General features: G+C 65.1%; 52 protein-coding genes and 1 pseudogene (2 of these 53 only partly in view). 27 read left to right on the top strand and 26 right to left on the bottom strand.

Features of this window, described 5'->3' with window-relative positions; all coding sequences use genetic code 11:
* On the top strand, window positions 1-24 hold the 3' end of the coding sequence (locus LJ655_RS21800) for a hypothetical protein (protein WP_230563289.1). Its footprint begins 195 nt before the window's first position; the window shows 24 of its 219 coding nt (coding positions 196-219); the start codon falls outside the window, past its left edge; it ends in the stop codon at window positions 22-24.
* A 59-nt stretch (window positions 25-83) separates the two neighbouring features.
* On the opposite strand, the gene LJ655_RS21795 is transcribed toward LJ655_RS21800, so the two are convergent.
* The 3 genes from LJ655_RS21795 to LJ655_RS21785 form a co-directional block, all read right to left on the bottom strand.
* Window positions 84-356 (bottom strand): DUF6723 family protein, encoded by a 273-nt coding sequence (locus tag LJ655_RS21795; protein WP_230563288.1) that lies wholly within the window; start codon window positions 354-356, stop codon window positions 84-86.
* A gap of 134 nt (window positions 357-490) precedes the next feature.
* On the bottom strand, window positions 491-1,699 hold the full coding sequence (locus LJ655_RS21790) for a zinc-dependent alcohol dehydrogenase (protein ID WP_230563287.1): 1,209 nt from the start codon (window positions 1,697-1,699) through the stop codon (window positions 491-493).
* 35 nt (window positions 1,700-1,734) lie between these two features.
* Entirely contained in the window at window positions 1,735-2,298 is a 564-nt protein-coding gene (locus tag LJ655_RS21785; RefSeq protein ID WP_230563286.1) for a hemerythrin domain-containing protein, read from the bottom strand.
* A gap of 139 nt (window positions 2,299-2,437) precedes the next feature.
* Between LJ655_RS21785 and LJ655_RS21780 the strand changes: the two genes are divergently transcribed.
* Window positions 2,438-3,535 carry a glycosyltransferase family 4 protein gene (locus LJ655_RS21780; protein WP_230563285.1) on the top strand — a complete coding sequence of 366 codons (1,098 nt, stop codon included), beginning with the start codon at window positions 2,438-2,440 and terminating at the stop codon, window positions 3,533-3,535.
* 151 nt (window positions 3,536-3,686) lie between these two features.
* Here the strand turns inward: LJ655_RS21780 and LJ655_RS21775 are convergent.
* A pseudogene (locus tag LJ655_RS21775) lies at window positions 3,687-4,007 on the bottom strand (phosphatidylserine decarboxylase); the annotation flags it as partial.
* 28 nt (window positions 4,008-4,035) lie between these two features.
* Window positions 4,036-5,067, bottom strand: coding sequence for a flavodoxin family protein (locus tag LJ655_RS21770; protein ID WP_329959722.1), 1,032 nt, complete (start codon window positions 5,065-5,067; stop codon window positions 4,036-4,038).
* A 177-nt stretch (window positions 5,068-5,244) separates the two neighbouring features.
* Between LJ655_RS21770 and LJ655_RS21765 the strand changes: the two genes are divergently transcribed.
* On the top strand, window positions 5,245-5,991 hold the full coding sequence (locus LJ655_RS21765) for a PIG-L deacetylase family protein (RefSeq protein ID WP_230563328.1): 747 nt from the start codon (window positions 5,245-5,247) through the stop codon (window positions 5,989-5,991).
* A 14-nt stretch (window positions 5,992-6,005) separates the two neighbouring features.
* Entirely contained in the window at window positions 6,006-6,935 is a 930-nt protein-coding gene (locus LJ655_RS21760; RefSeq protein WP_230563283.1) for a glycosyltransferase family 2 protein, read from the top strand.
* Window positions 6,936-6,939: 4 nt separating this feature from the next.
* Here LJ655_RS21760 and LJ655_RS21755 read toward each other — a convergent pair whose 3' ends face one another.
* Window positions 6,940-9,600, bottom strand: a complete 2,661-nt coding sequence (locus tag LJ655_RS21755; RefSeq protein ID WP_230563282.1) for an ATP-binding cassette domain-containing protein — start codon at window positions 9,598-9,600, stop codon at window positions 6,940-6,942.
* 382 nt (window positions 9,601-9,982) lie between these two features.
* On the opposite strand from LJ655_RS21755, the gene LJ655_RS21750 reads away from it, so the two are divergent.
* From LJ655_RS21750 to LJ655_RS21710, 9 genes are all read left to right on the top strand, one after another.
* Window positions 9,983-11,290, top strand: coding sequence for a glycosyltransferase family 4 protein (locus LJ655_RS21750; RefSeq protein WP_230563281.1), 1,308 nt, complete (start codon window positions 9,983-9,985; stop codon window positions 11,288-11,290).
* Between the two features lie 122 nt (window positions 11,291-11,412).
* On the top strand, window positions 11,413-12,015 hold the full coding sequence (locus tag LJ655_RS21745; protein ID WP_230563280.1) for a D-glycero-alpha-D-manno-heptose-1,7-bisphosphate 7-phosphatase: 603 nt from the start codon (window positions 11,413-11,415) through the stop codon (window positions 12,013-12,015).
* Window positions 12,012-13,229 (top strand): lipopolysaccharide heptosyltransferase II, encoded by a 1,218-nt coding sequence (gene waaF, locus LJ655_RS21740; protein WP_230563279.1) that lies wholly within the window; start codon window positions 12,012-12,014, stop codon window positions 13,227-13,229. Before LJ655_RS21745 ends, waaF begins: the two co-directional genes overlap by 4 nt.
* Before the next feature lie 20 nt (window positions 13,230-13,249).
* A complete protein-coding gene (locus LJ655_RS21735; RefSeq protein WP_230563278.1) occupies window positions 13,250-14,995 on the top strand; it encodes a carbamoyltransferase family protein in 1,746 nt (581 codons plus the stop codon).
* The gene (locus LJ655_RS21730) at window positions 14,992-16,080 is read left to right on the top strand and encodes a glycosyltransferase family 2 protein (RefSeq protein ID WP_230563277.1); all 1,089 of its coding nucleotides are present in this window, start codon (window positions 14,992-14,994) and stop codon (window positions 16,078-16,080) included. The genes LJ655_RS21735 and LJ655_RS21730 overlap by 4 nt, the downstream gene beginning before the upstream one ends.
* A complete protein-coding gene (locus LJ655_RS21725; protein WP_230563276.1) occupies window positions 16,077-17,216 on the top strand; it encodes a glycosyltransferase family 9 protein in 1,140 nt (379 codons plus the stop codon). Before LJ655_RS21730 ends, LJ655_RS21725 begins: the two co-directional genes overlap by 4 nt.
* On the top strand, window positions 17,206-18,162 hold the full coding sequence (locus LJ655_RS21720; RefSeq protein WP_230563275.1) for a glycosyltransferase family 4 protein: 957 nt from the start codon (window positions 17,206-17,208) through the stop codon (window positions 18,160-18,162). The genes LJ655_RS21725 and LJ655_RS21720 overlap by 11 nt, the downstream gene beginning before the upstream one ends.
* A gap of 37 nt (window positions 18,163-18,199) precedes the next feature.
* A complete protein-coding gene (locus LJ655_RS21715; RefSeq protein ID WP_230563274.1) occupies window positions 18,200-19,207 on the top strand; it encodes a UDP-glucuronic acid decarboxylase family protein in 1,008 nt (335 codons plus the stop codon).
* Between the two features lie 138 nt (window positions 19,208-19,345).
* The gene (locus LJ655_RS21710; RefSeq protein WP_230563273.1) at window positions 19,346-19,507 is read left to right on the top strand and encodes a DUF1328 domain-containing protein; all 162 of its coding nucleotides are present in this window, start codon (window positions 19,346-19,348) and stop codon (window positions 19,505-19,507) included.
* Window positions 19,508-19,567: 60 nt separating this feature from the next.
* Here the strand turns inward: LJ655_RS21710 and LJ655_RS21705 are convergent, their stop codons facing one another.
* The 6 genes from LJ655_RS21705 to coxB form a co-directional block, all read right to left on the bottom strand.
* On the bottom strand, window positions 19,568-21,100 hold the full coding sequence (locus LJ655_RS21705; protein WP_268991635.1) for a CYTH and CHAD domain-containing protein: 1,533 nt from the start codon (window positions 21,098-21,100) through the stop codon (window positions 19,568-19,570).
* 489 nt (window positions 21,101-21,589) lie between these two features.
* Window positions 21,590-22,951, bottom strand: coding sequence for a c-type cytochrome (locus LJ655_RS21700; RefSeq protein WP_230563271.1), 1,362 nt, complete (start codon window positions 22,949-22,951; stop codon window positions 21,590-21,592).
* Complete coding sequence (locus LJ655_RS21695) at window positions 22,948-23,943, bottom strand: cytochrome c oxidase assembly protein (protein WP_230563270.1); 996 nt, start codon at window positions 23,941-23,943, stop codon at window positions 22,948-22,950. Before LJ655_RS21695 ends, LJ655_RS21700 begins: the two co-directional genes overlap by 4 nt.
* On the bottom strand, window positions 23,919-24,248 hold the full coding sequence (locus LJ655_RS21690) for a hypothetical protein (RefSeq protein ID WP_230563269.1): 330 nt from the start codon (window positions 24,246-24,248) through the stop codon (window positions 23,919-23,921). The genes LJ655_RS21695 and LJ655_RS21690 overlap by 25 nt, the downstream gene beginning before the upstream one ends.
* Window positions 24,249-24,264: 16 nt before the next feature.
* The gene (ctaD, locus tag LJ655_RS21685; RefSeq protein ID WP_230563268.1) at window positions 24,265-27,087 is read right to left on the bottom strand and encodes a cytochrome c oxidase subunit I; all 2,823 of its coding nucleotides are present in this window, start codon (window positions 27,085-27,087) and stop codon (window positions 24,265-24,267) included.
* Window positions 27,084-28,241: a cytochrome c oxidase subunit II gene (coxB, locus tag LJ655_RS21680; protein ID WP_230563267.1), complete on the bottom strand. Its 1,158-nt coding sequence runs from the start codon at window positions 28,239-28,241 to the stop codon at window positions 27,084-27,086. Before coxB ends, ctaD begins: the two co-directional genes overlap by 4 nt.
* A gap of 158 nt (window positions 28,242-28,399) precedes the next feature.
* Between coxB and LJ655_RS30135 the strand changes: the two genes are divergently transcribed.
* Entirely contained in the window at window positions 28,400-28,534 is a 135-nt protein-coding gene (locus tag LJ655_RS30135; protein WP_268991629.1) for a hypothetical protein, read from the top strand.
* A 27-nt stretch (window positions 28,535-28,561) separates the two neighbouring features.
* Window positions 28,562-29,446: a manganese catalase family protein gene (locus tag LJ655_RS21675; RefSeq protein WP_230563266.1), complete on the top strand. Its 885-nt coding sequence runs from the start codon at window positions 28,562-28,564 to the stop codon at window positions 29,444-29,446.
* Between the two features lie 150 nt (window positions 29,447-29,596).
* Here the strand turns inward: LJ655_RS21675 and LJ655_RS21670 are convergent, their stop codons facing one another.
* Together LJ655_RS21670 and ribA are read right to left on the bottom strand one after the other, a co-directional pair.
* Entirely contained in the window at window positions 29,597-31,888 is a 2,292-nt protein-coding gene (locus LJ655_RS21670) for an FdhF/YdeP family oxidoreductase (protein WP_230563265.1), read from the bottom strand.
* A 183-nt stretch (window positions 31,889-32,071) separates the two neighbouring features.
* Complete coding sequence (ribA, locus tag LJ655_RS21665; protein WP_230563327.1) at window positions 32,072-32,722, bottom strand: GTP cyclohydrolase II; 651 nt, start codon at window positions 32,720-32,722, stop codon at window positions 32,072-32,074.
* Between the two features lie 193 nt (window positions 32,723-32,915).
* Between ribA and LJ655_RS21660 the strand changes: the two genes are divergently transcribed.
* Window positions 32,916-33,359, top strand: coding sequence for a CBS domain-containing protein (locus LJ655_RS21660; RefSeq protein WP_230563264.1), 444 nt, complete (start codon window positions 32,916-32,918; stop codon window positions 33,357-33,359).
* Between the two features lie 197 nt (window positions 33,360-33,556).
* Here LJ655_RS21660 and LJ655_RS21655 read toward each other — a convergent pair whose 3' ends face one another.
* A complete protein-coding gene (locus LJ655_RS21655; protein WP_230563263.1) occupies window positions 33,557-33,898 on the bottom strand; it encodes a DUF4148 domain-containing protein in 342 nt (113 codons plus the stop codon).
* A 313-nt stretch (window positions 33,899-34,211) separates the two neighbouring features.
* Window positions 34,212-34,832 (bottom strand): DNA-3-methyladenine glycosylase, encoded by a 621-nt coding sequence (locus LJ655_RS21650; RefSeq protein WP_230563262.1) that lies wholly within the window; start codon window positions 34,830-34,832, stop codon window positions 34,212-34,214.
* A 295-nt stretch (window positions 34,833-35,127) separates the two neighbouring features.
* Between LJ655_RS21650 and LJ655_RS21645 the strand changes: the two genes are divergently transcribed.
* Window positions 35,128-35,487 (top strand): BON domain-containing protein, encoded by a 360-nt coding sequence (locus LJ655_RS21645; RefSeq protein ID WP_230563261.1) that lies wholly within the window; start codon window positions 35,128-35,130, stop codon window positions 35,485-35,487.
* 262 nt (window positions 35,488-35,749) lie between these two features.
* Here the strand turns inward: LJ655_RS21645 and LJ655_RS21640 are convergent, their stop codons facing one another.
* A complete protein-coding gene (locus LJ655_RS21640) occupies window positions 35,750-36,643 on the bottom strand; it encodes a LysR substrate-binding domain-containing protein (RefSeq protein WP_230563260.1) in 894 nt (297 codons plus the stop codon).
* Between the two features lie 246 nt (window positions 36,644-36,889).
* Between LJ655_RS21640 and LJ655_RS21635 the strand changes: the two genes are divergently transcribed.
* The 3 genes from LJ655_RS21635 to LJ655_RS21625 all read left to right on the top strand — a co-directional run bounded on the left by LJ655_RS21635 (window position 36,890) and on the right by LJ655_RS21625 (window position 39,197).
* Window positions 36,890-37,711: a transporter substrate-binding domain-containing protein gene (locus tag LJ655_RS21635; RefSeq protein WP_230563259.1), complete on the top strand. Its 822-nt coding sequence runs from the start codon at window positions 36,890-36,892 to the stop codon at window positions 37,709-37,711.
* 62 nt (window positions 37,712-37,773) lie between these two features.
* Window positions 37,774-38,538 carry an amino acid ABC transporter permease gene (locus LJ655_RS21630; protein ID WP_230563258.1) on the top strand — a complete coding sequence of 255 codons (765 nt, stop codon included), beginning with the start codon at window positions 37,774-37,776 and terminating at the stop codon, window positions 38,536-38,538.
* 2 nt (window positions 38,539-38,540) lie between these two features.
* Window positions 38,541-39,197, top strand: a complete 657-nt coding sequence (locus LJ655_RS21625) for an amino acid ABC transporter permease (protein ID WP_230563257.1) — start codon at window positions 38,541-38,543, stop codon at window positions 39,195-39,197.
* Between the two features lie 44 nt (window positions 39,198-39,241).
* Here the strand turns inward: LJ655_RS21625 and LJ655_RS21620 are convergent, their stop codons facing one another.
* The 3 genes from LJ655_RS21620 to LJ655_RS21610 form a co-directional block, all read right to left on the bottom strand.
* Entirely contained in the window at window positions 39,242-40,285 is a 1,044-nt protein-coding gene (locus LJ655_RS21620) for a YncE family protein (protein WP_425605827.1), read from the bottom strand.
* Window positions 40,282-41,523: an MFS transporter gene (locus LJ655_RS21615; protein WP_230563256.1), complete on the bottom strand. Its 1,242-nt coding sequence runs from the start codon at window positions 41,521-41,523 to the stop codon at window positions 40,282-40,284. Before LJ655_RS21615 ends, LJ655_RS21620 begins: the two co-directional genes overlap by 4 nt.
* Before the next feature lie 123 nt (window positions 41,524-41,646).
* On the bottom strand, window positions 41,647-42,504 hold the full coding sequence (locus LJ655_RS21610; RefSeq protein WP_230563255.1) for an oxidoreductase: 858 nt from the start codon (window positions 42,502-42,504) through the stop codon (window positions 41,647-41,649).
* 117 nt (window positions 42,505-42,621) lie between these two features.
* Between LJ655_RS21610 and LJ655_RS21605 the strand changes: the two genes are divergently transcribed.
* Window positions 42,622-43,575: a LysR family transcriptional regulator gene (locus tag LJ655_RS21605; RefSeq protein WP_230563254.1), complete on the top strand. Its 954-nt coding sequence runs from the start codon at window positions 42,622-42,624 to the stop codon at window positions 43,573-43,575.
* A 125-nt stretch (window positions 43,576-43,700) separates the two neighbouring features.
* On the opposite strand, the gene LJ655_RS21600 is transcribed toward LJ655_RS21605, so the two are convergent.
* From LJ655_RS21600 to LJ655_RS21590, 3 genes are read right to left on the bottom strand one after another with little or no spacing between them, the layout of a single operon-like run.
* Window positions 43,701-45,005 (bottom strand): c-type cytochrome, encoded by a 1,305-nt coding sequence (locus tag LJ655_RS21600; protein ID WP_230563253.1) that lies wholly within the window; start codon window positions 45,003-45,005, stop codon window positions 43,701-43,703.
* A 17-nt stretch (window positions 45,006-45,022) separates the two neighbouring features.
* Complete coding sequence (locus tag LJ655_RS21595) at window positions 45,023-47,275, bottom strand: xanthine dehydrogenase family protein molybdopterin-binding subunit (protein WP_230563252.1); 2,253 nt, start codon at window positions 47,273-47,275, stop codon at window positions 45,023-45,025.
* Between the two features lies 1 nt (window position 47,276).
* Complete coding sequence (locus tag LJ655_RS21590; RefSeq protein ID WP_230563251.1) at window positions 47,277-47,732, bottom strand: (2Fe-2S)-binding protein; 456 nt, start codon at window positions 47,730-47,732, stop codon at window positions 47,277-47,279.
* Window positions 47,733-48,085: 353 nt separating this feature from the next.
* Between LJ655_RS21590 and LJ655_RS21585 the strand changes: the two genes are divergently transcribed.
* Window positions 48,086-48,484 (top strand): hypothetical protein, encoded by a 399-nt coding sequence (locus LJ655_RS21585; RefSeq protein WP_230563250.1) that lies wholly within the window; start codon window positions 48,086-48,088, stop codon window positions 48,482-48,484.
* A gap of 161 nt (window positions 48,485-48,645) precedes the next feature.
* Here LJ655_RS21585 and LJ655_RS21580 read toward each other — a convergent pair whose 3' ends face one another.
* Window positions 48,646-49,593, bottom strand: a complete 948-nt coding sequence (locus tag LJ655_RS21580) for a peptidoglycan DD-metalloendopeptidase family protein (protein WP_230563249.1) — start codon at window positions 49,591-49,593, stop codon at window positions 48,646-48,648.
* Between the two features lie 553 nt (window positions 49,594-50,146).
* Between LJ655_RS21580 and LJ655_RS21575 the strand changes: the two genes are divergently transcribed.
* The gene (locus LJ655_RS21575) at window positions 50,147-50,488 is read left to right on the top strand and encodes a DUF1493 family protein (protein ID WP_230563248.1); all 342 of its coding nucleotides are present in this window, start codon (window positions 50,147-50,149) and stop codon (window positions 50,486-50,488) included.
* Here LJ655_RS21575 and LJ655_RS21570 read toward each other — a convergent pair.
* Window positions 50,485-51,663 (bottom strand): porin, encoded by a 1,179-nt coding sequence (locus tag LJ655_RS21570; RefSeq protein ID WP_230563247.1) that lies wholly within the window; start codon window positions 51,661-51,663, stop codon window positions 50,485-50,487. The genes LJ655_RS21575 and LJ655_RS21570 overlap by 4 nt on opposite strands.
* Before the next feature lie 521 nt (window positions 51,664-52,184).
* On the opposite strand from LJ655_RS21570, the gene LJ655_RS21565 reads away from it, so the two are divergent.
* Window positions 52,185-53,294: an OpgC domain-containing protein gene (locus LJ655_RS21565; RefSeq protein ID WP_230563246.1), complete on the top strand. Its 1,110-nt coding sequence runs from the start codon at window positions 52,185-52,187 to the stop codon at window positions 53,292-53,294.
* Window positions 53,295-53,487: 193 nt separating this feature from the next.
* The gene (locus LJ655_RS21560; protein WP_230563245.1) at window positions 53,488-54,360 is read left to right on the top strand and encodes an alpha/beta hydrolase; all 873 of its coding nucleotides are present in this window, start codon (window positions 53,488-53,490) and stop codon (window positions 54,358-54,360) included.
* Window positions 54,361-54,400: 40 nt separating this feature from the next.
* Here LJ655_RS21560 and LJ655_RS21555 read toward each other — a convergent pair whose 3' ends face one another.
* Window positions 54,401-55,495, bottom strand: coding sequence for an AI-2E family transporter (locus LJ655_RS21555; RefSeq protein ID WP_230563244.1), 1,095 nt, complete (start codon window positions 55,493-55,495; stop codon window positions 54,401-54,403).
* A gap of 340 nt (window positions 55,496-55,835) precedes the next feature.
* Here LJ655_RS21555 and LJ655_RS21550 point away from each other — a divergent pair, with 340 nt between their 5' ends.
* Window positions 55,836-56,123: a DUF3331 domain-containing protein gene (locus LJ655_RS21550; protein ID WP_230563325.1), complete on the top strand. Its 288-nt coding sequence runs from the start codon at window positions 55,836-55,838 to the stop codon at window positions 56,121-56,123.
* A 283-nt stretch (window positions 56,124-56,406) separates the two neighbouring features.
* Window positions 56,407-56,570, top strand: partial view of an adenosylcobalamin-dependent ribonucleoside-diphosphate reductase gene (locus LJ655_RS21545; protein WP_230563243.1) — the beginning only. Its footprint extends 2,422 nt past the window's final position; the window shows 164 of its 2,586 coding nt (coding positions 1-164); the start codon lies at window positions 56,407-56,409; the stop codon falls past the right edge of the window.

The raw sequence follows: 56,570 nt of genomic DNA, 5'->3' as shown, positions 1-56,570 counted from the left end.
TGGCGCACGTTCATCGAGCAGTAGCCGCAAAACCCGCCGTCACCATCGATACCGCATCGCGACACGCCACGACGGCCGGCCTCTCACACCTCGGGACAGGCGAGATCGCCGGCGACGATGCGCGCGCCATACTGCTCGGCGGCGAGCCGCGCCTCCTCGATGCTGTCGAATGGACCGACCGCTGGCGCGCCGTCGAACGGAAACAGACGGCGTCCATCCACTTTACGGCTCACCAGCAGATCGGCATAGAACCGTCCGTCGGCGCTGCGTCGCGCGGTGACGAAGATCGAAAAGTCGTCGCGCGAGACGGCCACTGCGGGCGAGTATCGAATGACTTTGAGCTTTCTTCTGGACATGTCTCTTCCCTGCCCGGATCAGGCCATCCTGCGGCGCCCTCCTGAAATCGCAGTCAGCGGACACGTAAAGGGTGCATTCGTTCGGAAGGCTTGCAGCGACTCCTCAATATCGTTCAGTGGCAGGGCCGCAATGTTCAAGGCTCCAGCTTCACCTTGATCCATCCCGGTTCGCGCCGGTCGAACTCGCGGTAGGCCGCGATTGCATCGACGAGCGGTTCACGCTGCGTCAGCACCGCGAGCGGATCGAGGGTACCGTTGCGCACCAGCTCGATCAGACGTGGCGTCACCGCGCGATGGTTGCAGTTGCCCATGCGCAGCACCAGATTGCGGTTCATCGCCTCACCGATCGGAAACACGCGATCGGTCGGCGGATAAACGCCGATGATCGCCACCGTGCCCGCCTTCGCGACGGCCTTCACGGCCCATTGCAGCACCTGCGACGGCCCGCTGCCCGGCTGCCAGTTGTCGCCGTCGGGCTTCGTTTGCGGCGCAATCTCCTTGACTTCCTGATCGAACAGTTGCTGCTGGTCCTTCTCTTTCTGCGCGGCGGCACCGTGCTCCGCGCGCACCGCATCGACGCCGACTGCATCGATCACGCGATCCACGCCGATGCCGCCTGACAGTTGCAGAATCGTGTCTACCGGGTCTTCCTCGTCGAAGTTGACCACTTCGGCTCCTTGCGTGCGCGCCATGTCGAGCCGCGAAGCAACGCGATCGACCACCACCACGCGGCCGGCTCCCATCAGCTTCGCGCTCGCGATCGCGAACTGGCCGACCGGCCCCGCGCCGAACACCGTAACCGTATCGCCGGTTCGCACGCCCGCCAGTTGCGCGCCGAAGTAGCCGGTCGGAAAGATATCCGACAGCATGATCGCCCGATCGTCGCCGATCTCTTCGGGCATGCGCATCAGGCTCGCGTGCGCGAGCGGCGCGCGCGCATACTGCGCTTGCAAACCCTGAAACGGTCCCGTAGATTTCGGTCCGCCGAAAAAAGCGGTGCCGGCCCCCGGCCCATGCGGATTCGCGGTATCGCATTGCGCGGTGTAACCCGCGCGGCAATACGAACAGAAGCCGCAGGAGATCGTCGACGGAATCAGCACGCGGTCGCCTGGGCGTAGATTGCGCACGGAGCGCCCCACTTCCTCGACGATGCCGACACCCTCATGTCCAAGGATCGTGCCGGGCTGCATCTCGCCGAGCGTGCCGCGCACCATGTGCAGGTCCGTGCCGCAAATCGCGCTCGACGTGAGGCGCACGAGTGCGTCGGTCGGCTGCTGCAATTGCGGGTCCGGCACGGTGTCGAGCCGGATATCGCCAATGCCGTGAAACACCACTGCCTTCATCACCCACCTCCGATGTTCGATGGCGCTTGCGCGCGTCAGGTCCTGTCGCCGACCGCGCGACTGCCCGCCTCGTCCAGCCTCGCTTGCAGCGTTTGCTTGCGCGCCGCGATCTGTTCGCCGAGGGCGGCGAGATCGCAGCCGCTGCGCCGCAGCGCCGGAAACAGTTCGCTTTCCTCTTCCTCGATGTGATGCCGCACGAGCTCGGACATGACCTTGAACGTCGCGTCGAAGCCCTTGTCTCCCGCCTTCAGCGTCTCGAATCGCGCTATCAGCGTCTTCACGAGAAAATGCTCGACGTAGGACTCGTCGACGTCGAGTTGGTCATCGTCTGGCAGCGCTCGCTGCGCGGCCGGATACAGCAACTCCTCCTCGATCATGGCGTGCATCGTCAACTCTTCGCACGCGCGCTGCGCCAACGTGGCTTTGGCTTCGAGCGCGTCGCGCTCGTCGCCGCGAGACTGGCCGAAAGCGTCGAACAGTTTCTCGACTTTGCGGTGATCGTCTATGAGCAGCGCGAGCGCGTCGGGCGTACTCGCGGTTTCGCGCGGAGCGGCAGACTTCGTCTGTTCTGATGCGGGTTTGGTCGCATGCCTGTTCATGGCGGGTCCTCTCTATCCAGTGTCCCCGATCGAGCAAACGCCATACCCAGCGGCGAGGTTCCCCCGGCGGTACGTGGCTTGCTACTCGCGGTGCAGTGCCAGGCATTGCGGCCGCCTCTCTTTCTTTGCTCGACGACCCATGAGAATTGCCCAGATCGCCCCGCTTTACGAAAGCGTGCCGCCGTTCGCATACGGCGCGACTGAACGTGTGGTGTCGTATCTGACCGAAGAACTGGTCGCGCGCGGCCACGACGTGACGCTCTATGCGAGCGCCGATTCGGCCACCGCCGCGCGACTCGTGCCGATCTGCGCTCGCGGTCTGTGGCGCGACGCGAACGTGTGGGACACGCAAACGCACCACGTCCGCCAACTCGCGCGTGTGATCGGCGACGCGCAGCGCTTCGACGTCATTCATTTTCATGGGGAGCCGCTGCATTTCGCATGGGCCGACCGCTCGCCGTGCCGCACGTTGACGACGCTGCACGGCCGTTTGCTGCCATACGATCATGGCCCCCTGTTTCGCGAATTCGCGCGGGTGCCGGTGGTGTCGATCTCCGCCAGTCAGCGCCGGCCGGTGCCGTGGGCGAACTGGCAGGGCACGGTCCATCACGGCCTGCCGCTCGGCGAGTTCGAATTTCAACCGATGGCCGGGGCCTACCTGCTTTTTCTCGGTCGCATGATGCCGGAGAAACGTCCCGATCTCGCCATCGAAATTGCCCGGCGCAGCGGCGTGCCGTTGAAGATTGCCGCGAAGATTCATCCCGGCGAGCGCAACTATTTCCGCGAGCGGATCGAACCGCTATTGCAGCGCTCTCGCGCGTTCGTCGAATACCTCGGCGAAGTGGGCGGCCTCGTACGCCGGCAGTTGATCGGGAATGCGCGCGCGTTGCTGCTGCCAATCGAATGGGACGAGCCGTTCGGCATGGTGATGATCGAGGCGATGGCGTGCGGCACCCCGGTGATCGCGTTTCGGCGAGGCGCGGTACCCGAATTGCTCGAAGACGGCGTGAACGGTCTGGTCGTCGACAACGTGGATGAGGCCGTGCAGTCCGTTGCCCGCATCGACAGCATCGAGCGCGGCGCATGCCGCCGCGTGTTCGAGCATCGTTTCACGGCCGCCCGTATGACCGACGACTACCTGACGATCTACGACACGCTTCTCGCGCAAGACCCGAGCGATCCCCCGCGCGCCGCGGCGCAGTTGGATTTGCGGCTCGATGGGACGCGACCGGTCTAGCCGCTGCCTTGCGACGCGGGCGCGTTGCGCGACGCTACCCGCGCAACGGCCGCGTTGACCTTGATGGGCGGCTGCCCGTCGCCGAATGGCGGCTCCGCGACGAAGCGGTCTATCACCCCCGGCTCGAACACGAGGCAGCAGGTCGATCCGCGGATTCGCTGAACGGCGGCGCGTAGGTCATCAGGTAGTCGACGATCGTCATCAGCTCGCCGATCGATCCATAGCCGAGCACGTAGCCCGCCTCCTGCGCCTGGCGTATCGCCCGCGTCATATCCATGCGTAGCACGGGGTCGCCTTCGAGCAGGGCCGCGAGTTCCTCGACGGCGCGCGTGCGCGGCGCCGTGCGCGCACGTTCGCGCGCTTTGGCGGCCAACGTGGTCCGGTAGCGCGCGAGATGCGCTTCTTCAGACGGCAGCCATCCTCCCAGCCGGCGCCGCTGGGACTGCGGGCTCGTCGCTTCGTCGTTTGGCATGTTTCGCCCTTCTCATGAGCGATGAGGATCATTTCGCATGTGGGGTGCCGAGACTGTCATCAGGTTCCTTGCGGCCGGCGCGAATCTGCTCGACGCAGGCCGCGACTGCTTCGGCCACGTTGGCCACTTCCTGCTGCATGTCCTCGTCGCCATCGAGCGCTTCATGGCTAGTCGCATAGGGCTCGTAGTAGCCGATAAACCGATCGAGCCGCGACTTCGCGCCCGATTCGACGAAGCCCATCCAGTCGAGCCAGTCGGCCAAGACTCTGCGCGAGTCCTCGATACCCGCGACGTCGCCGTGCACGACGACGCCATAGGCTCTGCCCGCCAGATGTTTCGGATAGTCCCAGCCAGCAAGCTCGAGACGCTTTGCTTCGTCTGGTTTCTTGCCGTGAGTCGAGGTCGGATCGGGATTGCCGCCGTCCGCGCACACGAGGCGATCCATCATCAGCTTCAGCGGTGCGGACACGTGATACCAGTAGACAGGCGTCACGATCAGCACACCGTGGCAGGCGGCAAAGCGTTCGTAGATGTCATTCATCCAGTCGTTGACGAGCCCGAGCGAATGATTCGGATAGCAACTGCATGGCCAGTGGCACAGCGGCATCGCGGTCGACACGCAGCCCTTGCACGGATGAATGTGCAGATCGCGATCGGAGTTCAGGCGCGACAGGTCGAGGAAATCGACGTCGCAGGACCTGCGTTCGAGCGTCTGCTGCGCAATCTTCGCGAGCCGGAAGCTCTTGGACATTTCACCGGGGCAGGTGTAGTCGTTGCGCGACGACGCGTTGATTACGAGCACCCGCGAGTGCGACGCCGGATCGCGTTGCCACGCTTGCGCCGCCTTCACGCGCTCGCTCGCGGCGCGCCATTCGACCGACAGATCGTAGTCCGGGTCGGCGAATCCCGGTCCGGCCTTTTCGGTGACCGGCGCCTTGCGGCCCTGCGAATAAGCATCCCAGGCAATCGCTTCGAGGCGCACGAGCGCCGCGTCTTCCGCGCGGAAGGCCGGATCGTAGAAGCGGGCCATGAAGCGTTCGCGAAACGTGTCGCGCGACATCGATTCGGTTACCTGACCTTTGCGGACCTCAACGATTCGGATGTGGGCGGGCGGATTTGAAGCGGGACTCATGGCGGGTGCGTTAAGCGGCGGTAAAACCACAGGGTCAGCATGTGTCATTCCCGCTACGAGGTTTCCCGCCGCGCACCGGCGGCACAGCGCTTGCTAACGGCCGGTATGGAATCGAACCGGCGCCTGCTCGTTATCTCACCGCATCTCGACGATGCGGTCCTTAGTTGCGGACTTTTGATCGCCGCGCATCCCGGCACCGTCGTTTGCACGGTCTTCACCGCGCCGCCGCCGCGCAACATGACGACGGATTGGGACCGCGCGTCCGGTTTCGCCGATGCGTTCGAAGCGATGCGGGCGCGTCGGAGAGAAGACCGTGAAGCGCTCGGGCTGCTTTCGGCGCGCCCCTTGCACTTACCGTTCCGCGACGCCCAATACGATGCATCGCCCGATGTGGGGGAACTCTCCGCCGCGTTGAACCGGACTGTTTCCGACACCAGGCCGACATGCGTGATGATGCCGCTGGGCCTGTTCCATTCGGATCACGTTCTCGTGGCCACTGCCTGTCTCGCGCTGTTGCAGCGTCAACCCGCCACGACGTTCGTCGCCTATGAAGACGTGCCCTACCGTCGCATCCCCGGTGTCGTGCAAGCACGTCTGTGCCACCTTGCGAAAAGCGGCTATGCCGCCGACACGCCGAATGCGTTGTCCGTGGCGTGCATGCCGCAGCAAGAGCGCATGAAACGCGCAGCGCTCGACGCCTATGGCAGCCAACTGCGCGCGTTCGGACCGGATGCGCAGGCGAGCCTGTTTTCGCCGGAACGCTATTGGCAACTGAGCCGTTGCGAGTCGAACGACGCAAATGACACGACAGAGGGCATGGACCTTGCTGTGCCCTCGCAATCCATCCGCTGACGCCGTCGCATCAGATGCAACCAAACCCCACTCACCCGCGCATTTCAATTGTCGTTCTCACGTATAACCGTGCGGGCGAATTGCTCGCCAACCTGGAGCGGCTGCTCGCACTGCCCGAAAATCCGCCGGTCATCCTCGCCGACAATGGCTCTACCGACGGCACGGTCGCGCTCGTTTCAGCGCGCTTCCCGAGTATTCGCGTCGTGGAATGCCACAGCAACCTCGGCGCGGCAGGCCGCAACCTCGCGCTCGCGTGCGTCGACACCGAGTATGTCGCGTTCTGCGACGACGACACCTGGTGGGCCCCCGGCTCGCTCGAACTCGCGGTGCAACTTCTCGACGCCTGGCCGCGCGTCGGCGTGCTCAATGCACGCGTGGTCGTCGGCCCCGACGACACGACGGATCCGACCTGTGTGTTGATGCGCGCAAGCCCCCTCGGCAGCGTCGGCCTGCCCGGACCCTCCTTGATCGGCTATATGGCCGGTGCGTGCGTGTTTCGCACCGCGCTGTTTCGCGAAATCGGCGGCTACGAGCCGCGTCTTTTCATCGGCGGGGAGGAAGCGCTCGTTTCGCTCGACGTGCTCGCCTCGGGATACGCGATCGTCTACTGCGATCAGATGACGCTCCATCATCATCCGTCGCCGGCGCGCGACAGCGCGTTGCGGCGTCGCATGCTCGCGCGTAACGCCGCGTGGGTGGCATGGCTGCGTTTGCCGTGGAGCGAAGCGTTGGCCACAACGCTGCGCGCGCTCGGCGTGTTCACGCGCGAAGGCACGCTGGCACGCGATGGCATCGAACTGCTGGCGGGGCTGGCGTGGGCCGCCCCACGCCGCCAGGTGGTCCCGCAACCCATCCTCGCGATGCGCGCCCGTGTGCGCGCGGCCGAACGCAATCCCGGCGCACACGCCGCAACTACCGTGGGGAAGTTCGACGCGCCGGGTTAAGACCTCAAACACGCACGAGGCGTCCGATCGCGGCGATCAGTTCTTCGGGCGGCACGGGCTTGTGTAGATGCGCGTCGAAGCGTGCGCCGTGCGTGCGCGTTTCGTCGAGTGCTTCGGCGTAGCCGGTCAGCGCGATGGCGGGCAAAGGCCGGCGCGGCGACGAGGGCTGCTCGCCCTCCAGCTCGCGCAAGCGGCGCAACACGTCGTAGCCATCTTCGCCCGCCAGCACCAGATCGCAAAGCAGCACCTGCGGCCATTGCGCCGGGTCGGTCGCCCGCAGCCAGTCCAGCGCTTCGGCACCCGCCGCGAACAGCCGCACGCGCGCGCCGTTCGCGCTCAGCACCGCTTCGAGCGCGTCGCGCGCTTCTTCCTGATCGTCGATCGCGATGACGAAGACGCCGTCGAGCGCAGCGGGCTCGCCCGCATCCGCCGCCGGCAGCGCCCTCACCGGCGCCTGCGCCTCCGCGACCGGCCGCAGCGGCAGCATCGCCACATAGGCGAGCCGCCCATCCACCGGCATCAGCGTGAAGCCGCCGCCCGCGGCCGCCAGCGCGCTTTCCATATGCCGCGCCGTTGCCTGCGACAATTCGGCGGGCTTGTCCCCCATGCCGAGCACGCTGATCCACACATGATTGCCGTGACGTTGCGCGCGCAATGCGATGCGCTGCCCGCGGCTCGCCTGTGCGAGCTCGTTGCGGCACAGCTCGGCGATCAGCGGTTGCAGCACGCTCGGGTCGCCCGTCACGCGCAGCTCGTTGCCGGTCGGCTCCGCGTAGACCACCACCCCTTGCTCGGCGATCTCGTCGTGCAGCGCGTCGATCACACCGGCCGTCAATGCGCTGACGCTGACCGATCGCGCGGTCAGCCGGCGCTGCGCGTGTTCGAGTTCGCCCTGCTGCCATTGCAGCGACCACATCTTCGCGTACATGCCCTCGCGTGAGAGCAGTTCGCGATGCGTGCCCTGCTCCACCACCTGCCCGTGCTCCATCACCAGAATCCAGTCCGCGTCGACGACGGTGGAAAGCCGGTGCGCAATCACGATCGACGTGCGGCCTTGCGCGAGGCGTGTGAGCTCGGTCTGGATCGCGCGCTCCGAGCGCGTGTCGAGCGCCGAGGTCGCCTCGTCGAACACGATGATGCGCGGGTCCTTCAGAATCGCGCGGGCAATCGCGATGCGCTGCCGCTCGCCGCCCGACAGCCGCACGCCGCGCTCGCCGACGCGCGTGTCGTAATGGTCCGGCAAGCGCTCGATGAACTCGTCGAGCTGCGCGGCCCGGGCTGCCCGAACGACGTCCGCGCGCGTCGCCGACGCACGTCCGTAGGCAATGTTGTAGGCGATCGTTTCATTGAACAGCACGGTGTCCTGCGGCACGATGCCGATCGCCTCGCGCAGACTGCGCTGCGTGACCAGGCTGATGTCCTGCCCGTCGATGCGGATCGTGCCGCCCTCGGGCCTATACAGCCGGAACAGCAGCTTCACGAGCGTCGATTTGCCCGAGCCGCTGCCGCCGACCACCGCGAGCGTCTTGCCCGGATACGCGCGGAAATCGACGTCGCGCAACACCTGGCGCGCGGCATCATAGCCGAAGTCGACATGCTCGAACTCGATCAGGCCCGCGCCGACCTTCAGCGGCTGCGCGTCGCGCGCGTCGATATCCTCGCCGACGCGGCCGCGCGCCGCCAGGATCACGAACATCCGCTCGACGTTGACGAGCGCGTCGTTGGTCTCGCGAAACACGAAGCCGAGCGTGTTCAACGGCATGCAGATCTGGATCAGGTACGCGTTCACCAGAATCAGGTCGCCGACGCTCATGGTGCCGGCCACCACGTGCTCGGCGGCCAGCAGCATCACCGCCGCCACCCCGAGCGCGATCACCCCGCTCTGTCCTACGTGCAAGGCGGTCAACGCGTGCTGGTTGGCGATCCGCGCGTGCACCCACTTCTCCAGCACGTCGCTGAGCCGTTGAGTTTCGTTGTGTTCGGTCGCGAAGTACTTGACCGTGTCGTAGTTCAGCAGACTATCGACGAGCCGCCCGTCTGACTGCGCCTCCAGCAGATTGACCGCGCGCTGGAACGCGACGCGCCGCCGCGTGAACACGAACGTATAGCCCGCGTACAGCACGAAGGTCGCGACGATCGCGAACATGAATTCGCGCGCGTAGTTGTGCACCATGATCGCGACGATCACCACGATCTCGAACAGCGTCGGCACGATCGTAAACAGTGCAGTGCCGAGCAGAAAACCGATACCGTCAGCGCCTTTCTGCACGTCGCGCACGATCGCGCCGGTCTCGCGCCGCGCGTGAAAGCGCGCGCTGAGCCGATGCAGGTGCGCGAAGGTCCGCTCGGTCAGCGCCGCGACCGTACGCTGCACGACGATGCTGAACACGACGTCGCGCGCCTCGTTGAGCGCGTCGCCGAAAAAGCGCAGCAGCGCATAGGCGAGCACGAGGAATACCGGAAACACCAAATGCTCGGGCGGATGGCCGAGCTCGTCGACGATGTGCTTGAGCGTGAGCGGCACCAGCACCGTCGAGAGCCGCGCGGCGATCATCAGCACGAGCGCCCCGATGGTCTGCCCGCGATAACGCCATACCGCTTGCGCGAGGTCGGAAAAGATCCGGCGAGTCAGTTCGGAGCGAGGCACCTGGGCAGAATTCGGCATGAGATCCTGGGTCGTGACGCGGTCGGCAGAGACTTCTCGAAGGAGCGACGGCAAGCAAGCGGCGCGCCAGACGCCGCTGTAAAAACGGCCGATCGATACCGGTCTACTCCCTTCCGCGATCGGCATTCCTCCGGACAATCCCTGCACTCATCGTAGTACCGATGCCGCGCGCGCGGCGCGAAGTTACATCGCCGTTTGTAGAAACAGGGAACGCCACAGCGCTTCTTGCCCCGTGAAAATGGGGCACGCAACAGCGCTTCTCCCGCCGGCCCGCGCTCTGCGGCGCTTGCCCGCGCCGCATGAGACGAATGGCACAGCGAATGCTCGGCGCCGGTGAACCATCCTCGATGTACAGGACCGCGCACCTCAGGAAGGAGTGCCAATGAAGATCGCCTTGATCAGTGACCACGCGTCGCCACTCGCTGTCGCCGGTGGCGTCGATAGCGGCGGGCAAAACATCTACGTCGCGAACGTCGCCCGTCAGCTGGTGGAAATGGGCCATCAGGTCGACGTGTTCACGCGCCGCGATCGCGCACTGCTGCCCGAGTGCGTCGAGATGGACGGCGCGCGCGTGATTCACGTGCCCGCCGGACCGCCGCGGCAATTGCCGAAGGAGCGGCTACTGCCCTTCATGAACGAGTTCGCCGACTATCTGATCGCGTTCTTTCGCCGCGAAGCGCTGCCCTACGACGTAATGCACGCGAACTTTTTCATGTCGGGCCTCGCCGCGCTCCGGGTGAAGGCTGTCCTCGGCATCCCGCTGGCCACGACCTTCCACGCGCTGGGCCGTGTGCGGCGCATCCATCAGGGCGCGGACGACGGCTTCCCCGACGAGCGCTTCGCCATCGAAGACGAGCTGGTCGCGCGCTCGGATGTCGTCGTCGCCGAATGCCCGCAGGACGAGGCCGATCTGCTCGAACACTATCGCGCCGATCCGGCGCGCATCGAGATCGTGCCGTGCGGTTTCGATGCGCAGGAGTTCAGGCCCGTCGAGCGCGCATTCGCGCGCGATGCGCTTGGCTGGCGTCAGCACGACTTCATCGCGCTGCAGCTGGGCCGGCTCGTGCAGCGCAAGGGCATCGACAACGTCGTGCGCGGCGTCGGCGTGCTGAAGCACCGGTTCGATGCGGCCGCGCGACTGTACGTGGTCGGCGGCAATTCGGACGCGCCCAATGAAATCGCGACTCCGGAGATCGCGCGCTTGCGCGGGATCGCACGCGAATGCGGTGTCGCTGACGAGACCTGCTTCGTCGGCCGGCGCGGCCGCGCGTGGCTGCGCTACTTCTACAGCGCTGCCGACGTGTTCGTGACGACGCCGTGGTACGAGCCGTTCGGCATCACGCCGATCGAAGCGATGGCCTGCGCGACGCCCGTAGTCGGCGCCGATGTCGGCGGCATCCGCTATTCGGTGATCGATGGCGTAACGGGCTTTCTCGTGCCGCCGCGCGATCCGTACGCGCTCGCCGCGCGCCTCGACCTCCTGCGGCGCGACCCGGCGCGCGCGAGACAGATGGGCGAAGCGGGGCTCGAACGCGCGCGCACCAGCTTCACCTGGCGCGGCGTCAGCGAAGCGCTCGCGCAAGTCTATGCGCGCGCGGCGCGGCTCGTGCCGGCCCAAACATCGCTCGACGCCGCGTCCGAACCGGCGCGGGCGCCGCTGCGCGCAGTGGCCGGAGCGTCGTTCCGTTGACGACGGCGCGCGCCGCGCGAACGCGAACGGTGCGCGCAGTTGAAACGCGCCGCGGTCGGTCCAGCGGCTGCGGCGCGCTTTTTTCGACATTTGACCGAAGTTCGCGCATGCCACGAACCATCATGAGGCAACCTGCTGTGTTCATCGACAAGGACGGCACGCTGCTCGAAGACGTGCCCTACAACGCCGATCCCGCGCTGATGCGATTCGCGCCGGGCGCGCGCGAAGCGCTCGCGCTGCTCGCCGCCTACCCGTATGCGCTGTTCGTCATCACCAATCAGGCCGGCGTCGCGCTCGGCAAGTTCGAAGACGGAGCGCTGTGCGGCGTCGAACGCCGCCTGCGGCAAATGTTCGCCGAGTGCGGCGCCACACTCGCCGGCGTGTACTGGTGCCCGCATCATCCCGAGGGCAGCGTCGCGCGCTATGCGATCGCCTGCGATTGCCGCAAACCGGCGCCCGGCATGCTGCTGCGCGCAGCGCAAGAGCATGAGCTCGATCTCGGACGTAGCTGGTTCATCGGCGACATTCTCGACGACGTCGAAGCGGGCAATCGCGCCGGCTGTCGGACGATCCTGCTCGACAACGGCCACGAGACCGAATGGCGAAGCGGCCCGCGGCGCGCGCCGGGCGCGCGCGCGGCCGATCTGCGCGAGGCCGCGCAACTCGTGGTGTTGCACGGTCTGCCACCGGGTACCGCGGTGCGAGCAAGGGAGGCGCCGCGATGAACGCGCCACTGCCGCTTGCGCCGCCTGAACTGGCTCACGCGCGCGTGCCCGACACGTCGCTGCCAGCGTGCTGGGGCGCGGAGGTCAAGCGGATTCTGTGCGTGCGCCTCGACAATCTCGGCGACGTGCTGATGACGACGCCCGCGCTGCACGCGCTGCGCGCGTCCGCCCGGGATCGCCATCTCACGCTGCTGACCTCGCGCAGCGGCGTCGCGCTCGCGCCATTTCTCGACGACATCGATCAGGTAATCGAATACGACGCGCCGTGGGTCGCGCAAGCGTCGAGCGCGGCGCACGGCCTGCTCGACGATCAACGGATGCAGCAGCGGCTGCGGCGCGGCCGCTTCGACGCCGCGGTGATCTTCACCGTGTATAGCCAGAGCCCGTTGCCCGCCGCGATGCTGTGCTATCTCGCGGGGATTCCGCGGCGCCTCGCGCATTGCCGCGAAAATCCGTACGCCTTGCTGACCGACTGGCTGCGCGAACCGGAGCCGCAGCAGCGCATGCGGCACGAGGTGCAACGCCAGTTGGACCTGGTGCGGCACGTCGGCGCGCAGACGGACGACACCGGGATGCGCTTTCGCGTGCCGCCCGCCGCGCGCCATTCGCTCGATGCGCAACTAAGGACGCTCGGCCTCGCCCGCCATACCGAGTGCATCGTGCTGCATCCGGGTGCGAGCGCCGCGTCGCGCCGCTATCCGCCCGAGCGCTTCGGCGAAGTCGCGGCACGGCTCGCTCGGGAAACCGGCGCGGCCGTGCTCGTGACCGGCAGCGCAAGCGAGCGAGCTCTGGTCGAGACCGTGATGCACGCGAGCGGGCCAGCCGTGCGTGCGCAGCTCTACGACCTGAGCGGTGCGCTGACGCTCGCCGAGCTCGCCGCGCTGCTCGAACGCGCGAGCGTGCTCGTCTCGAACAATAGCGGCCCCGTGCATCTCGCATCGGCGCTCGGCACGCCGGTCGTCGATCTGTACGCGCTGACCAACCCTCAGCACACGCCGTGGCAGACACAGGCACGCGTGCTGTATCGCGACGTCGAGTGCCGCTGGTGCTATCGCAGCGTGTGTCCGCACGGGCATCACGCCTGTCTGCTCGGCGTGCCGAGCGACGAGGTCGTGCAGGCGGCACTGGAATTGCGGCGCGTGCATGCGAATGCGCCGGGTTGCATCGCTAGCGCGAACGCGCCGTCGCTGACGGATCAGCCAGCGGTCCCCTGAACCCATTCTCTGCGAACGCCATGTACACACTCGGAATCAATGCGGTCTATCACGACAGCGCGGCCGCGCTGCTGCGTGACGGCGTCGTGCTCGCCGCCGCCGAAGACGAACGCTTCACGCACGTCAAACACGCGAAACGCCCCGTGCCGTTCTCGACGTGGCAGCTCCCGTTCGACGCGATCGACTACTGCCTGAAAGCGGCCGGCATCACGCTCGCCGACGTCGATCACGTCGCTTACTCGTACGACCCGACGCTGTTCGGCGGCATGCCGAAAAAGCCCGGCGCCACGATCGAGCTGCCGTTCGACCCCGCCGGCACGCGTCCGGCCGATCCGTCGGCGTCGCCGTGGGATCCGCTCTTTCTCAGCTATATCGCCAACGCCAAGGGCCAGTTGCTCGACGGCGCGCCGCATCATCTGCGCAAGCGCTTCCAGGGCGTGGACCGCGAGCACGGCTTTGCATGGCACTTCGTCGAGCACCATCTCGCGCACGAAGCGAGCGCATTTCTCGCCGCGCCGTTCGAGGACACCGCCGTGCTGACGATGGACGGCCGCGGCGAAGGGGTGACGACCAGCATGGGGCAGTTCGCCGGCGGCGAATACAAGCGCCTGAAGCAGGTCGAGCTGCCGCACTCGCTCGGACTGCTCTACGAAGCGGTAACCGACTGGCTCGGCTTCCTGCACTCGTCGGACGAGTACAAGGTGATGGCGCTCGCGTCGTTCGGCAAACCGGCTTATGTCGACGAGTTTCGCCAGATCGTGCGCTATCGGCGGGACGGCAGCTATACCGTCGACGCGCCGCGCCTGACCGAACGGTTCGGTCCCGCGCGCGAACGCGGCGGCCCGCTCGAGCAACGCCACTTCGATATCGCCAATTCGTTGCAGCGCGTGCTCGAGGAGACCGTACTCGAACTGACGCACTGGCTGCACAGGCAGACCGGCTTGAGCCGGCTCTGCATGGCGGGCGGCGTCGCGCTGAACTGCGTGATGAACTCCAGGGTGCGCGACGCGGGGCCGTTCAGCGAAGTCTGGGTGCAACCGGCGGCCGGCGACGCCGGCACCGCGCTCGGCGCGGCACTGTGGACCGACGATCGCGAGCGTGCCGCGCGCGGTGAGCGCAAGCGTCACTGGAAAATGGATCACGCCTATCTCGGACCGGAATACAGCGAAGCGGAAATCGAGCAGTTTCTGCGCTGGTCGAAAGTGCCGTACCGGCGCCTCGCCGACATCGCCGGCGAGAGCGCCGATCTGCTCGCGCAAGGCAAGGTGATCGGCTGGTATCAGGGCCGCACCGAATTCGGGCCGCGCGCGCTCGGTGCGCGCTCGATCCTCGCGTCGCCGGTCGATCCGAAGATGCAGGCGAAGCTCAACGAGATCAAGGATCGCGAGGACTTCCGTCCGGTCGCGCCGGTCGTGATGGAGGAGGAAGCCAATGAATGGTTCGTCAATGGCCAAAGCGCGCCGTTCATGCTGTTCGTGTTCGACGTGCGCGCCGACAAGGCCGCGCGCATTCCGGCCGTACGCCATGTGGACGGCACCGCGCGGGTGCAGACGATCAACCGCGCGCAACACCCGCTGTACTACGACCTGCTGGCCGCTTTCAGGCAGCGCACCGGCGTGCCGATTCTCGTCAACACGTCGTTCAACACGCGCGGCGAGCCGATGGTGAATTCGCCGCGTGACGCGGTCGAGTCGTTCTGGACCTCGCCGCTCGATGCCCTCGTGATCGGCCCGTTCCTCGTCGACAAAGCGGGAGGCGGCGCATGAACGCATGGGCCATGTGTCCGGCGCCACTGCACGGCGGCGTGGCCGCGCGCTACAGTAGCGAGGATGCCGAAGAAACGGGGCGCACGCTGCGCTCGCCGTCATGGCCCGACGTGTCGGTGGTCGTGCCCACCTACCGGCGCGCCGCGACGCTCGCGAACTGTCTCGCCGCGCTGTGCGCCCAGCAGTTCGCGCCGCACCGCTACGAGATCGTGATCTGCGACGACGGCCCAGACGCAGCCACGCGCGCCTGCGTCGAACGGTTTGCGCGCGAGCAGGCGCCGCGCGGCCTGGAGGTGCACTACCTGCCGGTCACGCGCACCCAAGGGCCAGCCGGCGCGCGCAACGCGGGCTGGCAGTACGCGCGTGCCTCGCTGATCGCGTTCACCGACGACGACACACTGCCCGATCCGCACTGGCTGAGCGCCGGCGTCGCGGCGCTCGAGCATGGCGCCGCGGCGGCCGCCGGCACGATCCTCGTGCCGCTGCCCAGCTTGCCCGATCTGCCCACCGACTACGAAGCGGACGCGAGCGGGCTCGCGCAAGCCGAATTCGCGACCGCGAACGCATTCGTCACGCGCGCTGCGCTCGCCGCGACCGGCGGCTTCGACGAACGCTTCACTTCAGCGTGGCGCGAGGATTCGGACCTCCAGTTCACGCTGCTGACCGCGGGCGGCAGGATCGTGCGAGCCCGCGACGCGGTGGTGGTGCATCCGGTGCGGCCGGCGCGCTGGGGCGTCAGCATCGGGCAGCAGAGAAAGAGCCAGTTCGATGCGCTGCTCTATCGCAAGCACCCCGAACTGTTTAGAACGCGCATCCGTTCGCGGCCACCGCTCCTCTACTATGCGATTCTCGCCGCGGCATTGCTCGCGCTTGGCGGCGCGTTCGCGGACCTCCCGATGCTGGTGGGCGTGAGCTCGCTCGCGTGGTGCGTATTGACCGGCTACTTCTGCGCGCTGCGTCTGCGCGGGCGCAACCACGGCTGGCGGCACGTCGCCGAGATGATATTGACATCGATCCCGATTCCGTTTCTGTCGATCTTCTGGCGGCTCTATGGCGCCATCCGTTTCAGGGTGTTCTTTCCATGACCGAACCATCGTTGCTGGCGGCGCTCGCGCCGCGCCGTATCGTCGTCTTTCGCGCGCTGCAGCTCGGTGACATGCTGTGCGCGGTCCCCGCATTGCGCGCGCTGCGTGCGGCCGCGCCGCATGCGCATATCGCGTTGATCGGACTGCCGTGGGCACGCGCGTTCGTCGAGCGCTACGCGGCGCTCGTCGACGAGCTGATCGTGTTTCCCGGCGCGCCCGGCTTTCCAGAGCAGCGCGAATCGGACGATGGCTTGCCCGCCTTCTTCGCGCAGATGCGCGACCGGCGTTTCGATCTCGCGATCCAGCTGCACGGCAGCGGCGGCATCGCCAACGATCTGCTGCAGCAATTCGGTGCGCGCGCTGCAGCCGGCTTCGTGCAGCCGGACGAAGCGCCGCGCGCAGGCTCGTTCATCGCGTGGCCCGACACGTTGCCCGAGCCCGAGCGTTATCTGGCGCTGATGAACGCGCTCGGCGCACCGGCGCGTGACAGTCGCCTGACGTTCCCGCTTACCGCGCAGGACATCGACGAGTACAGTGCGCTGCGCGCACGGCACGGCATCGAAAGCGAGCGGCTCGTGCTGGTTCACCCGGGCTCGCAATTGCCGTCGCGTCGCTGGCCGGCAGAGCGCTTCGCGGCCGTCGCCGATCACCTCGCCGCGCACGGCTGGCAGATCGCGATCACCGGCACGGCCGCCGAAGCGCCGTTGACCTGCGCGGTGCTCGGCGCGATGAGCGCGCCCGCAGTGCATCTGGCGGGCGCGACTTCGCTCGGCGGCCTCGCAGCGCTGGTCGCGCATGCGCGGCTCGTGGTCTGCAATGACACCGGCATATCGCACATCGCCGCGGCAATGGCGACCGCGTCGGTCGTGATCGCATGCGGCAGCGACACGCGACGCTGGGCGCCGCTCGATCATGCGCGGCATCGCGTGCTGGCCGACTATCCAGCGTGCCGCCCTTGCATGTTCCGCGACTGCCCGTACGGTCATCCGTGCGCGCTGAACGTCGGCGTAGTTCAGGTGGTCGAGACCGCACGCGAGCAGCTCGCGCGCGCGCCCGGCGCGCAACCCGGCGCGCGCGGCAGCTTGCACACGGGCACCGTTGCGCTGTCTATTGAGGGGCTGCACCATGCTGCGTAACTGCCGCCGGCTACGCGTGCTGACCTGGCACGTGCACGGCAACTACCTGTATTACCTGAGCCAGGCGCCGCACGACTTCTATCTGGTGACGAAACCCGGACATCCGCCCGGTTACGCGGGCAAGGTAGGGGTACTGCCGTGGGGCGACAACGTGCACGAAATCGCGCGCGACGACGTCGCTAATCACGAGTTCGACGTGGTGCTGTACCAGCACCGCACACACTGGGAACATGATCGCGAGCACGTGCTGAGCGCCGCGCAGCGGCGGCTGCCGCGCATCTATGTCGAACACGATCCGCCGCAGGAGAATGCGTTCGAGCAATGGCATTGGGTCGACGATCCCGGCACGCTGCTGGTTCACGTCACCCACTTCAACCGCCTGATGTGGGACAGCGGCGTCACACCGACTCGCGTGATCGAACACGGTGTCGTGGTGCCCGACGGCGTGCGTTACAGCGGCGAACTGGAGCGCGGCATCGTGGTCGTCAATCATCTCGCGCAGCGCGGACGCCGCCTCGGCGCCGATATCTTCAACGAAGCGCGTACCCGCGTGCCGCTCGATCTGGTCGGCATGGACGCCCAGCGGCTTGGCGGAATCGGCGAAATCGGCAATCTGGATCTGGCCGCATTCAGCGCACGCTACCGGCTGTTTTTCAATCCGATCCGCTGGACCAGTCTTGGCCTCGCGATCATCGAAGCCATGACGATCGGCATGCCGATCGTCGGTCTCGCGACGACCGAGCTCGCCACCGTGATCCGCAACGGCGAGAACGGCTTCGTGCATACCGACGTCGATGCGCTCGTCGACGCGATGCACGAGCTGCTGCGCGATCCGGGCGAAGCACGGCGGCTCGGCGACGGCGCGCGGCGCACCGCCCTGGAGCGCTTTCATATCGAGCGCTTTGCGCAGGACTGGCACGACGCGCTGCTGCAGGTCACCGCGTGAACCATGCTCAGCCGGTCCAAACAGAGGATCAAGCACCATGAAAGAACTCACCCGCAAGCGCATCCTGGTCACCGGCGGCGCCGGCTTTCTCGGCTCGCATCTGTGCGAGAGGCTGGTCGCGCAGGGACACGACGTGCTGTGCGTCGACAACTTCTACACCGGCAGCAAAGACAATATCGCGCATCTGCTCGACTGCGCGAACTTCGAGCTGATGCGTCACGACGTGACCTTCCCGCTGTATGTGGAAGTCGACCAGATTTATAACCTCGCGTGCCCCGCGTCGCCGATTCACTACCAGCACGATCCGGTGCAAACCACGAAAACCAGCGTGCACGGCGCGATCAACATGCTCGGGCTCGCCAAGCGCGTCAAAGCGCGGATTTTCCAGGCATCGACGAGCGAAGTGTATGGCGATGCGCTCGTGCATCCGCAAAGGGAGGACTACTGGGGTCACGTGAATCCGATCGGTCCGCGCTCGTGCTACGACGAAGGCAAGCGCTGCGCCGAAACCTTGTTCATGGACTATCACCGCCAGCACGGCCTGTCGATCCGCATCGCGCGTATCTTCAACACGTATGGTCCGCGCATGCATCCGGCCGATGGCCGCGTGGTGTCGAACTTCATGATGCAGGCGCTGCGCGGCGAACCGCTGACCCTCTATGGCGACGGCACGCAAACGCGTTCGTTCTGCTATGTCGACGACATGGTTGGCGCGTTCATTCTGCTGATGAACTGCGCCGACGATCCGGGCGGCCCCGTCAATCTCGGCAACCCGCACGAAGTATCGATGCGCGAGATCGCGATGCGCATCGTCGCGCTGACGGGCTCCACGTCGCCGCTCGAAACGCGGCCGCTGCCGGCCGACGATCCGTGGCATCGGCAGCCCGACATTTCGGCGGCGACGAGGCTGCTCGGCTGGCGACCGGACACCTCGCTCGACGAAGGACTGCTGCGCACCGCGCGTTATTTCCGCGCGCGGATCGCGGCGAGTCAGCAGCCGCTGCCGCAGGCGGGCGCGGGGGCGAGCGTCGAGTCGGCCCCGTGAGCCGCCAGCGCGGGAACAGTCGAATCGGGAGCCGGCGATCGAGGAGTGTCTCTTCGCCTCGCGCGAGTGGGCCCGGCTGTTGCTCAGTGAAATGCATCTGCGCTGCCCGGCGCGGAATCATTCAAAGGCGGAGGTCACATGCTTTACTATGCCCTGGTATTTTTTATCATCGCGATCATTGCCGCTGTGTTCGGATTCGGTGGTATCGCTGCGGGAGCGGCAAGCATCGCAAAGATCCTTTTCCTTGTCTTCCTGATTATTTTTATCGTAACGCTGGTCATGGGCGTCGCACGGCGCTAAGTGGAGGGCCAGGATCGCGGCGATGCCAGGCATCGAGCCCGCGTCGCCGCGAATGAATCGCTATTGCGGTGGAGAAAGAGACCTGAATCGCTTCCAGAGTTTTTTCATTGCGTCATGGTCGGCCGCGACGCGCGACGCCCAGTACCCCCGCGCGAAAGCGGCACCCGCCGCGGTATCGGGATGCGTGCGTGGCAGCGAACCTAACAGCCGGTCGGCGACCACGACATCGTTACGCCAGCCGAGATCGTCCTGAAGCTCGCTGAGTGCTTGCACGTAATGCCTGACCGCGGAGTTTGGGAACAGCGAGGCGAAAAACTCCGATGCGTAGCGCAGCTTCTTGGCAGCAATGCGCGCGCGATGGCGACGGCGATCATCGAGATCAGCCAGGCGTTTACCGCGTTTGAGCAACTTGCTGTGCCTGCGGCGCTCGATCTCGGAGGCGAACGGCTTCATCCGCTTTTGCACGGTCTCGCGCTCCTTCGAGGACAAGCCGTCGCGCCAGCCCTTGCCGTCGAGCCATTCCGTTAGCTGAAGCATGAGGCGCGTATAGCGAACGGAATCGACGGCGGCGGCGGCTTGCGAACGCTTTTCCGTGGTGATCCGAGCGCACGCGCCTTCCACAGTGCCTCGTTCTTCCTCGTGGTCCGTTTCAGCGAATGCCGGCTCGAGAGTCAATCTGGTCAGCACTTCCCAGTCTCGCGAATCTCCGAGTTCGGATGCGATCCAGCGCAATTCGTCCTGAAGCCCCGGATAGGCGGGAATGACCTTCTCGAACAGGTCGAGCGCTGAACGCAGGCGCCTGAGTCCCACACGCATCTGATGCACGCTCGATGGATCGTGTCCGGACACCACGCCGCGTTCGTTCGCGTGAACCTGATCGAGACAATTGCGCGCAATCTGGCAGAACGCATCTTCGACGCTATCGCGTTTTCGAAGCGCGACAGGCCGTGCCTTGACGGCCGTCTCGTGCTTTTGCACGAGCAATTCGTAGCCGCGATCGGCCTTGCTCATGTAGTCGAAACGAAGCGGCACTGTGTCCAACAAGTTCAAAGCGATTTCATGGAGACGTCCGGGCTTGCCCTGCTTCAACTCGATTTCAACGCCAGCGATGGACGTTGAGCCCGTTTCGGCTTCGATGTCGCCTTCGTCGATTGCAAACTCGATTTCTTCTCCGGATTGCAAGTTCAACGGCACAATGGTGCGGCGAATCCGGGTGACGAAGATGGCTCCGAGGTGGGTGACATTGGCCTCGTCTCGAATCAGCTTTCCCAGATCGCTGTTGGACGGTATCGCGTCATAGAACAGCGTCAGATCCGGCGCATCGCGTTCGACGGTGGTTTCCAGTTCGTCGCGCTCGAAGAGGCCCGCTTTCGCCGATCCATCGAGCTTGATGGTCTGGACCGTCCTGTCCCCTTGACTGCGCACGCGAAGCGACGCGCCGCATTGGCGAAACGACAGGTCAGGCGTGTCGTAGTAGGTGCTGGTCAGCAATGTTTCCGGCAAGTCGTCGTCCTTGCAATCCGCCAGCACCTGTGCCTCGAGGATTCTGCCGACGTGCTCAAGGCCGACCTGCAGTTTCAGTTCCCTCTCCATACGCCCTCCCTTTCTGAGCGGCCGTTGCCGATCCGCTGTCTCTTCGACGGCGTCGACAGTACCGAATCGACGTACGTGTGCGCCCGGTTTTCGCCATACTTGAACGCGGCGTCCTCGGTGAGAAAATCGAACTGTTCCGGAAAGCTGACAAGTTGGCGAGCCGGTTTGGCGGGCATCGTCACTGTCCACGACACCCGGTAACGACGATATTTCCCGCCCAGCCAGTGCGACCGGGACATCGAGACGTGCACTTCGATATCACAGCCGCGATAAGGCGCATAACATCGGATCGACATGATCTTCCTCCCGCATGACAAGGCGCGTCAGAGTGCCTGCGAAGCATGCTCAGCAAGGCATATTCCCAATCCGGGGCAGTGAGCGCCGAGGCGTGCCCAGCCGGTTCGTGTACGACGCGAGAAACAACTGGTGGGCGCCGCCGTCGCTGATCCATGACCGGGTGACTGAAACGCCGTTTGACCTCGTGAAGGCTTACTTGTGCAGTTCCTTGCGCAGCGTCGCAACGTCGTTGGCCGTGACGGGCTGCGCGTTGTTGCCCCAGGCGCTGCGAATATAGGTCAGCACCTGCGCTATCTCGACGTCGGCCAACGTCGCCGCGAATCCGGGCATCTGCTGACGCTGCGGCTGCGCGAGCGTCGATGGACTATTTCCGCCTTCCACCAGCAGACGAATCAGCGACGTCGTGTCCTCCGCGATCACCGAAGGATTCGCCGCCAGCGCCGGAAACACATTCGGCACGCCCCGTCCATCGTCGCGGTGACAACGCGTGCAGAACGACCGATATACGTTGAAGCCCAGGTTCAGCGAATCCGGCACACGGCTGCCATTGGCGCGCGAGCGCGCGGGGTCGCTGCCGGGCGTGTAGGTGCCTGACGGCTGCTGCGCAGGCAGCGACTTCAGGTAGTGCGCGATGGCATCGGCGTCCTGTTGGGTCAGATACTGCGAGCTGTCCTCGACCTGTTCGACCATGCTGCCGTAGGCGATCACGCCCCCGCCGTGCCCGGTCTCAAGAAATGCGGCGAGGTCCGCAGCGGTCAGCCGGCCAAGCCCGGAGCCGCGGTCGCCGGTGAGGTTCGGCGCGAACCAGTGGTCGTTGACGCCGCCGACCAGATACTTGCTCGACGACTCGTCGGTGCCACTTTCCTGATAGAACATCCCGCGTGGCGTATGGCAGGCGCCGCAGTGTCCGGGGCCCTGCACCAGATAGGCGCCCCGATTCCAGTTTGGGTCGCGCCGCGGATCGGGCACGAACGGTTGCGACGGCACGAACGCCATCTGCCAGAAGCGAAGCGCCCAGCGCTGGTTGAACGGAAAAGCGACGTCGGCGGCCGCGGTCGGTTTGGCGACCGGAGCGACGCCGTTCAGCATGAAGACGTAAAGCGCATGCAGGTCCGATTCGCTGAGCTTCGAAAACGACACGTACGGCATCGCGGGATAGAGCCGCTTGCCACCGCGCGCCACCCCCTCGCGCAGCGCGCGCTCGAAGTCGCCATACGTGTACCGTCCGATGCCGTACTGCGGGTCCGGCGTAATGTTGCTCGAGACGATCGTGCCGAACGGCGAGGCCATTCCGAGGCCGCCTGCATACGGCGCGCCGCCCTGCGGTGCGGTGTGGCAGCCGGCGCAGTCGGCCGCTTTGGCGAGGTAGGCGCCGCGCGCGAATTCGGTCCGCTCGACGGCGCCCAGTGACAGTGACTGCTGGCCCTGCGCGGGCTGGCCGGGCGTTGCGGCCGCGGCCGGTCCGCGCATCGGTCCGCCGACGATCATCGCGGCGCACGTCACCAACACCGCGCAGCGTGCCGCGCCTCGCGTGCCGGAGCGGGTTCGCCTCATCGCGCGCCCTCCTGCTGTAACCGTGCCGCGTCGTGCGTGAGCGGCGGCTGACGGTCCGCGCGGCTCAACCAGCGTGCCGCGACCAGCAGCCCGCCGGCCAGATACGCGAGCGCGCCCGGCACCCACATGATCAGGCCGCCGAGTTGCTGATCCCGCAGCGGATCGATGCCCAACACGCTGCCCGGTTCCATATACGACGGATACCAGAGCCCCGGTGCCAGCGTGATGAGCGCACCGAGCGCGCTGGTATGGATCATCGTCGTGAATAGCGACAGCATCGCGTGACCGCCGTTGCCACGGCGGGCGCCGTCGCCCGTCACGGTCCACCAGAAGATCAGCGCGCTCAGCAGGAAACTCGCGTGCTGCAGAGTATGCAGGCCCGGATGAGCGAGCGCGGCCTCGAATAGCGGCGGCGCATGCCATGCCCACAATGCGGCCGCGTGCAGCAACCATGCGACGAGCGGCGCGGTCAGCCAGCGCCACGCACGCGAGAAAGCGCGCGCCCGCACTACCCTGCCGACCCACCGCCGCGCCCGCCGCGGCAGCGCCCAGATCCATATGGCCAGCGGCCGCCCGGCCACACACAGCGGCGCGGCGATCAACATCATCGATTCGTGCTGCACCATATGCGCGGAAAACAGCGCGCCCGACAACGTATCGAGCGGCGACAGCAACGCGATCACGAGCGTGCCGCTGCCCGACATGAAGGCGAGCAGTTGCAGGCGACGCGCGCTGCCCGCGCGTGCGCGCGAGCGGGCGCGGCGGCGCAGGCGCAGATAGCCGGTCAGATACGCGCCGATGCTGATCGCAAGCAACGCGACCACCCAAGGCTCGAAGCTCCAGCCGAGCGACGGCGCCGAGCGATCGGCATCGGACAGCACATGGGCGCCGGCCAGCGGGCTAGCAAGCGAGCCGAGCAGTGCGCTGGCGAAGGCCACGCAGCGCGCGGCCGGACGGAGGCGCCGGATCAGCGGCACGCGGGCAGCAGCCATTGCGGAAACCACATCGCCAGTTGAATCAGCGCCGACAGCGCGCCGACGATCATCGCCATCAGGGCGAAAAAACCGGTACGTGCGATACGCCGCGTGTAGGCCGGCGCGCCGATCGAACATTCGGCGCGCCAGCGCCCATACGCTAGCCACGCAGCGAACGCGCAGAACAGGAAGGCCGCGGCGCTGACCGCGTGCATCGGCCACTCGGCGCCGCTCGCACAGGCGAGCCGGATCAGCGCATAGTCGATGCTCTGGGTGGCAAGCACCGCTGCCGGTGCCGCGAGCAAACCTAACCAGATATCCATTGGCGCCCTTCACGAATCACAGTTGCATGCGCGGTGCGAAATACAGCACCGCATAGATCGGCAGCCAGCTCAATACGACGAAGTACCAGTAAATTGCGTTCTCGCTGGTATCCAGCAGCCGCTTGCCTTCATATGGACCGGTCTTGAGCAGCAGTGCGAGCACCGCCGTGTCGACGGTATCCGTCACGAGGTGGGTGGTGTGAAGGCCCAGCAGCAGCCAGACGATCGAGCCGTACGCGTTCGCGTACCACATCACGTTGAGCGCTGAGAACTCGAAGCCGCGCACCACCAGGAAGGCGAACGCAAACGCCAGACAGACGGCTAGCCACAAACACGCGCCGCCGCGCTCGCCGCGCTCGGCCGCGCGCTTCGCGAGCTGGTTCGGCCACAGGCTCAACAGCAGAATCCCCGTGTTCAGCGTGCCCCACAGCAGTGGCGGCGGTGGCGCCTGCATCGGCCACGCCGCGTTGACGCCGCGCAGATAGAAGTACATCGCGACCGCGATAGCGAACACCGTGCCTTCGATCGCCATGAGCCCGGCCGTCGCCCACCACATCAGGCTGCGATGGCTGAAGTCGAAGCTCGGCAGTGCCCGCACGTCGAGCGTCGAAGCGCCGCCGTCGGGGCTGTCCGACTGTTGCGGCGTCCCGGTACTGGTGTGCGGCACGTCGGCAGGAGCTGGCGCAGTGGCGCGCGCTGCGGGGCTAGCGGATCTGCCTGCTGCTTCGCGCGATGTCCTGTTTGGCGCCTCGACTGGCGGATCGCCCGCCGCTTCCATGCCCGCCTTGCGCGTTGCGTTGCTCGTCGCTTCGTCTGCCGACTCGTAAGCAGCCCGGCGAACTGCTTGCGCGCTCGCATTGCGCTCTGCGCGTCCGCGCGGCCGCGCCGACGGCCACTGCTCCAGCGCCCGCGCCACGGCATTGCTCGCACGCGTCGGCCAGAACCACGCGATCATCGCCGCCGCCGCTGGCACGGTGCCCCACCACACCGCGGTAGGCGTATAGATCGAGCCGATAAAAAAGACCGTCGTCGCAATCGCGCTCAGAAATGGCCAGATCGACGGCTGCGGAAACAGTGGCCGCGTTTCGGCGATTGCGTCGAGCGCGCTCGTCGTCAGGACTTCCCGCGCGCCGGCCGATAAGCCCGACACCGAGGCCGGCTGTTGCCGCGGCTCCCACAGCGGATGCCGGCCGTGCACAATCGGCAACGCATCGAAGTTGTGCGGCGGCGGCGGACTCGGCACGCTCCATTCGAGCGTGCCGGCGCCCCACGGGTCGGGGGATGCGAGTGCTCCGTGCCGGCGGCTGCGCGCCACGTTGAGCACGAACAGCAGTACGCTCACCGCCATCAGATACGCGCCGAGCGTCGCGGTCAGGTTCAGCGGTCCCCAGCCGGATTCTTCCGGATAGGTCCAGATGCGCCGCGTCATTCCGTGCAGGCCTAGCCAATGCATCGGAAAAAACGTCACGTTGAAGCCGATAAAAAACAGCCAGAACTGCCAGCGCCCGAGCCGTTCGCCGAGGAGGCGACCGGTCACTTTCGGAAACCAGTAGTAGAACGCGCCGAACAACGGAAACACCGCACCGCCGATCAGCACGTAGTGCAGATGTGCGACCACGAAGTAAGTGTCGTGAACCTGCAGATCGAGTGACACCGAGCCGAGCATGATGCCGGTCATGCCACCGAGCACGAGGATGAAAAAGAACGCGAGCACGAACAGCAGCGGCACACGCAGCTTCAGCCTTCCGGTCAGCAACGTCGCAAGCCAGCAGAAAATCTGGAGGCCCGACGGCACCGCGATCAGCACGCTCGCCGCGGTGAAGAAACTTTTTCCAAGCTCCGGTACGGTGGTCGCGAACATGTGATGCACCCACAGCCCGAACGCAAGAAACGCGGTCGCGATCAGCGCGAGCACCATCGCCGGATACCCCACCACCGGACGGCGCGCGAAAGCCTCGATGATCGACGACATGAAGCCGAGCGCCGGAATGAAGATCAGGTATACCTCCGGGTGCCCGAAGAACCAGAACAGGTGTTGCCACAACAGCACGTCGCCGCCGAGCGACGGGTTGTAAAACTGCGTGCCGACCAGCCGGTCGAGAATCAGCGCGGTGCTCGCCAGCATGATTGCCGGCATGGCGAACAGGACCATGAATTGCGTGACGAGCGTCGCCCATGCGAACAGCGGCAGCCGGTTCAGCGACATGCCCGGCGCGCGCATCTTCAGGATCGTCGCTATCAGCACGATTGCTTCGAGCAGCGCGGACAGCTCGGTGAATGTGATCATCTGCGCCCAGATATCCGAACCCTTGCCCGTCGCATAGTCGGGACCGGCGAGCGGTACGTAGCTGAACCAGCCGGAACGCGGCCCGGCGCCCAGCGCGAACGCGATGTAGAGCGTCAGACCGCCGAACAGGAACATCCAGTATGCGTACGCGTTCATGCGCGGAAACGCGACGCTGCGCGCGCCGATCATGAGCGGAATCAGATAGCCCGCGACGGCCTGCATCACCGGCACGGCGAACAGGAACATCATCGTCGTGCCGTGCATCGTGAACAGCTGGTCGTACACGTCAGGGCCGACCAGACGGTTATCCGGCCGTGCAAGCTGGGTGCGCATCGCGAGCGCGAGCACTCCCGCAAGCAGGAACAGCACGAAGGTCGTGACGATGAAGCGCCGCGCGATCGTCTTGTGGTTGATCGCCGAGAACCAGCCGATCAGGCCCGGTGGATCGCTCCACGTCTCGGCGAGCAGCGAGCGCGTTTCGGCGCTCGCGTCGGGGCCGTCCTTGATACTGAGGTCCACCTGCAAGGATGGCGGATGTTCGAGCGTGCTCATCGCAGGGTCCCCAGCCAGGCGACCAGCGCTTGCCGGTCGGAGGCGGTTAGCGGCACTTTCGGCATCGTCGTGCCGGGCTTGGCCGCCTCAGGATCGCGGATCCAGGCCGTGAGGTTCTGTTGCGTGTTCGGCAGCACGCCCGCGCCGATCGTGTGCCGGCTCATCAGATGCGTAAGGTCGGGACCGAGCGTGCCCTGCGCGGAAGTGCCGCGCACCGTATGACAACTCGCGCAGCTCGACTGCTCGAAGATCTGCAGGCCGCGCTGCGCGAGCGTATCGATTCGGGCAGCAGGCCCGGCACCGGCGGATGCAGCGGGCGCGGCGCCCATGGCACTCGACACGGCCAGCGCCGCTTGCTGCGCGCGCCACTGCGCGTAACGCTCGGGCGGGTCGGCGGTCACGAACATCGCCATCCATGCATGTTCGGCGCCGCAATACTCGGCGCACTGACCGCGATATAGGCCCGGCTTGTCGGCACGAAATTCGATCGTCGAATCGAGGCCTGGCAGCATGTCCTTCTTGCCATGCAGGTTCGGCATCCAGAAGCTATGGATCACGTCGCCCGCCTTGAGCTCGATAATCACCGGCCGCCCAACCGGCACGTGGAATTCGTTCGCAGTCGAAAAACCCGGCTGCTGTCCGTCCGCCGGATAGTCGACCTTCCACCACCACTGCTCACCGGTTACCTGAAGATGCAGCGCATCTTCGACCGGCATGCGTGACAACGCGCGATCGGTGACCACGTCCGCGACGATCAGCCCGAGCAGCAACGCGACGGACACGATGCTCGCGATCGCTACCGCACGCTGCGGCCCGCGTTCGGGCGCCGGGACCAGTGGCTGCGTGGAGGACGGATCGGCTTGCGGGCTCCGGTCGGTCCGGCGCAGCAGCGCGACCAGCGTCGCGAACAGCACTGCGGCGAACACCGCGCCACACACGATCAGCGAGATATGCCATAGCCGGAGTATGTGCGCGGCCTGCACGCCGGCCGGATGCAGCGCATCCTGCGGCGGTCGTTGCGCGAGGGAGTTCTCGACAGAACCGGCAATCAGAAGTGGCAGAAACAGCAACGGACGGCGCGCGCTGGATCGCCAGGCGCTGATCGTCGCGCTTCGACCTGCGCTGGCGACAGCCCGTTCGACGGTTGGCAACATAGGCGTTGACGCTCCAGCGAGCTTCCCATGATGTTTGGACGATGGCACCTGGCTGCATCGCAAGAAACGATGAGGTGGCGGAAACAGTTTTCGACCCGATGATGAAGGCCGATCGCCGAGCACCGCAGCAAACCACGTTCCCGGTGCAGCGCGGCTGAATGGATGACCGGAGCGTTGCGAACAACGACGGCGAAGCAGCGCAACGCTGGCCGGGCACGGCTCATGCGCGTTTGCAGTCGCGCCGCTCGCAACGAGCGGCGCTGCGCATGCGCGGCACGGCGATGACGCCCTGAAGCGCTCAACTTCAATGGAGGACAACTATGTTCATGCACAACAAGCGGCTGCAATATACGGTGCGCGTCAGCACGACCCACCCCGGTCTGGCGAACCTGTTGCTCGAACAGTTCGGTGGACCGCAAGGCGAACTGGCAGCCGCGATGCGCTACTTCACGCAGGCCGTCGCGGAAGAAGATCCGGGCCGCAAAGACATGCTGTTCGATATCGCGACCGAGGAACTGAGCCATCTCGAGATAATCGGCTCGATCGTCGCGATGCTCAACCGCGGCGCCAAGGGCGAACTGGCCGAAGCGGTCGAGCAGCAGGCCGAGTTGTACCGCAAGCTGAACGGCGCCGGCAACGACAGCCACGTGACCCAGGTGCTGTACGGTGGCGGCCCGTCGCTGACCAACTCGGCGGGCGTGCCGTGGACGGCCGCGTACATCGACACGATCGGCGAGCCGACTGCGGATCTACGCTCGAATATCGCGGCCGAAGCACGCGCGAAAATCATCTATGAAAGACTGATCAACGTCTCCGACGACCCAGGCGTGCGCGAGGCACTCGGCTTTCTGATGACGCGCGAGGTCTCGCATCAGAAGTCGTTCGAGAAGGCGCTGTACGCGATCTCGCCGAACTTCCCTCCGGGCAAGCTGCCGCCGCGCGAAGAGTTCGCGAGCGTCTACTACAGGATGTCGGGCGATGGCGCGGTGGTCAGGGCACCGTGGAACAGCGGCGCCGGATTGTCGCCTCAGCCAGGCGAACCCGCGGTGGACGGCGGCGACGGCAGCGCGTCGGTTGGACTCGAAGCCCAACAGGAAACAGCGTTGACTGCGATGGCCAGGCGCCTGCGTTCGGACCCGTCGAGCGATCCGACCACGGGCGCGGAACTGGGCGGCGCAGTTCCGCGCAACAACGACTTGGAGTGATCACGCCGGGGGGACAATCTGGAGCCGAATGAGCGGGCTGCCGCCAGCACCGCATTGGGGTCCGGGGCGACGAGCATAGCTTGCGCAAAGCGCAAGCTCGTCGCGCCCGCGGCCGCAAAGGCCCTGACCGTCACCTGCCCCGAAGACCGGTCAGCGGACACTCGCCGCGACGCGCACAGGGATCGACTTCGCACCCGGCACCTTGCTTTCTTTCGCGCAGTGCCACAGCGGCAAGAGCGGATTGCACTCCGGGAAATAACCGCCGATGCACCCTTGCGGCACGTTGAACGGCATCACGGCGAAGCCATCGACGCGACGCTCGACGCCATCGTCTGCAATTGTCTCGAGGCCGATGCGGTCGCCCTCGGAAAGTCCGCGCTCTTCCATGTCGGCGGGGTTCATCAGAATCACCATGCGCGAACCTTTGACGCCGCGCAACCGGTCATCGTCGTTGTAGATCGTCGTGTTGAACTGGCTGTCGCTGCGCAGCGTCATCAGACGAAGCGACCCAGGCTCGCGCTCGGGCATGTCCGGATCTTCGCCGATCGAGTCGGGGACCATGAATTCGGCCTTGCCGCTTTTCGTTTTCCACTTGCGCTCGCGCGCGGGCACCGGCCGCTTGACCCCGCCGGGTGTCCACATGCGCGCATCGAAGTTATCGAACATCTCGGGCCAGGTCTTGCCCATCTCCACACGCACGCGCGAATAGTCGTCGCGCCATGCATCCCAATCGACGGTCGAACGCTCGCCGAGCGTCGCCTTGGCAATGCCCGCGACAATGAAAGGCTCCGAGCGGATCGTTGGCGCGGCCGGTTCGACCACGCCATGCGAGCCGTGAAAGCACGCTGTGCTGTCTTCCATCGACACCGCCTGCTCGCCGCTCTCCTGCCGGTCGATCTCGATGCGGCTCAGGCACGGCAGAACATACGAGCGCTTGCCATGCACCAGATGGCTGCGATTGAGTTTCGTCGCGACGTTCACGGTCAGTTCGAGCGTGGCCCACGCGGGTTCGGTGCGCACGCGATCGGGGATCGAGCGAACCAGGTTGCCGCCGAGGTTGAACATCGCCTTCACCTTGCCATCGAGCAGCGCCTCGAACGCCTCGACGATATTCATGCCCTTTTCGCGCGGCGGCTCGAACGAGAACTGTTTGGCCAATTGATCCAGCGGTGCGAGTTCCGGCTTCTCGGTAATCCCGACCGTGCGCTGCCCCTGCACGTTCGAATGTCCGCGCACCGGCGACGGCCCCGCTCCGGGTTTGCCGACGTTACCCCGCAGCATCAGCAGGTTGCACAGCATGCGCACGTTCTGCACGCCCATGCGGTGCTGTGTAAGCCCCATCCCATAGTGAGCGATGACTGCGTTCGCGTTCATGTATTCTTGCGCCGCCGCCTCTAGCGCATCGCGCGGCAGACCGCTGACGCGCTCGATGTCGTCCCAGCTTGCCTCGCGCACGAACTGGGCGAACGCGTCGAAGCCGCTCGTATGATCACGGATGAAGTCGACGTCAATGACCCGAGGCGTGCCGCTCGTCACCGCGCGATCATCCGCCTCGATCACGAGCTTGCAGATGCCGAGTAGCGCGGCCGTATCGCCCCCCGTCTTCACCTGATGGTATTGCGTGCTGATTTGGGTTTCGGCGGGCGTCAGCATCTGGACCGGCGATTGGGGATTGGCGAAATCGAGCAGGCCGGGCTCGCGCAACGGATTGAACGTGATAATCGGCACGCCGCGTTTGCGCGCGTCCTGCAACTGATGCAACATCCGCGGACTGTTCGTGCCGACGTTCTGACCGAAGAAGAACATCAGATCGGTCTTCTCGAAGTCTTCCAGCGTGATCGTGCCGACGCCGACGCCGATCGCCTCCTTCAGTCCGACCGCCGTGCTCTCATGGCACATGTTCGAACTGTCCGGCAGATTGTTGTTGCCATACATTCGCGCGAAAAGCTGCAACATGTACGAGGTTTCGAGCGACGCGCGGCCCGAGCTGTAGAACACGACGCTCGCCGGATCGAGCGCGCGTAGCTCGGCGCCTATTGCGTCGAACGCTTCCTGCCAGGAGACGGGTACGTAGCGGTCGGTCTGCGCGTCGTAGCGCAATGGTTCGGTGAGGCGCCCCGCTTCCTCGAGATCGTGATCGTGCCACTTCAGTAGCTCGCTCACCTTGTGGACCTGAAAAAAGTCGGACGTCACGCGTTTGGCGGTGATGTCCCAAGCGGTGGCTTTCGCGCCGCTTTCACAAAACTCGAAGACATGTGGATCGGCAGGCTTCGCCCACGAGCAGCTGACGCACATGAAACCGTCGGGCTTGTTCTGATGCATCAGGACGCGGCTGTCGGTCAGCGGCGTCTTTTCCTGCAGCAGAATTTTCGCCACCGCCTTCATCGATCCCCATCCGCCCGACGCAAAGGGGTATGCGTCGCTCTTGTTCTGCTTGCTCATGGATTCACCCGTTTGCTGAAATGTCACGGCATGAGATATCAGCACGTGGCGTTCCTGCTGGGCGAATGTGCTTATGGGCGCGGCTAGCGTTTGCCGGCGCGGACCTTGCCGCAACACCCGGACAGCGGGCGCTGCGGGCTCAGAGCCTGAACCGATGAGACGCCGGGCCAGGCCGTAAGACCGTCACTCGTTCTCGTCGAAGTAGTGCCCGAACTTCAACTGTTTGGTGCGGATATAACGCTCGTTTTCCTCGCGCGTGGGAATCGCGAGCGCCACGCGCTCGCACACCGGAATGCCGTGCTTCGACAGCGTGTGGAATTTTTCCGGATTGTTGCTCATCAGCCGCACCGATGTGACCTTCAGCGTGCGCAGGATGCCCGCGGCCGAATCGTATTCACGTGAATCGTCGGGCAGGCCGAGATCGAGATTGGCTTCGACGGTATCGCGCCCCTGCTCTTGCAGCGCATACGCGCGAATCTTGTTCGACAGGCCGATGCCGCGTCCTTCGTGCCCGCGCAGATAGAGCAGCACACCGCACCCCTCGGCCGCGATATAGCGCAGCGCGAGATCGAGCTGCTCGCCGCAGTCGCAGCGATAGGAGCCAAGCACGTCGCCCGTCAGACATTCCGAGTGCAGGCGCGTCAACACGGACGACTGGTTGGCGACATCGCCCATGACCAGCGCGAGATGTTCGGCGCCGCTGTCGACCACGCGAAACACAAAGGAAGTAAACGTGCCGTAGCGCGTGGGAAGCGTTGCGGTGGCGTCGAGAACGACGCATTCGCCGGTGACGGCGCCGCTCGCTGCGGGCGATGGATCCTGAGACGTGAGCATGGCGTTGAACAATGGTGCTGGCATGAACCCGGTCGAGCCGGGGATTAAGGTTTGGATTGCGAGTTTACCGCTAATCCGCATGCCGGGCATTCCTGGTGTACCGCGAGCGCATGGCGCGCCTATACTGGAATCGCCTGTCCCCCCACGACAGTGCGCCATTTCGGCGTGCTGCACTGCGAAACGGAGCCGCTCAATGACAACCGTTGCACAGCTTCTTAAAACGAAACCGAACCCCTCCGATGTCTATACGATCGGCGCCGACGATTCCGTCTACGAGGCGATCCGGATGATGGCCGAGAAGGCCATCGGCGCGCTGGTGGTGACGGACGGCGACAGCATCGCGGGCATCGTCACGGAGCGCGACTATGCGCGCAAGGTGGTGCTGATGGACCGGTCGTCGAAGGCGACGCCTGTGCGCGACATCATGAGCAAGGCGGTGCGCTTCGTGCGCCCGGACCAGACGATCGAAGACTGCATGGCGCTGATGACCGAGCGGCGCATGCGCCACCTGCCGGTCATCGAGAACGGCCGGCTGGTCGGCATGGTGTCGATCGGGGACCTCGTGAAAAGCATCATCGCGGAACAGCAGTTCACTATCCAGCAACTCGAGTTCTACATTACCGGCGAACGGCCCTGAGATCCGCAGTGGACATAAAAAGAGCCCAAACTTCGAAGAGCTTGGGCCAAGCTACCTTGCGGCAGCGGAGGTTCCTTCAGAGAGAGGAACGCAGCGTGCGCATGCATTGATGCGGCGCGCCGGATTGATCACCACCTGGTGTGAAGCGCTGTGCGCCGCCGAAAGCGGTGCACAGCATTGCGCCATGTGCATGGCAATCAGTTGCCGAAATACACGCTTTTCTGACCCGTTATCGGCTGCGCCATGCCGCCCGCCTGGGTCGATCCGCTCATTGGCGCGCCATAACCGCTCGTGTCGGCGGTCGGCTGAGTCTGCGCGACCGCCGGATTTTGCGCTTGCAAGCGCTGCTCGGCGGCCTGGATATCGGCCGGGTAATTCGTGTCGTTCGATGTCGCCGGGTTATAGCCCGCATGCTCCAGTTGAATCAGTTCGTTGCGGACTTCGGCGCGGGTGACCGGCTGCTGGCTCGCCTGCGCGAACGATGCGACCGGTGCTGCGAGAACCGCTGCAATAGCGACTGCCTTGATCAGCGATTTCATGATGATTTCCCTCCAATGTGGTTTTGTCGGCATCGCCGCCACGATGATGCGCAGCGATTGAAATCCAGTCTAGTCACCACCCTGACAAGGGAAAACCCTTAATTTCGAGATATAAAATTGTGCGGCTCGCAACAATCCACCGGAATAACGGTGAACTGACTCAGAATGTGCGTTCTTCTGGTTAACAATTATCGGGATCGCAGCCTTTGCGTCTGATGTTTCCCAAAATACATCTGATGTGAGAAGAATCCGTCCCGCCAGCTGGCCGAACCGCCTGAAGTGATGTGCCCGCCCCGCGGCGAGGTCATGCGCCTCAATGCGGAATCGTCAAAAGCTTGCGCGGCCCGCTGACGAACGCGCTGCCCGGCTCGAAAAATCGCAACGGCCGATGCATTTCCCGCGACAGACCGATGCGCGTCGTCACGCCGATCGGCGCCTCGCCGGTCTCGATCACGCCGATCCACAACCCCCGTCCCGTGCACAGATCGTGGCCGTCGAAGGCCTGGCCGATACCGAACGCCACGGTCAGCCGGCCGGGTCCGCGCGCGAGATCGCGCAACGGCACGCCGGGGCGGCGCGCTTCCATCTGCGGGAGTCCTTCGAGCGGTTCGATCGCGCGCAGCAGAATGCCGGCGCCGACCTCCTCCGCTTCCGCCGAGATGTTCAGCATGTACGAGACGCCGTACGTCAGTCGCACGTAGGCGTGACCGCGCGCGAGGAACATCGACCCATTGTGCGCACGGCGCCCGACGAACGCATGGCTCGTCGAGTCTCCGAGCGGATACGCCTCGGTCTCGACGATGCGTCCGCTCAGACGCCCTTCGGGCAGATCGTGCACGAGGTATTTGCCGACCATGAAGCGCGCGAGCTCGACAGTGTCGACCGGCAGATCGTTGCGGCGTAACGGGCGGATGGGAAGAGGCGCGCTTGGCATGCGTGGGATGTCCTGAATCCTGTCTTGCAACCTGTCCTGGAATCGACGGCCGCCGCGATGGCGCGGCCACCCTGCACGCACGCCCTCGCCGGGTTGCGTTCAGCCTGTCCGTTGTACCAAAGCCTCACTTTTATTGCCATTCAGGGCGACATGGCACTAATTGTTGTATCGTTGCAACCGGCTGGTCTCACGGCCGGTTGCATGGTCCATTCGCATTGAATCCCGCTGTACCCGCTGGTGAAAATATCGCCCCCATCCCGGGGGCCACGTTTCTACGACAACAGGAGATGGTTGAATGAAAGCATTCCCCACAATCAAGATGATCGGTGGTGCGTTGATCGTTCTCGCTTCGCTCAACGCGTACGCGCAAAGCAGCGATGCGGCCGCGACCGCCGCGCCGGCTGCAACGACGAGCGCCAAGCAGACTCGTGCGGCCAACCGCGCGCTGCAGAAGAAGGTCCGCGCCACGCTCGCGCGCACGAAAGGCCTGACGGTCGGCAACATCATCGTTCGCGCACGCGAGGGCGTGGTCACGCTGGAAGGCTCGGTGCCGGAACAGGCTCAGATCGAACTGGCAACGAACGCCGCACAAGCCGTGGCAGGCGTGACCTCGGTGAAAAGCGCGCTGACGATCCGCGCGATCGGCGGCCAGTAAGCCGGCCAACCTGCCGAAGAAGTTGCGGTAAAAGCAGCAAGCTGGCGTCGGCGGCGCATACCGCACCGCGACGCCAGCACACGATCCGATCCGGCACTCGATACCCTTGCCTCGCAGCGCGGCATTCGAGTCGCGCCAACCGGCGGTCCCCCAGTGCCCACTGGACCGCAACCCCCAGGTTTCCCCCCACCGTCTTGCCCCGCTAGACCCTCGTCGTGCCGTTCGTCGCCTGAGCGGTGCCCGGTGCCGCCTGCGCGCTGCCTCACTCTTCCCAATGCTCGATCATCCAGTCGCGAAACAGATTCAGCTTCTGCTGTTGCGAGACTGAGTCCGGATACACGAAGTAATAGCGCCAGCCGGTCTTCAGCACCGTATCGAACGGACGCACGAGGCGCCGGGCCGCGACGTCCTCGTCGATCAGCGCGAGGTCGCTGATCGCGACGCCGAAGCCCTGTGCGGCGGCGTTGGTCGCCATGTCGAGCGTATCGAAGCTCGGGCCGAGTTCGGCGTCGATCGTGGCGGCGCCGGCTGCGTCGGCTTCCGCCACTTTCGCGAGCCACATCTTCCAGTCGCGATGATCGCGCGTCGGATGCAGCAGCGTGTGGCGCGCGAGGTCGGCCACTTGCGCGAGCGGCTTGTCCTTCAGCAGTTCGGGCGTGCAGACCGGCGTCAGACGCTCCTCGAACAGTGACACCGCCTGTACATCCGCACCCGGCGACGACCCATAGATGATCGCCGCGTCGAACGGCTCGCTCTGGAAATCGACGTCGTGCTGCCAGGTGGTCGTGATCTGCACATGGAGATCGGGATATTCGGACTGGAAGCGCATGATCTTCGGCAACATCCAGCGCATCACGCAGGTCGGCACCTTCAGCGCGAGATCGGTGCGCTGGCGCGTGAGGCGCAGCGACATTTCCTCGATGCGCGCGAAGCTCTCCTTGACGGCGGGCAACAGCATTTCGCCCTCGGCGGTCAGCGTCAGTCCTTTCGCGTGGCGCTTGAACAGCGGGAACTTGTAGTACGCCTCGAGCGCGATGATCTGCCGGCTGACCGCCCCTTGCGTCAGGCATAAGTGGTCGGCGGCACGCGTGAAGCTGCGATGGCGCGCGACGGTTTCAAAAATCTGCAGCGCGTTGAGCGGCGGTAGGCGTCGCATTGGATGTCCACGATCAGAAAAAATCATTGCAGGGCGGTGGCGGCGCCCTTCGCGGCCCTGACCACAGGCTGCCCGCCATGAGCGCACCTCATGCCATCCATGCGCATATTTCCATTGTTGCGTGTTTTTGGCAAACCTACAGTGCATCCACGCGCGGTATCTCCGGCTGCGGCCAGGGGGAACCTTGTGCGACCGGCGTTCAGGCTTCGCTTCGATTACGACCGCTTTTCGACAAAGGAAAACATGATGAACCAGCGTTCCGCTCTCCAATCGACCCGCCGGGTCTTCGCGACGCTCACCGCGACGCTCGCGATGACCGCGCTCGGCGCGCTCGCCGCGCTGCCGTCGGCCGCCCATGCCGACGCGCTCGACGACATCGCGAAGTCCGGCACCGTGCGCATCGGCGTGTTCGAGGACTATCCGCCGTTCGGCTCGATCGGCCCGGACATGAAGCCGGTCGGCTACGACATCGACGTCGCCAATCTGATCGGCAAGGCGCTGAACGCGAAGGTCGAGCTGGTGCCGGTCACGGGCGACAACCGGATGGCCTTCCTCGCCGACCACAAGGCCGACATGCTGCTGTCGGTCGGGCAGACCCCGGAGCGCGAAAAAGTCATCGACTTCTCGCAACCGTACGCGCCGTACTACCTCGCGGTGTTCGGCCCGAAGTCGCTGCAGGTGAAAAGCGCCGCCGACCTCGCCGGAAAGTCGATCTCGGTCGCGCGTGGCACGCTCGAAGACCTGAGCGTGACGAAAATCGCGCCGCCCTCCGCGAACATCAAGCGCTTCGACGATCCGAACGGCGCAATTTCGGCGTTTCTTTCTGGTCAGGTACAGTTGATGGTGGTCGGCAACGACGTCGGCGCGACGATTCTCGCGCGGCATCCGGCGAACGATCCGGAGCAGAAATTCGCGCTGTTCAGCTCGCCCGATCACGTCGGTCTGAACAAGAACGAGCCGCGCCTGAAGGCGAAGGTCGACGAAACGATTGCCAGGGCCCGCAAGGACGGCACGATGAACGCGATTTCGCAGAAGTGGCTGCGCGCGCCGTTGCCGGCCGATCTTTAACCCCTGTCGCGTGGTCCCTCGAAGACCGCGCCGCAACCTGATCCTGCGATGGGCACGAGGCCATGACCTACGCGTTCGATTTCAGCGGCTTCGGCCTTTATGCGGGGATGCTCGCGCGCGGCGCCGCCGTGACACTTGGGCTCACTGCCGTCTCGACGCTGGCGGGCGGGCTTGTCGGTATCGCCGGCGCGAGCATCGCGGCGGCCGGGCCGAAGTGGGCGCGCTGGCTGGTGGCGAGCTACGTCGAGCTGATCCGCAACACGCCGTTTCTCGTGCAGCTGTTCTTCGTGTTCTTCGGCCTGCCGAGCCTCGGCATTCATATCGATGAGATCCAGGCCGCGATTCTCGCGATGACCGTCAATCTCGGCGCGTACGCGACCGAGATCGTGCGCGCCGGCATCGATTCGATTTCGCGCGGCCAGGTGCAGGCCGCCCAGGCGCTCGGCTTGCATGGCCGCCAGGTGTTCCGCTACGTCGTGCTGCCGCAGGCGCTCGCCAACGTGTTTCCCGCGCTGCTCGGCCAGGTGCTGATCGTGATGCTCGGCTCGGCCGTCGTGTCGCAGATCTCGGTGCCCGACCTGACCTATGCGGCGAACTTCATCCAGTCGCGCAACTTCCGCTCGTTCGAGAGCTACGTGATCATCACGGCGACCTATCTGCTGATGTCGATCGTGTTGCGGCAATTGCTGAACCGTTTCGGCCGCGGCCTGTTCGCGGGCCGCGCCGCGCGCGGTAACAGCAGCAGTAGCGGCAACGACGGCTTGCCGCGCAACTGGCGCGCTCGCCTGATGTGGCGCGGCGCACGTACCCTGCCGACGGAGCGCTGATCATGGTCGAATTCACGCTGTGGGACATCGCCCGCAATCTGCTGCTCGCCGCGCGCTGGACGGTGTTGCTGTCGGCGATCGCGTTCGGCGGGGGCGGGGTGGTTGGGCTCGTGCTGCTCGCGATGCGGGTGTCGCCGATCGCGTGGTTGCGGCGCATCGTCGTGCTGTACGTCGAGGTGTTTCAGGGCACGCCGCTCCTGATGCAGCTTTTTCTTGCGTTCTTCGGCTTGCCGCTGCTTGGTATCGACGTGTCGCCGTGGGCGGCCGCGACCGTCACGCTGACGCTCTACACGAGCGCGTATCTGGTGGACATCTGGCGCGGCTGCGTCGAAGCGGTGCCGCGCGGCCAGTGGGCGGCGGGCGCGAGCCTCGGCATGACGTTCGGCCAGCAGTTGCGGTATATCGTCTGGCCGCAGGCGCTCAAGATCGCGGTCGCGCCGACCGTCGGTTTCCTCGTGCAGGTGGTCAAGAGCACCGCGCTCGCGTCGATCATCGGCTTCACCGAACTGACGAAGACCGGCACGATGATCACGAATGCCGCGTTCAGGCCGTTTCCGATCTACGGCATGGTCGCGATGATCTACTTCGCGATGTGTTTTCCGCTCACCTGGTATGCGCGCGTGCTCGAAAAGCGGCACAAGGTGGGACAGCATCGGTGAGGCGCCAACGAGACCCCAATGCGCGCACCGCCAGGCGCCAGAACTCATCGGGGCGCCATGATGCGCAGCACAGGACGCCCGTCGACGTCCTTCAGCGGGAACCACGACCGATGCGTCTGCGCATCGACAGTCACAACGTGCGCGTTCGGCCCGACCCGGCCGTCGCCGATCTTCCTCACGCCGGGCGCCCCCACGCTGAACATCGACACGACGCCCGCCTCGCCGGCCACGTATGCCATGCGTAAGGCGGGATCGAACGCGAGCACGTCAGGAGCGCCCCCGACGTCGAACGCTCCGACGATCTTCATCGCGCGCATGTCGAGTACCAGCAGGCGATCGTTGTCCTCGCAGGCAATCAACGCGATGCGTGATTCCGGGACGATCAGCAGTCCGTGATTGCCCTTCGCGCCCGGCAGATCCGTGCGGGATACGACAGTGTTGGTGGCCGGGTCTATCTCCGCCAGTTGCCGCCGGGTCTGCACGTTGACGAAGATGTGTCGAGTAACCGGGTCATATTGCGAATTGCCAACTTCACCGTCGAGCGGAATCGTCGCAATGCGGCGGTTGCCCGGAACATCGATCACTGTCTCCGTCTTTCCGGTCTCGTCCGATACGAAGAGTCTGCGCGCATCGGGCGCATATGCCATGCCGTCCGGATAGATGCCGCCAGGCGTCCGGGCAGTGATTCTCAGGGTGTGCTCGTCGATCGCCACAACCTCGTTTGTACCAGTTGCCGACGCAAACACGCGGGACAGTTCGGGGACCGCCAACACGCCATGCACGGCGGAGATGCCAGGTATGCTCGCGACGACGCGCGATGCGAGTGTGTCAAATACGATGACTTCGCTGTCTCCCAGATGCGCGATGAACAGCAGATGCCTGCCAGGGTCATAGCTTTCATAGTCGAATCGTGACGCTCGACCTGGCAGCGGCACATCTTCAACGTGCTTCAGTGGCAGATTGCCGGTTGCTGCCTCATCCAATCCTTGCGCGATAGAGGCGGCACCACTCCCGGCTGCAAGCGCGAGCGCGAATAACATGCCGATGAGTGGCGCAAAGAAGCGATGGCCTGCGCGTCCGCGTTTCACGATGATCCTCCGTCCGGCCTGATACGACGGAACGCCGCGAGCACCGCGAGATCGTAGGCAATCTTGAGCATGCCGCACGCTACCAGTGGCGCGCCGAGCCATCCGGCTCCGAGCATCCCGCCGGCGATCGTTGGCGCAATCGCCGCCGCAAGGCTACGCGGTACCGCCGTAAAGCTCGCGGCGGCCGGTCGTTCGGGCGGTGTCACGACGGCCATCACGTAAGCGCTACGGGTCGGCACATCGAGCTGCGACAACGCACTGCGAAAAAGCAACAACATCAGGGTCAGTGGCAGCGAGGACGTGAAGGCGGCAGCGATCAGGCACACGCTCGATGGAATATGGGTGAACACCATCGTGTTGAGCAGGCCGATCCTGCGAGCAATCGGTGCAGCGGCCAGTTGCGACCCGGCACTGAGCAGCCCCGACCAGAAAAAGAACTGCCCTGCTGTAGCGAGAGAAAAGCCAAAGCGCTGGATAAGCCACAGCGTCAGCAGCGAGTTCACGAGCAGGCCACCTGCAAACGCGTCGACGCTGAACAGCAGCGCGAGGCGTATGACGATCCCGCGCGACGGTCCGAGCGGCGCTCTGGCCGCCGCAGTGTGCGGCTCACGCTTCGGCAGGCGGAGGTAGAGCAGGAATACCGCGAAGCCCGTTATCGCGTATGCGACGAACATCCCGCGCATGGCGAGGAGCCCCGGGACTTTGGCATGCGCCGCAATCCAGTCCGGAAGCGCCGCTAGCAGAGCGCCCAGTGCTGCCGAGAGCCCACCCGCGAGGCTGTAGCGGGCGAACAGTGCGGTTCGGGCGTCGCCCTTCGCAGATTCGGCGAGGCGTGCGTGCTCGAGCGGCAGAAACAGGCTGACGTCACCCGAGCTCGGATTGAGCGTGCCGACGAACGCGACCAGGAGCAATGGCCATAGTGACGACAGCGATCCAAACGCAAGACCGGTTGCTGCCATCAGGGCGGCAGCGAAGAGCAGCAGCGCACGCTGCGGGTAACGGCTACCCAACAGGCCGACAACGATCGTCGCAACTGCCGAGCCGAGCAGTGTGGCGGTGCCGATCAGGCCGACCGTGAGTTTCCCGAAACCGAGCGCGAGAAGATAGGCTGGCAGCAGTACGGCGACGAAGCCATCGCAAATCCCGCGCAGGCTCCTGGCTGCAAGCAGCAGCCACGCACTCCGGTCCACGCCCGGAGGCGGGAACAGGATTGAAAGTGGCGCCCTGGCAGGAGTCATGGCAGTACCCGGGTATTCGCCTCGACGTTACACCACGGGCGCGCATCGTGCCTGGGTACGTCGGGCCGACGCGCGAGATTGCAGCGGCACCCCAAGTTCCCGTTTCCATCGCACCTTCGCGACTCAGACGGCAAAGTCCGTTGACGCTGACAATGCTTTCCACGTTTCCGTCTCCGCCATCACGTAAGCATTCTTGTCCGCGATCGCTTTCAGCGCGTCGCTGCCGAGCGGTAGACGCAGCGGCGGTTTTTGCGCGTCAGCGAGGGTGACGAGCGCTGTCGCGAGCTTTTCGGGATCTCCGGGCTGATTGTGATTCAGCCCGACGGCCACGCGGCGTACCTTGCCCGAGGTCTCGTCATAGTCGTCGATGATCTCCTTGCCGACCACGAGCGACGACCCATCGAGAAAATCAGTGCGGAAGTAGCCCGGTTCGATGACGGTCGCATGAATGCCAAGCGGCTTGAGCTCTGCGTGGAGTGCTTCCGTGATGCCTTCGACCGCGAACTTCGTCGAGCTGTACACGCCGAACCCCGCCGCCGCGCGATAACCGCCAAGCGACGACAAGTTCATCACGTGCCCTGAGCGCTGCTTGCGCATGACCGGCAACACTGCCCGCGTTACGTTCAGCAAACCAAAGACGTTGGTGTCGTACATGCGGCGCACGTCCGCGTCGCTCGACTCCTCCACTGCGGCAAGCAGGCCGAACCCGGCGTTGTTGACCAGCACGTCGATGCGGCCGAATTTTTCGATGGCCGCGGCGACCGACGCTCTCGCCTGCGCCTCGTCGGTTACGTCGAGCGTGACCGGCAGCAGCGCGGGCGACACGCCGAGACGCTCCACGATCGCGGCGACGTTGCGTCCCGCGGCGACGACTGCATTGCCGTCTGCCAGCGCGGCTTGCGCGATCAGCGCGCCGAGTCCGCGCGATGCGCCCGTAATGAACCAGACGCGCTTGTACTGCTGTTCCGTGACGTTGCTCATGATCCGCTCCTGCGTTTGGGGTGAAGGTGAACGAAGGATATGGCGGGAGATTCGCTCGCACTAGCCGTCGTTTGCTAGACTGATAATCAACTTTTATTTGCGAATCGGGAGCTGCCGATGAACGAGGTTCGAGCGATTTCGATCTTTGCCCGTGCCGCGACGCTCGGCAATCTGCGCAAGGCGGCCGTCGATCAGGGCATCTCGCCGCAGGCGGCCAGTCATGCGGTCATGCAATTGGAAAAGTCACTGGGCGTGCGGCTGTTTCACCGGACAACCCGCAAGCTGAGCCTGACGGAAGAAGGACAACGGCTGCTGCAAGGCGTGGAGCCCGCGCTGACCATGCTGTCGGCGGCGATCGACGACGCTCGCCGCTCAAAAGAGGAAGTCGCGGGCCCGCTGCGGGTCAGCGCGCCGACAGCGCTCGGGCGAGCGGTGCTTTGGCCGCCCATCCTCGAATTCGCGACGCTCTATCCCGAGGTCCAGTTGGATGTGCGATTCGACGATCACTTCACCGACCTCATCAGCGATCGCGCGGATGTCGGCTTCCGCGGAGGATCGCCCCCTTCCGAGGGCGCGATTGCCCGCCGTCTGCTGCCCATCCAACTGATCGTTTGCGCGTCGCCGGCCTACATCGAGCGGTGCGGCGTGCCGAAGACGATCGACGAACTCGACGCTCATCGTTGCACCGGTTACCGGCGCGCGAACACGGGCAAGCAGGCACCGTGGGAGTTTCTGATCGGCAGCGAAATCGTATATCGCGAGATTGCGGCATCGCTGTGCGCAAACGATGCCGACGCGGAAACGGAAGCAGTCCTGGCCGGTCTCGCGATCGGTCAGCTTGGCGGCTTTTCGGCGGTTTCCCATATCCGCGCCGGGCGGCTCGTACCGCTACTCACGCAACACATGACCGAGCGCGAGTCGATTTACATCTACTACCGTCATCGAACGGAGCAACCTCTGCGCGTGAGAACCTTCATCGACTTCATGATCGCGCGGCTCGCGGACAACAGTGAATTCTTCCTCGAGGCGCCTGAACTGCGCGCTACACCGGGCGCGAAGCGAGCGCGCTGAACGCTGTCCGAATGCAGCATTCGTTCGCGCTCACGAACGCCGATCCGATAGAAGAAGAACCAAAAAGACCGCAACCGCGAGTCACACGCTTGCCGCTTCCGCATTTCACACCGCCTGTCCGACGCTCAACGCCCCGCCTGCGTCGACTGACGCAGCTTCGCCACCTCCGCCACACCGACCGCCGGTGCGCCGTTGTTCCAGCCCGCGCGCACGAAACTCAGCACGTCGGCGATCTGCTGGTCGTCGAGCACCGCCGCGAAGCCCGGCATCGGGAACGGCGACGGCACGCCGTTGATCACGATGTCACCGGTGCCGTTCAGCGTGACGTTGATTAGCGACGACGCGTTCTTCGCGAGCACGTTCGGATTGCCCGCGAGCGGCGCGAGCATCGGCGCGAAACCGCGTCCGTCGACCCCGTGACAGTGCATGCAATACGCGGTGTAGACGCGAGCGCCGGCATCGTTCGCGGGTCGATCGAGCGACACTTTGGTGGCCTGCGGATCGTACGTATAGGGCTGCGCTGCGTTGCCGCCCGCCGGCGGCAGCGACTTCAGATACGCCGAAATCGCCGCAACGTCCTGATCGCTCATGGCTTGCGTGCTGTTGTTGATCACGCTCGTCATCGCGCCGAATGCCGACGCATGGCGATTTGCGCCAGTCTTCAGGAACGTGCGCACATCCTCGTCACTCCAGCGCCCGAGCCCGGCGTTGTGCTCGCCGGTCAGATTCGACGCGAACCAGTCGTCGAGCAGCGCACCGCTCAGGAATCCGCTGCCGCTTTCGTCGAGCGCGACTTCCTGGAACGCGACGCCGCGCGGTGTATGGCACGACCCGCAATGCCCGAGCCCTTGCACCAGATACGCGCCGCGATTCCACGCTGCGTCCTTGCCCGGCTTGTCGCGATACGCGCCTTTGTCAAGAAAAGCCATGTTCCAGAGCATCAGCGGCCAGCGCATGTTCAACGGCCATTTGATGTCGGACTCGCGATTGGCCTGCTGCACCGGTGCGACGCCGTGCATGAAGAACGCGTACAGCGCCTTCACGTCGTCGTCGTTGACCTTCGCGTAGGACGGATACGGCATTGCCGGATAAAGATTGTGGCCGTCTTTCGCAACGCCCTCGCGCAACGCTCGTGCGAAGTCCGCTTCCGTGTAGCCGCCGATGCCGGTCTGCGCGTCGGGCGTGATGTTGGTCACGTAGATGCGGCCCATCGGCGTGCTCATCGGCAAGCCGCCTGCGAATGGTTTGCCTTTCGGTGCTGTGTGGCAGGCAGCACAATCGCCAAGTTGAGCGAGATAGGCGCCGCGTTGCACGAGCGTTTGATCGACGGCAGGATTGGCCGCCGCGCTTGCCGCCCTGGCAGGCACCTGCGCGAGAAACGGCAATGCGACGCACAACGCCGCGCCGAGACCCTTCAGCATTTTTTTCATGTCGGGCTCCTTTCGCGTCACGCGCTGCGCAGTTGACGGCCAACCGGCAATTGCCGCAGCCGCTTGCCGGTCGCCGCATAGATCGCGTTGGTCAGCGCGGGCGCGAGCGCCGCGGTCCCCGGCTCGCCGATGCCGCCGGGCGCCTCGCCGCTCTTCACGAGATGCACCTCGATCGGCGGCGTCTGGTTGATACGCAGCATCCGGTAGTCGGTGAAGTTGTTCTGCTCGACGCGGCCATCCTTGATCGTGATCTCGCTATAGAGCGCCCCGGTGATGCCAAAGATGATGCCGCCCTGCACCTGCGCCTCGATCGTGTTCGGATTGACGAACATCCCGCAATCGACCGCGCAGTTGACGCGCTTGACCGTCACCTCGCCCTCTTCGACCGCGACTTCGACGACGATCGCGAAGAAGCTGCCGAACGCATGCATCACCGAGACGCCGCGCCCCTGTCCCTTGGGTAGCGCGCTGCCCCAGTTGCCGGCTTGCGCGGCCACGTTCAGCACGTTCAGCGCGCGCGGCGATTTGCCGAGCAGGTCGCGCCGGTACTGCACCGGATCGGCTTTCGCGTGCGCGGCGAGTTCGTCGATGAAGCTCTCGACCACGAACGTACCGCGCGTCGCGCCGACGCCGCGCCAGAAGGCGGTGGGCACCGCGTGCGGCTCCACGCGCACGTAGTCGACCAGTTGGTTCGGCAGGTCATACGGCAAATCGGCGGCGACTTCGACGGCGTCCGGGTCGATGCCGTTTTTGAACGCGGGCGGCGCGAAGCGTGCCAGGATCGACGAACCGGCGATGCGATGCTGCCACGCGACCGGCTTGCCGTTCGCGTCGAGGCCGGCCGAGATCGTGTCGTAGTAGTACGGCCGGTACATGTCGTGCTGGATGTCTTCCTCGCGCGTCCACAGCACCTTGACCGGCTTCGCCACCTGTTTGCCGACCTTCACGGCCTGCGTGACCATGTCGGTTTCGAGCCGCCGCCCGAAGCCGCCGCCGATCAGATGGTTGTGCACGATGATCTTGTCGGCCGGCAGGCCCGTGACCGCCACCGCCGCATCGACGACGCGCGTCGGCACCTGCGAGCCGAGCCAGATTTCGCACGCGTCGGCGCGCACGTGGACCGTGGCGTTGACCGGCTCCATCGTCGCGTGCGCGAGGAACGGCTGCTGATAGACCGCGTCGATGCGTGACTTCGCCGCGCCGAACGCGCGAGCGACGTCGCCCTCCTTGCGCGCGACCGCGCCGCCGTGTTGCGAGGCCGCCGCCAGATCATCGACGATGCGCTTCATCGACACCTGCGCGCCCGCACCTTCGTTCCATTTGATGTCGAGCGCCTGCAGGCCGCGCTTGGCGGCCCACGTGTGGTCGCCGATCACCGCGACCGCGTTGTCGAGCTTGATGATCTCGCGCACGCCGGGGATCGTCTTCGCATGCGTGTCGTCGACGCTCGCGAGCGTGCCGCCGAACACCGGACAATTCGCGATCGCCGCGTAGACCATGCCGGGCACGCGCACGTCGAGCCCGAACCTCGCGGTACCGTCGACTTTCTCGGGCGAATCCAGACGCTTTGCCGGCGTGCCGATCAGCTTGAAATCCTTCGGGTCCTTCAGCGGCACGTTCTGCGGCGCGGGCAGCGCGGCCGCCGCCTGCGCGAGCTGACCATAGCTGGCGCTGCGATGGCTGGCCGCGTGAAGCACCTGACCGGCCTGCGCATGACAACTCGCCGGATCGACCTGCCACTGCTGCGCGGCCGCGTTGATCAGCATCACCCTCGCGGTCGCGCCCGCACGGCGCATCGGCTCCCACGCAAAGCGGATCGACGTCGAGCCGCCCGTCAACTGCCCGCCGAGCAGCGGGTCCATGAAAAGTTTTTCGTTCGGTGGAGCATGATCGATCGTGACCGCGTCGAGCGGCACTTCGAGCTCCTCCGCGATCAGCATCGGAATCGACGTGTAGACCCCCTGGCCCATCTCGACCTTCGGGATCACCAGCGTGACCTTGCCGGCGGTGTCGATCTGGATGAACGCGTTCGGCGCGAACACGCCGCTTTGCGGCGACTCGTTGGCATCGCCGCCGATCACGCTGCTGCCGGCTTTCCGATCCTGGCTCGCGGCCGGCATGCTGAAGCCGAGCAGCAGACCACCACCGGCCGCGGCGCCGACCGTCACGCCGAATTTGAGGAAGCTGCGCCGCGAAATGCCGTGCGCATGCTGCCCGCGGGTGTCCGACAGTTGCGCGCCGTTGCGCGCATCGAGCAATCCCTGGGACATGTCAGGCCCCCTTCGCGGCTTGCTTGATCGCCGCGCGCACACGGTGGTAGGTCCCGCAGCGGCAGATGTTGCCCGCCATCGCGGCATCGATGTCCGCGTCGCTCGGATTGGGATTGCCCGCGAGCAGCGAGGCTGCCGACATCACCTGCCCCGACTGACAGTAACCGCACTGCACGACGTCGAGCTCACGCCAGGCCTGCTGCACTTTCTGGCCCGCGGGCGTGGCGCCGACCGCCTCGATCGTGACGATCTTGCGCTCGCCGACCGCCGCGGCCGGCAACACGCACGAGCGCACCGCAACGCCATCGAGATGCACGGTGCAGGCGCCGCATTGCGCGATGCCACAGCCGAACTTGGTGCCGGTCAACCCGACGAGATCGCGCAGCACCCACAGCAGGGGCATGTCGGGCGGGGCGTCGACGGTATGGGTTTCGCCGTTGATATTGAACGTTGTCATGAGCGGCTCCGGTGGAGTTTGGTGGTCACCCGGTTTAGATCGCGACGCCGCACCAGACCGCGAACGGTTACCGGTTTTGTTCGACATGTCGCGCTAATACGCAATGAATAACGACTGCGGCGGTGAGGTCGTCGCTAGAAAACCGGCTGATTGTAGTCCGGACAAAAGAAGTTCGCTGTGAAGACGCCGGCGGCATGTTGAGGGTCATGCGCGTTGCATCGCATGTCTGGATAGGACCGATGCGTTACCATCGGCGGATCAACCCGTTCGCTTGATCGCGTGAGCGCTGCACCGCACTGTGTCCTGTTGCGATGCGCGATACTGTCGAGTCACCTCAGCCGCAGGAGCCGCAGATGAACGACCCGCAATGCACACAATTCCTCTCGGACATTCGCCGACCGTTGCTTGCGCTGCACAAGGCGATTCTCGATCACGAACGCGCCGCGTACGAAAAGGAGTTCGGCCCGGTGACGCCTGCGGCATTCCTGCAGGTACTGATCAACGGCTCGGGGTTTCGCTGGCTGACGCCGCTCTCGACGGTGATCACGAGCGTCGACGAAACGCTCGACGACGCGGAAGCCGATGCCGGCGACCGTCTCGCGACCGCCGAGGCCGTGATCGGCCTGTTCTCGTCCGATCAGCCGAACAACGGTTTTCTGCCGCATTATTTGCCGCTGTTGCAGGCTGACCCGGCAATCCTTCACTACCACGGCGAGGTAACGCGCCTGCTGCGCAGTGTGCAATCGACGTAAAGGGCAATTCGTTCGGAGCGTGGCGGCGGCGTGCGCTGCCGCGCCGGCTCCTCAATTTCAATACCATTGCAGGATGGCCGCGAATCGGCAATGCGCGGCCGGTCAGATCACCTGGCTTTGCCGAGTAACTTCAAGGTGAGCTTTTTCAGGAACGCGGAAGTTCAGCCGCGCTCCCGTGGCAGATAAGGCAGCGGATCGACTGGCTTGCCGTCACGCCGTACTTCGAAGCCGACCGAGACACGCGAGTTGCTCTCGTCGCCCATCTCCGCGATCTGCTGTCCCTTCCGGACGATGTCGCCCATCTTGACCAGCAGCTTGCGGTTATGCGAATACGCGGTCAGAAAATCCTTGTTGTGCTGCACGATGATCAGGCTGCCATAGCCGTTAAGTCCGGTGCCCGCGTACATCACCTTGCCATCGGCGGCGGCTCGCACCGGATCGCCCGCTTTGCCACCGATCTCGATGCCGCGCGTTTCGCCCGGCTGGAACGCTTCGACGACGCTGCCCGCGGCAGGCCACGCGAGCGTCACGCTGCTCGCATGCCGGCGGGTTTCCGACGTGACTTCGCGAACTTCGGTGGCATCGGGAGCCGGTGTGGCGGGTTGAGCCGAAGCTTGCGGCGACGTCTGCGCCGAAGCTTGTGAAGACGCCTGCGCCGCGGATTGTGCCGCGGCCTTCGCGGCCGCTGCCGCGTTGGCCTGTTTCACTGCGCGCACCGTCTCCGGCGAAGCGACGTGCAGGACCTGCCCCGGCTTCAACCGCGCCGACGCCTTCAACCCGTTCCATGCCTGCAACTGCTTGACGCTCACGTGATGATGCTGCGCCACCCGCGCCAGCGTGTCGCCGCGCCTGACGCGATACACGAGCGGTGGCGATTTTTTCAGCGGTGCGTTGTCGCTGGCGTCGATCGACTGCGGCGCGGCGGCTGATGGATCGCCAGCCACCGGAGGCGCGGCGTTCACCGCCGGCACGCCGGACGCCGCGGCGGCGCCGGCTGCCATGTCGTCCTGCGGAGCCGGTTGCGCGACGTTCGCACAACCACTGACTGCCAGCGCCACCCATACGCCGGCGAGACCGGCCAATATCGTTCTGTCGAAACGTGTTCTCATGCTGTTCGACTCCTGCTGTGTGGAGATGCGAGCCGGCTGCCGCGATGCCGCTCGCGATGCGCGCGGTCTGTGCCGCGCGGCCTTGTCAGTGACACGGCGAGACCGCCTCGTTTGGCGCTCATTCCGTGTACTGCTTGTCGATCAATGATCTGGCGGGATTGTAGAGTCACATTTAATAAAAACGCCCCGCCCCACACACTCTGATACAGATATAACGGCATGAAACGCTTTGCGCTTTAGGGGCATATAGATACGTTCGTTTCCTGACCGATATTCTCCGGCCGGCAGATGCTTTTTGCGGCCATACGAATCAAGGACTTACCAGTCCGGTTCGGGACGCTCGTCGTCGGGCGCTGCTGCACTTTCCGGGCTCGCGCGGCGGGGCGAGATGATGAGGTGGCCGAAACGCCTGTGACGACAACGAAAATCCTGGCGGCGCTTCAGGTTGAAAGGCCACCAAACGTTGGAACACTATGGACGACGGTGAAGGAGGTATGAACTGCGTATCATACCGTTTCGAAATGCAATCGAAGCGTCAAGGCAGGGTGTTCTGATGGAAAATCATTCGTGGGCAAATCTGGAATCGTTCGTTAGAAAAGAGGCTTGCATATCTTCGAAAAAATCGATTACGCCGGAAACGACCATCGTAGACGATCTAGGTCAGCAAGGCGAAGATGCTGACATTTTCATGGAGCGATTTTTTGAAGCATTCCACATAGGCAGAGGCGATTATGATTTTCACCGGTATTTCTTGATGGAAGGCGAAGGCTTTTTGTACCACGTCATTCTCAAGCATGTCATGAGAAAAGAACACTCTGTAAAAAGAGAGCCGCTAACCCTAGGAATGCTTCATAGGGCCATGATCAATGGAAAATGGAGTTCCGAAGTATTCTAAAACTTATGCCGGATCGCTGCGCGCACGACGACCTGCTTCGACGTTGAAGACGGCGACTGCGTGCCGGGGATGAATGCGAAATCGAAGATCGACAACGTGGAATCGCCGGTGACCTGCTGATATGCGCCCTGCAGATAGACGTCGGTGCGCTTGGACAGGTTGTAGTCCGCCATCAGCCCGAACGTATGGATGTGCGGCTTCACGCCGCCGTTCGACGCGTCGTAGGTTTGCATCGTGTACACGTACTGTGCGCCGACGAACAGAACCGGCGAAATCTGATACCTGCCGTTGACCTCGAAGTTCTGATACTTCAGCGAGTTCAGCAGCACGCCCGGCGGCGTGACGGGCACGAGCGGCACCGGCGGCTCGATGCCGAGAAAGCCGTTCGCGGTGGGCTCCAGATAGTTCGAGTTGCTATAGACGAAGCCCGCCGTCGCCGGTCCGAACGTATAGTTGATGCCGCCGCCGAACACGCGCATGCGCTTCGCGACGAAGCCGGCGTCGTTCGTGGCGACCGCGCCGTTCGCGCTGCTGCCCGGATTATTGGCCTGCAGATAGGCCGCGGCGACCAGCAGCCCGCCGTACGTGTACTGGCCACCGAAGCTGTACGCCCGATTGTTGGCGAAGTTCGTGTCGTTGCTGAAGCTGTAGGTACCGCCGAACTGAAAGCCCGATATCGACGGCGTCGTGTACTTGACCGTGTTGTTGAGGCGGAACGTGTTGTCGGTGTTGTCGTTGTCGTAGGGATGCGAGAACAGCTCGCCGCCCCAACTGCCGTTGGCCGTGGTCTGCGCCAGATAGTCGACGACCGAATCGTATTGCCGCCCGAAGGTGAGCGTGCCGTAGGGTTCCGAGCTGAGTCCGACGAAAGCCTGCCGGCCGAACAACAGCCCGCCCTGCCCGAGCCGCCCGGAATTCAGATCGAAACCGTTCTCGAGTTGGAAGATCGCCTTCAGACCGCCGCCCAGATCCTCGGCGCCCTTGAGTCCCCAGCGGCTGCCTTGGGCAAATCCGCTCGCGAGTTCATAAACATGGCCGTGGCCGACATTGTTCGTGTAGTTGACGCCCTCGTCGATCACGCCATACAGCGTGACGCTAGTCTGCGCGGCGGCAGGCGCGACAAAAACAGCGGACGCAGTAATGGAGACAGCCAGCGCGAACACTTGCTTGTTCATGATGATCTCCCTGCACCTCGAGTCACAGGACAACTCGATCCGGCGGCTTTGTTCTCAATCTTCTTTTTTCGTCACCTTCCCAGCAGTTCTAAAGACTGTTCCATGTGCTGCTCTGTCCGCAAATCGTCACACGACATCAGCTAACCGTCCATGACAGGATGCGCCGATCTTCCAGAATGTTGCTAATTCTCCACTAGGCGTTGCTGCCTCTTTTTTTGAAACGTCAGTTCAGGTAAGCGGCAGTGGCTGCCGCGCTCACTGCGTCGTTGGCACGAAAAGAAATATAATCGGCGGCCTTTGCTGCCATGCGATGGAACTCGGCGCCGCTGCGAGGGGTCGTCTGTACGCCCGCAGACAAGCTGCCTTGCGTAGGCGGCCGAATGCGGCGACGTGGGACATAGGCGCGGCCAGCATGGATCGCCTTCCCGCCGCACCATCCAATCCCATATTAAAACGCCTTGTGAGACGCCCGCCGCGCTGGATCAGCGCGCCGTCGCACGGGGCTGCTGTTGATGCAAACAATGTCCAAGCCATCCTCCCGTCTGATCGAACTCGACTTTTTCCGCGGACTGGTTCTGCTGATCATCGTCGTCGATCACATCGGCGGCAGCATTCTGTCGCGCGTGACGCTGCATGCGTACGCGCTCTGCGATGCCGCCGAAGTGTTCGTGTTCCTCGGCGGCTTCGCGACCGCCACCGCCTATGCGGCGCTCGCCGAGCGGCGCAACGAGACGATTGCGCGCGGCCGCTTCCTGCGCCGCTCGTTCGAGATCTATCGCGCGTTTCTCGTCACTGCCGGGCTCATGCTGCTGGTGAGCGCGGTGCTCACCGCCTTCAGCATCGACGGGCCCAATCTCGCCACGACCGATCTCGACGACCTGATCGACACGCCGCTGGCCGCGCTGCGCGACATCCTGCTGCTGCGCCGCCAGCCGTATCTCGCGTCGGTGCTGCCGATGTACGCGTTCTTCGCGCTGCTGGTCCCGGCGATCCTGCCGCTCGCGCGCAGCAAGCCGTGGCTGCTGCTCGCCGGCAGCGTCGCGCTATGGGCCGGCGCGCCGGCGATCAGCCAATACCTGCCCGCCGCGCCCGACATGCATTGGGACTTCAACCCGTTCGCGTGGCAGTTGATGTTCGTGCTCGGCGTGCTCGCGCGCTGCCAGCCGGTGTATCAGCGGATCAGCGCGCATCGGTGCGGCTGGCTCGTCAGCGTGCTGGCGTTCGCGGTGGTCGTGGGCGCCGCGTATTACAAGCTCTTTCTGTTGCACCCGCCGCTTGACGCGAGCCTCAAGGTGAACCTGTCGTACATGCGTGCGGGCAACTTCCTCGCGATTGCGTGGCTCGCCGCGAATCTGATCGAGGTCGGCTGGGCCAGGAAGGTCGCGCGCCGGCTGCCGTGGATCGGCGTGATCGGCCGGCAGGGCTTGTTGTGCTTCATCGCCGGCGCGGTGATCTCGCTGGTGGTCGACTCGGTGCTCTACGAGGCGACCGATGGTTACCTGAACTATCCGCTTGGATTGCTCGCCGATGCGGCCGCGGTCGGCGCGCTGTTCGCGGTCGCGCTGGGCGTGGAGCCGCTGAAGCGGTTCGTCGGGCGATTCGTCGCCGGGCGGTTGGGGACGTCGAGCTGAACGCTTCGGCAACGTTTGGCGGCGCGCCTGCGGAACATGGATCGTCCCCGACGCTTGACGCACGCGCGGTTGACCAAGGAGTTTGCGCGCATAAAGCGTCCGCCCGCCCCCGCCCCGTTCCGTCTCAAATCTGGCGCCAATGCTGATAGCATGACGGCCGCGCGCGAATCCCTCGCCGGCCTCTCACACTGACATGCGTCGATTCCTCTCCTTCGCCCTCGCCCTGCTCGTTTCCGCCGTCGGCGTGAGCGCGTTCGCGAGCACGATCGCGAGCCGCAGCTTTCATTCCGATGCGCTCGGCCGCGACTGGAACTACATGATTTATCTGCCGGGCGGCTATCGTGCGGACGGGCCGCGCCTGCCCGTGCTCTACCTATTGCACGGCAACAACGGCGACGCCAACGACTGGCTCACGCAAGGCCATCTGCAAAGCGCCGCGGACACGCTGATCGAGCGCAAGGAGATCCCGCCCGCCGTGATCGTGATGCCGCAGGGCGGCACGGACTGGTACGTCGATCGCAAGGAGAAGATGGAAACGGCGTTCTTCGACGATCTGCTGCCCGAGATCGAAACGCACTACGCGGTTGCGACCCAGCGCGGCGGGCGGATGATCGGCGGCGTGTCGATGGGCGGCTTCGGCGCGCTGCGCTATGCGCTCACGCAGCCCGACATGTTTTGCGGCGCGCTGCTGCTGAGTCCCGCGATCTATGTGAACGAGCCGCCACGCGCGTCGGCGGCACGGCGGGTCGGCGTGTTCGGCGAGCACCAGTTCGACCCGCGCGTGTGGCACGAACTCAACTATCCGGCGCAGTGGGACCGCTACATGAGCCGGCCGTATCGCATCCCGATGTTCATCGCGTCCGGCGACGACGACCTCGACATCCAGGCCGACGCGTCGCTGCTGTACACGCGTCTGCGGCTCGCGGGCAATCCGGCGGCGCTGCGGATCATCGACGGGGGCCACACGTGGGACGTGTGGAGCGCACTCCTGCCCGCCGCGCTCAAATACACGTTTGGCTGCGTGAAACCGGCGGCGCAGGAGCATCCGTCGTATCAGCGGCCTTGAGCCGGCGAGGCCTCCAGCCACGCGCCGAGCAACACACGCGCTACTCCACGAGGTAGGTCCACAGCACCATCAGCACCGTCATCAAGGCGGGGCCGATGAAAATCCCCAGCAGCCCGAAGGTTTCCGCGCCGCCGAGAATGCCGAACAACACGAGCAGGAACGGCAGACGCGTCGAGCTGCCGATCAGCACCGGCCGCACGAAGTGCTCGGCGACGAACACGACGATCGCGCCGAACACCGCGAGCCCGACTGCCGGGCCCACGGAGCCCTGCACGAGCAGCCACAGCGCCGCGAGACCGAACACGATCGGCGCCAGGAACGGCAGCATCGCGGCGATCGCCGTGACCAGGCCGAGCAGTGCCGCGTGCGGCACGCCAGTCGCGAAATAGGCGACGCCGAGCAGCGCGCCCTCGCCGGCGCCGACCACGATCAAGCCCGACACGGTGCCGCGCACCGCGGTCGCCATATGCTCGACGAGGTCCGTGCCGCTATCGCCGAAGACGCGTCGCGCGGCCTTCAACAGCGAGCCGGACAAACGCGGTCCGGCCTGAAAAGTCACGAACAGCGTGACCAGCATGAACGCAAACACCATCACCGCGTGCGCGGCGCGCGCGCCGAAGTGTCGGCCGAGCGTCATCACGGTTTCGCTGTGCAAGCCTTTCATCGCCGCGGAGCCGCGCAAAGGCTGCGCGAGATTGGCCTGCCACCATGCGGTGATCTGCGGCACGCCGAAAGGCAGACGGTTGACGAAGTCCGGCAACGGGATGCCGTTTTCCTGCGCGTCGCGCAACCACTCGCTCAGCTCATGCGCCTCGCGCAGCGCCTGGGCGAGGCCGAGTCCGACCGGCACCAGGACGAGCACCGCGATGACCAGCGTGAAGACCGTCGCGAGCAAGGTTGTGCGTCCCTTGAACCAGCGGAAACCCGCTATCTTGTGCAGCAGCGGCCACAGCGCGATCGCGACGACCGCCGCCCACGCCGCCACCACGATGAAATCGCGCACCACCCACAATGCGAGGAGTACGAGCCCGGCATAGAGGACGACCGATGCGGTCCTCTGCTTTTTCAGGCGCTCGGCGGCGATGGACGATGATTCGGAAGAATTGGGAGGCACAGCGGGCGGGATCGGAATCATGTGATTTCTGGTGTTTTTGAACAGTGTGCGCGCGAGCCGACCTGAAAAATTCAAACCCGCTACACTGACGGCTCGGTTCGCCGCCTGACCACCACATCTTAAAGGAAGCGTCAGCGCGCTTTCCCGAACGCTGGCCTCTTCGCGCCACAAGCAACACAGCGTTGCAAAAATCCGCATTGTTAAAAAATCACATAAAAATGCGTGCAACGCCTGCCAACTCGACCTAACGTGACCGTCAAGTCTGATTATTGCCAATTTCGCAATAGTGTTTCAACCGTCGCACAATGGCTCTCCGGCCCGCGCGGGACTAAATTCGGCACTCCACAATATGGAGTCGATGATGACCCTGGAGTCCATCACCCTCGACGGTACCAATGGCGTACGCATCGAAATACTCGAGAGCTCCGACACGACGGTGGTAATCCGCTGGGTCGAACCGGGGCGCTGTCACTATGGTGAACAGCGCTGGCGCCGCCGCTCGGCGCATTCGTCCGGCACCTGCGCCGTGACGCACCGCAAGATCCGTCGCGGCGACCCGGTGTTCAAGCCGGCCGAGCGCCCGGCGCCGGCGAATGCCTCCGCGATGATCTGCGCGGAAGTCCTCGACCCGCTGCTGGAAGCGGCCTGACGGGCGCACCGCCGCCGCGTCCCGCACACGCGCCGCGCGGGATTCGCCCCGCCGCCGCACTTGATACCCCTACCGCCTGCGCACCCTTAGCGTCAGCGTGCCCCGCCTGAGCGGCATCGCACGACGCGCCGCGCCGTCGGCGCCGCTCCCGGTTGCCCCCCCGCCCCTCGTGCGTTAAGGTGGACTCGTTGCGCCCGCTGAACCGCCGGCTCACTCTCCGGCCTCGGCTGCGCGCCGTCTACCACCGCGCCGCGCCCGCCGCGGCGCCGTTTGAGGGCCGATCATGGCAGAAGACACGCCGCAAACCCGCGCGGCCACCGCCGCTTCCACGCCTCCCGCTTCCTCCGCTCCGCCCGCTTCACTGATTCCGCCGCAGCAATTCTCGCTCGACGTGCTGCTCGAAAAGTACGCAAAAGGCGACGAGCAATCGGCCGACGACGTATACCG

It is taken from the genome of Paraburkholderia translucens (genome assembly GCF_020881035.1).
GTDB classification, from domain to species: domain Bacteria; phylum Pseudomonadota; class Gammaproteobacteria; order Burkholderiales; family Burkholderiaceae; genus Paraburkholderia; species Paraburkholderia translucens.
The sequence above is the reverse complement of the archived record's forward strand: the minus strand, read 5'-3'. Positions and strand labels throughout refer to the sequence as shown.

Bases quoted from the DNA above. Each gene is read 5' to 3' on its own strand.
- LJ655_RS21750 (WP_230563281.1), top strand. From the start codon at position 9,983: ATGAAGATCGCCTTGATCAGTGACCACGCGTCGCCACTCGCTGTCGCC.
- LJ655_RS21780 (WP_230563285.1), top strand. From the start codon at position 2,438: ATGAGAATTGCCCAGATCGCCCCGCTTTACGAAAGCGTGCCGCCGTTC.
- LJ655_RS21720 (WP_230563275.1), top strand. From the start codon at position 17,206: ATGCTGCGTAACTGCCGCCGGCTACGCGTGCTGACCTGGCACGTGCAC.
- LJ655_RS21785 (WP_230563286.1), bottom strand. From the start codon at position 2,298: ATGAACAGGCATGCGACCAAACCCGCATCAGAACAGACGAAGTCTGCC.
- waaF (WP_230563279.1), top strand. From the start codon at position 12,012: ATGAACGCGCCACTGCCGCTTGCGCCGCCTGAACTGGCTCACGCGCGC.
- LJ655_RS21790 (WP_230563287.1), bottom strand. From the start codon at position 1,699: ATGAAGGCAGTGGTGTTTCACGGCATTGGCGATATCCGGCTCGACACC.
- LJ655_RS21580 (WP_230563249.1), bottom strand. From the start codon at position 49,593: ATGAGAACACGTTTCGACAGAACGATATTGGCCGGTCTCGCCGGCGTA.
- LJ655_RS21550 (WP_230563325.1), top strand. From the start codon at position 55,836: ATGACCCTGGAGTCCATCACCCTCGACGGTACCAATGGCGTACGCATC.
- LJ655_RS21690 (WP_230563269.1), bottom strand. From the start codon at position 24,248: ATGGATATCTGGTTAGGTTTGCTCGCGGCACCGGCAGCGGTGCTTGCC.
- LJ655_RS21590 (WP_230563251.1), bottom strand. From the start codon at position 47,732: ATGACAACGTTCAATATCAACGGCGAAACCCATACCGTCGACGCCCCG.
- LJ655_RS21795 (WP_230563288.1), bottom strand. From the start codon at position 356: ATGTCCAGAAGAAAGCTCAAAGTCATTCGATACTCGCCCGCAGTGGCC.
- ctaD (WP_230563268.1), bottom strand. From the start codon at position 27,087: ATGAGCACGCTCGAACATCCGCCATCCTTGCAGGTGGACCTCAGTATC.
- LJ655_RS21710 (WP_230563273.1), top strand. From the start codon at position 19,346: ATGCTTTACTATGCCCTGGTATTTTTTATCATCGCGATCATTGCCGCT.
- LJ655_RS30135 (WP_268991629.1), top strand. From the start codon at position 28,400: ATGGATGACCGGAGCGTTGCGAACAACGACGGCGAAGCAGCGCAACGC.
- LJ655_RS21770 (WP_329959722.1), bottom strand. From the start codon at position 5,067: ATGTCGCGCGACACGTTTCGCGAACGCTTCATGGCCCGCTTCTACGAT.
- LJ655_RS21705 (WP_268991635.1), bottom strand. From the start codon at position 21,100: ATGGAGAGGGAACTGAAACTGCAGGTCGGCCTTGAGCACGTCGGCAGA.
- coxB (WP_230563267.1), bottom strand. From the start codon at position 28,241: ATGTTGCCAACCGTCGAACGGGCTGTCGCCAGCGCAGGTCGAAGCGCG.
- LJ655_RS21560 (WP_230563245.1), top strand. From the start codon at position 53,488: ATGCGTCGATTCCTCTCCTTCGCCCTCGCCCTGCTCGTTTCCGCCGTC.
- LJ655_RS21565 (WP_230563246.1), top strand. From the start codon at position 52,185: ATGTCCAAGCCATCCTCCCGTCTGATCGAACTCGACTTTTTCCGCGGA.
- LJ655_RS21735 (WP_230563278.1), top strand. From the start codon at position 13,250: ATGTACACACTCGGAATCAATGCGGTCTATCACGACAGCGCGGCCGCG.
- LJ655_RS21615 (WP_230563256.1), bottom strand. From the start codon at position 41,523: ATGACTCCTGCCAGGGCGCCACTTTCAATCCTGTTCCCGCCTCCGGGC.
- LJ655_RS21745 (WP_230563280.1), top strand. From the start codon at position 11,413: ATGAGGCAACCTGCTGTGTTCATCGACAAGGACGGCACGCTGCTCGAA.
- LJ655_RS21575 (WP_230563248.1), top strand. From the start codon at position 50,147: ATGGAAAATCATTCGTGGGCAAATCTGGAATCGTTCGTTAGAAAAGAG.
- LJ655_RS21600 (WP_230563253.1), bottom strand. From the start codon at position 45,005: ATGAAAAAAATGCTGAAGGGTCTCGGCGCGGCGTTGTGCGTCGCATTG.
- LJ655_RS21585 (WP_230563250.1), top strand. From the start codon at position 48,086: ATGAACGACCCGCAATGCACACAATTCCTCTCGGACATTCGCCGACCG.
- ribA (WP_230563327.1), bottom strand. From the start codon at position 32,722: ATGCTCACGTCTCAGGATCCATCGCCCGCAGCGAGCGGCGCCGTCACC.
- LJ655_RS21655 (WP_230563263.1), bottom strand. From the start codon at position 33,898: ATGAAATCGCTGATCAAGGCAGTCGCTATTGCAGCGGTTCTCGCAGCA.
- LJ655_RS21700 (WP_230563271.1), bottom strand. From the start codon at position 22,951: ATGAGGCGAACCCGCTCCGGCACGCGAGGCGCGGCACGCTGCGCGGTG.
- LJ655_RS21755 (WP_230563282.1), bottom strand. From the start codon at position 9,600: ATGCCGAATTCTGCCCAGGTGCCTCGCTCCGAACTGACTCGCCGGATC.
- LJ655_RS21625 (WP_230563257.1), top strand. From the start codon at position 38,541: ATGGTCGAATTCACGCTGTGGGACATCGCCCGCAATCTGCTGCTCGCC.
- LJ655_RS21760 (WP_230563283.1), top strand. From the start codon at position 6,006: ATGCAACCAAACCCCACTCACCCGCGCATTTCAATTGTCGTTCTCACG.
- LJ655_RS21695 (WP_230563270.1), bottom strand. From the start codon at position 23,943: ATGGCTGCTGCCCGCGTGCCGCTGATCCGGCGCCTCCGTCCGGCCGCG.
- LJ655_RS21670 (WP_230563265.1), bottom strand. From the start codon at position 31,888: ATGAGCAAGCAGAACAAGAGCGACGCATACCCCTTTGCGTCGGGCGGA.
- LJ655_RS21765 (WP_230563328.1), top strand. From the start codon at position 5,245: ATGGAATCGAACCGGCGCCTGCTCGTTATCTCACCGCATCTCGACGAT.
- LJ655_RS21570 (WP_230563247.1), bottom strand. From the start codon at position 51,663: ATGAACAAGCAAGTGTTCGCGCTGGCTGTCTCCATTACTGCGTCCGCT.
- LJ655_RS21605 (WP_230563254.1), top strand. From the start codon at position 42,622: ATGAACGAGGTTCGAGCGATTTCGATCTTTGCCCGTGCCGCGACGCTC.
- LJ655_RS21715 (WP_230563274.1), top strand. From the start codon at position 18,200: ATGAAAGAACTCACCCGCAAGCGCATCCTGGTCACCGGCGGCGCCGGC.
- LJ655_RS21595 (WP_230563252.1), bottom strand. From the start codon at position 47,275: ATGTCCCAGGGATTGCTCGATGCGCGCAACGGCGCGCAACTGTCGGAC.
- LJ655_RS21660 (WP_230563264.1), top strand. From the start codon at position 32,916: ATGACAACCGTTGCACAGCTTCTTAAAACGAAACCGAACCCCTCCGAT.
- LJ655_RS21635 (WP_230563259.1), top strand. From the start codon at position 36,890: ATGAACCAGCGTTCCGCTCTCCAATCGACCCGCCGGGTCTTCGCGACG.
- LJ655_RS21725 (WP_230563276.1), top strand. From the start codon at position 16,077: ATGACCGAACCATCGTTGCTGGCGGCGCTCGCGCCGCGCCGTATCGTC.
- LJ655_RS21640 (WP_230563260.1), bottom strand. From the start codon at position 36,643: ATGCGACGCCTACCGCCGCTCAACGCGCTGCAGATTTTTGAAACCGTC.
- LJ655_RS21650 (WP_230563262.1), bottom strand. From the start codon at position 34,832: ATGCCAAGCGCGCCTCTTCCCATCCGCCCGTTACGCCGCAACGATCTG.
- LJ655_RS21730 (WP_230563277.1), top strand. From the start codon at position 14,992: ATGAACGCATGGGCCATGTGTCCGGCGCCACTGCACGGCGGCGTGGCC.
- LJ655_RS21555 (WP_230563244.1), bottom strand. From the start codon at position 55,495: ATGATTCCGATCCCGCCCGCTGTGCCTCCCAATTCTTCCGAATCATCG.
- LJ655_RS21610 (WP_230563255.1), bottom strand. From the start codon at position 42,504: ATGAGCAACGTCACGGAACAGCAGTACAAGCGCGTCTGGTTCATTACG.
- LJ655_RS21645 (WP_230563261.1), top strand. From the start codon at position 35,128: ATGAAAGCATTCCCCACAATCAAGATGATCGGTGGTGCGTTGATCGTT.
- LJ655_RS21630 (WP_230563258.1), top strand. From the start codon at position 37,774: ATGACCTACGCGTTCGATTTCAGCGGCTTCGGCCTTTATGCGGGGATG.
- LJ655_RS21675 (WP_230563266.1), top strand. From the start codon at position 28,562: ATGTTCATGCACAACAAGCGGCTGCAATATACGGTGCGCGTCAGCACG.